47 protein-coding genes and 1 tRNA gene (2 of these 48 cut by a window edge) are annotated in these 57,671 nt (G+C 50.8%); 42 read left to right on the forward strand and 6 right to left on the reverse strand.

Features of this window, described 5'->3' with window-relative positions:
• Window positions 1–1,181, forward strand: partial view of a glycoside hydrolase family 140 protein gene (locus VMF88_09230; protein ID HTY11240.1) — the 3' portion only. The gene continues 277 nt to the left of window position 1, outside the view; only the last 1,181 of its 1,458 coding nucleotides appear in the window; its start codon lies off the left edge, out of view; the stop codon is at window positions 1,179–1,181.
• Window positions 1,182–1,235: 54 nt separating this feature from the next.
• On the opposite strand, the gene VMF88_09235 is transcribed toward VMF88_09230, so the two are convergent.
• The 4 genes from VMF88_09235 to VMF88_09250 all read right to left on the reverse strand — a co-directional run bounded on the left by VMF88_09235 (window position 1,236) and on the right by VMF88_09250 (window position 4,537).
• The gene (locus tag VMF88_09235; protein ID HTY11241.1) at window positions 1,236–1,634 is read right to left on the reverse strand and encodes a response regulator; all 399 of its coding nucleotides are present in this window, start codon (window positions 1,632–1,634) and stop codon (window positions 1,236–1,238) included.
• A gap of 273 nt (window positions 1,635–1,907) precedes the next feature.
• The gene (locus VMF88_09240) at window positions 1,908–3,488 is read right to left on the reverse strand and encodes a carboxylesterase family protein (GenBank protein HTY11242.1); all 1,581 of its coding nucleotides are present in this window, start codon (window positions 3,486–3,488) and stop codon (window positions 1,908–1,910) included.
• On the reverse strand, window positions 3,485–4,060 hold the full coding sequence (locus tag VMF88_09245; GenBank protein ID HTY11243.1) for a GNAT family N-acetyltransferase: 576 nt from the start codon (window positions 4,058–4,060) through the stop codon (window positions 3,485–3,487). Before VMF88_09245 ends, VMF88_09240 begins: the two co-directional genes overlap by 4 nt.
• The gene (locus VMF88_09250; GenBank protein ID HTY11244.1) at window positions 4,061–4,537 is read right to left on the reverse strand and encodes a GNAT family N-acetyltransferase; all 477 of its coding nucleotides are present in this window, start codon (window positions 4,535–4,537) and stop codon (window positions 4,061–4,063) included.
• A 519-nt stretch (window positions 4,538–5,056) separates the two neighbouring features.
• Here VMF88_09250 and VMF88_09255 point away from each other — a divergent pair.
• The gene (locus VMF88_09255; protein ID HTY11245.1) at window positions 5,057–6,187 is read left to right on the forward strand and encodes an ABC transporter permease; all 1,131 of its coding nucleotides are present in this window, start codon (window positions 5,057–5,059) and stop codon (window positions 6,185–6,187) included.
• A gap of 4 nt (window positions 6,188–6,191) precedes the next feature.
• Window positions 6,192–7,325, forward strand: coding sequence for an ABC transporter permease (locus VMF88_09260; protein HTY11246.1), 1,134 nt, complete (start codon window positions 6,192–6,194; stop codon window positions 7,323–7,325).
• Between the two features lie 37 nt (window positions 7,326–7,362).
• Here VMF88_09260 and VMF88_09265 read toward each other — a convergent pair whose 3' ends face one another.
• Window positions 7,363–7,884 (reverse strand): L,D-transpeptidase family protein, encoded by a 522-nt coding sequence (locus tag VMF88_09265; GenBank protein ID HTY11247.1) that lies wholly within the window; start codon window positions 7,882–7,884, stop codon window positions 7,363–7,365.
• A 250-nt stretch (window positions 7,885–8,134) separates the two neighbouring features.
• Between VMF88_09265 and VMF88_09270 the strand changes: the two genes are divergently transcribed.
• The 8 genes from VMF88_09270 (at window position 8,135) to VMF88_09305 (ending at window position 18,928) form a co-directional block, all read left to right on the forward strand.
• Window positions 8,135–8,323 (forward strand): hypothetical protein, encoded by a 189-nt coding sequence (locus VMF88_09270; protein HTY11248.1) that lies wholly within the window; start codon window positions 8,135–8,137, stop codon window positions 8,321–8,323.
• Window positions 8,324–9,067 carry a hypothetical protein gene (locus VMF88_09275; GenBank protein ID HTY11249.1) on the forward strand — a complete coding sequence of 248 codons (744 nt, stop codon included), beginning with the start codon at window positions 8,324–8,326 and terminating at the stop codon, window positions 9,065–9,067.
• 123 nt (window positions 9,068–9,190) lie between these two features.
• Window positions 9,191–9,733, forward strand: a complete 543-nt coding sequence (locus VMF88_09280) for a hypothetical protein (protein ID HTY11250.1) — start codon at window positions 9,191–9,193, stop codon at window positions 9,731–9,733.
• Between the two features lie 585 nt (window positions 9,734–10,318).
• The gene (locus tag VMF88_09285; protein HTY11251.1) at window positions 10,319–12,457 is read left to right on the forward strand and encodes a T9SS type A sorting domain-containing protein; all 2,139 of its coding nucleotides are present in this window, start codon (window positions 10,319–10,321) and stop codon (window positions 12,455–12,457) included.
• Between the two features lie 1,076 nt (window positions 12,458–13,533).
• Window positions 13,534–14,037, forward strand: coding sequence for a HEAT repeat domain-containing protein (locus tag VMF88_09290; protein HTY11252.1), 504 nt, complete (start codon window positions 13,534–13,536; stop codon window positions 14,035–14,037).
• 91 nt (window positions 14,038–14,128) lie between these two features.
• The gene (locus VMF88_09295; GenBank protein ID HTY11253.1) at window positions 14,129–16,594 is read left to right on the forward strand and encodes a plasma-membrane proton-efflux P-type ATPase; all 2,466 of its coding nucleotides are present in this window, start codon (window positions 14,129–14,131) and stop codon (window positions 16,592–16,594) included.
• Window positions 16,595–16,645: 51 nt separating this feature from the next.
• The gene (locus tag VMF88_09300) at window positions 16,646–18,490 is read left to right on the forward strand and encodes a chloride channel protein (GenBank protein HTY11254.1); all 1,845 of its coding nucleotides are present in this window, start codon (window positions 16,646–16,648) and stop codon (window positions 18,488–18,490) included.
• Between the two features lie 363 nt (window positions 18,491–18,853).
• A tRNA-Val gene (locus VMF88_09305) sits at window positions 18,854–18,928 on the forward strand.
• 29 nt (window positions 18,929–18,957) lie between these two features.
• Here the strand turns inward: VMF88_09305 and VMF88_09310 are convergent.
• A complete protein-coding gene (locus VMF88_09310) occupies window positions 18,958–20,721 on the reverse strand; it encodes an ABC transporter ATP-binding protein (GenBank protein HTY11255.1) in 1,764 nt (587 codons plus the stop codon).
• Between the two features lie 617 nt (window positions 20,722–21,338).
• Here VMF88_09310 and VMF88_09315 point away from each other — a divergent pair.
• The 31 genes from VMF88_09315 to VMF88_09465 all read left to right on the forward strand — a co-directional run.
• Window positions 21,339–22,064, forward strand: a complete 726-nt coding sequence (locus VMF88_09315; protein ID HTY11256.1) for a response regulator — start codon at window positions 21,339–21,341, stop codon at window positions 22,062–22,064.
• 121 nt (window positions 22,065–22,185) lie between these two features.
• Window positions 22,186–24,393, forward strand: coding sequence for a S9 family peptidase (locus tag VMF88_09320; GenBank protein HTY11257.1), 2,208 nt, complete (start codon window positions 22,186–22,188; stop codon window positions 24,391–24,393).
• Between the two features lie 208 nt (window positions 24,394–24,601).
• A complete protein-coding gene (gene thrS, locus VMF88_09325) occupies window positions 24,602–26,542 on the forward strand; it encodes a threonine--tRNA ligase (GenBank protein ID HTY11258.1) in 1,941 nt (646 codons plus the stop codon).
• Window positions 26,543–26,553: 11 nt separating this feature from the next.
• A complete protein-coding gene (infC, locus tag VMF88_09330) occupies window positions 26,554–27,114 on the forward strand; it encodes a translation initiation factor IF-3 (protein HTY11259.1) in 561 nt (186 codons plus the stop codon).
• A gap of 14 nt (window positions 27,115–27,128) precedes the next feature.
• The gene (rpmI, locus tag VMF88_09335; protein HTY11260.1) at window positions 27,129–27,323 is read left to right on the forward strand and encodes a 50S ribosomal protein L35; all 195 of its coding nucleotides are present in this window, start codon (window positions 27,129–27,131) and stop codon (window positions 27,321–27,323) included.
• Window positions 27,324–27,376: 53 nt separating this feature from the next.
• Window positions 27,377–27,724 carry a 50S ribosomal protein L20 gene (rplT, locus tag VMF88_09340; GenBank protein ID HTY11261.1) on the forward strand — a complete coding sequence of 116 codons (348 nt, stop codon included), beginning with the start codon at window positions 27,377–27,379 and terminating at the stop codon, window positions 27,722–27,724.
• A gap of 71 nt (window positions 27,725–27,795) precedes the next feature.
• Window positions 27,796–28,827: a phenylalanine--tRNA ligase subunit alpha gene (gene pheS / locus VMF88_09345; protein HTY11262.1), complete on the forward strand. Its 1,032-nt coding sequence runs from the start codon at window positions 27,796–27,798 to the stop codon at window positions 28,825–28,827.
• Between the two features lie 11 nt (window positions 28,828–28,838).
• The gene (pheT, locus tag VMF88_09350) at window positions 28,839–31,280 is read left to right on the forward strand and encodes a phenylalanine--tRNA ligase subunit beta (GenBank protein ID HTY11263.1); all 2,442 of its coding nucleotides are present in this window, start codon (window positions 28,839–28,841) and stop codon (window positions 31,278–31,280) included.
• 29 nt (window positions 31,281–31,309) lie between these two features.
• Window positions 31,310–31,648, forward strand: a complete 339-nt coding sequence (locus tag VMF88_09355; GenBank protein HTY11264.1) for a hypothetical protein — start codon at window positions 31,310–31,312, stop codon at window positions 31,646–31,648.
• A 77-nt stretch (window positions 31,649–31,725) separates the two neighbouring features.
• Window positions 31,726–32,016 (forward strand): cell division protein ZapA, encoded by a 291-nt coding sequence (locus VMF88_09360; GenBank protein ID HTY11265.1) that lies wholly within the window; start codon window positions 31,726–31,728, stop codon window positions 32,014–32,016.
• A gap of 366 nt (window positions 32,017–32,382) precedes the next feature.
• Complete coding sequence (gene rny, locus VMF88_09365; GenBank protein HTY11266.1) at window positions 32,383–33,945, forward strand: ribonuclease Y; 1,563 nt, start codon at window positions 32,383–32,385, stop codon at window positions 33,943–33,945.
• A gap of 18 nt (window positions 33,946–33,963) precedes the next feature.
• Window positions 33,964–34,605, forward strand: coding sequence for a dephospho-CoA kinase (coaE, locus tag VMF88_09370; protein HTY11267.1), 642 nt, complete (start codon window positions 33,964–33,966; stop codon window positions 34,603–34,605).
• A complete protein-coding gene (locus VMF88_09375; protein HTY11268.1) occupies window positions 34,589–35,767 on the forward strand; it encodes an acetylornithine/succinylornithine family transaminase in 1,179 nt (392 codons plus the stop codon). Before coaE ends, VMF88_09375 begins: the two co-directional genes overlap by 17 nt.
• Window positions 35,768–35,893: 126 nt before the next feature.
• The gene (locus VMF88_09380; GenBank protein HTY11269.1) at window positions 35,894–36,484 is read left to right on the forward strand and encodes an outer membrane beta-barrel protein; all 591 of its coding nucleotides are present in this window, start codon (window positions 35,894–35,896) and stop codon (window positions 36,482–36,484) included.
• Between the two features lie 212 nt (window positions 36,485–36,696).
• Window positions 36,697–37,386 (forward strand): outer membrane beta-barrel protein, encoded by a 690-nt coding sequence (locus VMF88_09385; protein ID HTY11270.1) that lies wholly within the window; start codon window positions 36,697–36,699, stop codon window positions 37,384–37,386.
• A gap of 79 nt (window positions 37,387–37,465) precedes the next feature.
• Complete coding sequence (gene nadB / locus VMF88_09390) at window positions 37,466–39,091, forward strand: L-aspartate oxidase (GenBank protein ID HTY11271.1); 1,626 nt, start codon at window positions 37,466–37,468, stop codon at window positions 39,089–39,091.
• Window positions 39,069–40,562, forward strand: coding sequence for an amidophosphoribosyltransferase (gene purF / locus VMF88_09395; protein ID HTY11272.1), 1,494 nt, complete (start codon window positions 39,069–39,071; stop codon window positions 40,560–40,562). The genes nadB and purF overlap by 23 nt, the downstream gene beginning before the upstream one ends.
• Before the next feature lie 107 nt (window positions 40,563–40,669).
• Complete coding sequence (locus tag VMF88_09400; GenBank protein HTY11273.1) at window positions 40,670–44,914, forward strand: S8 family serine peptidase; 4,245 nt, start codon at window positions 40,670–40,672, stop codon at window positions 44,912–44,914.
• Window positions 44,911–45,480: a CDP-alcohol phosphatidyltransferase family protein gene (locus tag VMF88_09405; protein ID HTY11274.1), complete on the forward strand. Its 570-nt coding sequence runs from the start codon at window positions 44,911–44,913 to the stop codon at window positions 45,478–45,480. Before VMF88_09400 ends, VMF88_09405 begins: the two co-directional genes overlap by 4 nt.
• Window positions 45,477–46,433: a signal recognition particle-docking protein FtsY gene (ftsY, locus tag VMF88_09410; GenBank protein ID HTY11275.1), complete on the forward strand. Its 957-nt coding sequence runs from the start codon at window positions 45,477–45,479 to the stop codon at window positions 46,431–46,433. Before VMF88_09405 ends, ftsY begins: the two co-directional genes overlap by 4 nt.
• 51 nt (window positions 46,434–46,484) lie before the next feature.
• Complete coding sequence (gene mutL, locus VMF88_09415; protein HTY11276.1) at window positions 46,485–48,287, forward strand: DNA mismatch repair endonuclease MutL; 1,803 nt, start codon at window positions 46,485–46,487, stop codon at window positions 48,285–48,287.
• A gap of 100 nt (window positions 48,288–48,387) precedes the next feature.
• Complete coding sequence (locus VMF88_09420; GenBank protein HTY11277.1) at window positions 48,388–50,058, forward strand: methylmalonyl-CoA mutase family protein; 1,671 nt, start codon at window positions 48,388–48,390, stop codon at window positions 50,056–50,058.
• 36 nt (window positions 50,059–50,094) lie between these two features.
• The gene (locus VMF88_09425) at window positions 50,095–50,964 is read left to right on the forward strand and encodes a decaprenyl-phosphate phosphoribosyltransferase (GenBank protein ID HTY11278.1); all 870 of its coding nucleotides are present in this window, start codon (window positions 50,095–50,097) and stop codon (window positions 50,962–50,964) included.
• 144 nt (window positions 50,965–51,108) lie between these two features.
• Window positions 51,109–52,212, forward strand: coding sequence for a DUF362 domain-containing protein (locus VMF88_09430; protein HTY11279.1), 1,104 nt, complete (start codon window positions 51,109–51,111; stop codon window positions 52,210–52,212).
• Entirely contained in the window at window positions 52,209–53,102 is an 894-nt protein-coding gene (locus VMF88_09435) for a DMT family transporter (protein ID HTY11280.1), read from the forward strand. The genes VMF88_09430 and VMF88_09435 overlap by 4 nt, the downstream gene beginning before the upstream one ends.
• A gap of 13 nt (window positions 53,103–53,115) precedes the next feature.
• Window positions 53,116–53,394 (forward strand): acylphosphatase, encoded by a 279-nt coding sequence (locus VMF88_09440; GenBank protein ID HTY11281.1) that lies wholly within the window; start codon window positions 53,116–53,118, stop codon window positions 53,392–53,394.
• A gap of 16 nt (window positions 53,395–53,410) precedes the next feature.
• Entirely contained in the window at window positions 53,411–53,890 is a 480-nt protein-coding gene (gene ispF, locus VMF88_09445) for a 2-C-methyl-D-erythritol 2,4-cyclodiphosphate synthase (GenBank protein HTY11282.1), read from the forward strand.
• 24 nt (window positions 53,891–53,914) lie between these two features.
• The gene (locus VMF88_09450; GenBank protein HTY11283.1) at window positions 53,915–54,493 is read left to right on the forward strand and encodes a phosphatase PAP2 family protein; all 579 of its coding nucleotides are present in this window, start codon (window positions 53,915–53,917) and stop codon (window positions 54,491–54,493) included.
• 66 nt (window positions 54,494–54,559) lie between these two features.
• On the forward strand, window positions 54,560–56,212 hold the full coding sequence (gene lnt / locus VMF88_09455; GenBank protein ID HTY11284.1) for an apolipoprotein N-acyltransferase: 1,653 nt from the start codon (window positions 54,560–54,562) through the stop codon (window positions 56,210–56,212).
• Window positions 56,213–56,219: 7 nt separating this feature from the next.
• Window positions 56,220–57,251 carry a GntG family PLP-dependent aldolase gene (locus tag VMF88_09460; protein HTY11285.1) on the forward strand — a complete coding sequence of 344 codons (1,032 nt, stop codon included), beginning with the start codon at window positions 56,220–56,222 and terminating at the stop codon, window positions 57,249–57,251.
• A 1-nt stretch (window position 57,252) separates the two neighbouring features.
• On the forward strand, window positions 57,253–57,671 hold the 5' portion of the coding sequence (locus VMF88_09465; GenBank protein HTY11286.1) for a thioesterase family protein. 43 nt of this gene lie beyond the right edge of the window; 419 of the gene's 462 nt are visible here — the first part of the coding sequence; its start codon is at window positions 57,253–57,255; the stop codon falls past the right edge of the window.

A 57,671-nucleotide genomic window follows, 5' to 3' on the forward strand; every position in this document is an offset into this window, starting at 1 on the left:
ACGCCTACGGAATGACGCCGCTCTTTAACAATGATCCCATGCGCCTGAATCTTGACACCACACGGCCGAATGGATATGGCTATTGGGACCACGTCGACTTCATTATCAACAAAGCCGCTGAACTCGGAATGTATATTGCTCTCCTTCCGTGTTGGGGAGAATACGTCATCCCTCGCGAAGGGCGAGCGATCATTAACACCGAAATTCAAGCCTACGCGTACGGCAACCTTGTCGGAAAGCGCTACAGTCGTCAGAAGAATATCATCTGGGTGCTCGGCGGAGATCGATTGCCGGACGAACGCGCCAACGGGATAGCGCTCGAACGGGCGTTGGCGAAGGGAATCGCGGATGGCGTGAACGGCGTCAATGACATCAACGGCACGACGGATTATTCCACGACGCTCATGACGTACCACTGTTTTGCTTCATCATCCATATGGTTTCAAAACGATCCATGGCTCGACATCAATATGTGGTCCTCTTTTCATTCCGACTACAGCATCACGCGTGCATTTGAACAATCGTACGCCGACTGGACGCTGCCCAACCCAAAACCGGAACTGAACGGGGAGCCTGCTTATGAGGAGCACCCTGTGAATTGGCTTGACCACAACGGTGAGTTCAACGCATACGATGTTCGTCAGATCGCGTACTGGTCCGTTTTTGCAGGCGCCTGCGGACACACCTATGGCTGCAATGCCGTATGGCAATTCTATGATTCGACGAGAGATCGGATAAATTTTGTACACACCCCATGGAGGCAGGCATTGAAGGATGAGGGGGCCTCGCAGCTAAAATTCTTAAAGGCCCTGATCGAATCGAGACCAATGCTCGAAAGAGTTCCCGACCAATCGCTCATTGTGAAAGGAGAAGGGGAGGGCTCCAACCATTGCGTCGGCACCAGAGGTCGCTCGTACTTCTTCGTGTATGTCCCGACCGGCTACACTCTAACGGTTCGTTTGGGAAGGATTTCGGGGGACTCAATTACGGCATGGTGGTTCAATCCAAGAAACGGTGAATCGACTGAAATCGGACAATACAAAAATTCCGGCGAAATTGAATTTACTCCGCCGGGCATCTCGAAAGAATTGCAATGGCTGAGAACCGGTCGGGGGTGCGATTGGATTTTAGTCGGGGACGATGTGAAGGCCGCCTTTGGAAAACCGGGGAATTTGCAGTAACAGTCTTGACAAACGCCTCGCGGCGCCGGTTCGCTTGACAGAATCGAAAATGAACTACGGAGTTGCCTTAAAGGGGGAGCCGAGGAATTTCTTGATGTGGCCGACGAACTCGCCGGCTCTTACAGGTTTCGTAAGGTATAGATCGGCTCCCGACGTTTTTGCTTCTTCTTTATCCGACTGACTCTGAAGGGCGCTCACCACGATGACCGGCGTTTTCTTCGTTCCTTCGTAACTCCTGATCTTTCGGCACATTTCGAACCCGTTCATGTCAGGCATAACGAGATCCACGACGATCAGGTCAGGGATTATCTCGCGGATTTTCTGCATTGCTTCCTGTCCGTTCGAAGCCGTCATCACGTCGTACCCCGCAAGGACAATGTCATGCTGCAAGACGGCTCTGGTCAGGCGCTCGTCATCCACGATCAGAATCTTCTTGCGTTGTTCTGTCTTCATCGAACGGTAAAAGAGGTTGTCGGTATTGCGCGAACATTGTGTTGCTGCACTTCAAAATGTATGGGGTTTCAATTGGAATGTCAACAGATTTAGCCTGGCAGCTGTTGTTACGATCTTAGATTCGAGCGATTGCCAAGGAGTTGATCGCTCCTCATCGGTGATTGAAGGCATCTATTTCTCGATGTCTTCACGCGAAAGACAAATGAGCGGCTCCGCCGCCCTGAGTGAGGGTGGGAGGGGGGATACAAATTCTAAGACAGTAATATTGCCCGTCTATTCCTTCCCGAATCCAACCTGATCTAAAAACAAATACCTTCCCCGATCGTAATCCGGAGTAACTTCGGGTTTCGGTTTAAGATGGATAATCCGGTAGTCGTCCTTTGTATACGCCGGCCACGTGGGCAGTCCCGGGCCGTTCGGGTCCCCGGATTTCGCAAAATTTGTCCAATAAGAAGACATGAGCTCGGAAACCTGATGGTCTTCGTCCCTCCACGTGAGATTCTTCGATGAAAGTACTCTGAAGACATATTCAATTTCCCATGCATGCGCTGCCCGGGGTTCGGATCCCGAAGCCGCACCGGCAGGAAGCGGCAGCGTTTGCTCGAACTTGTACCGGTACACCGGACTGCCGCCGGTGTTGAGGTGCGTTTCGATCCATTTCCAGGTAGAGTAACCAGTGGATTTATCCCCCATAAAATCCTGTGCCGCCCGCTTCGTTTGTGAATCCGTGACAGCCGGGTAAAGTTTGAGGAAAGTCTTCGCGTTTGTACCAAAGAGAGTGTCTGCATGCGCCGCATAATTCCCTACGGTCGGAGCGTCCTGCCCGAAATACGATCCATAGCTCCCTTCGTCCAGATTCCATCCGGCAAGGAGTGCAACATGGCTCTGACGTCCGGCTGCATAGATTGAAACGCAATCCTCCGGCAGGAAATAACCGTCAACGTCCGCCCTAAAGTTCTTTCTCGGGATTTTAAGAGCGGCGTCCAGTATCTGCTGTGCAGGGAGCGCCCGAAGTTGCGCAAGAGAGGATGTTCTGAATGCACCCTGCGTGAACGCCACTCCCGCTGTTTCAGCCTCTGCACGGGACCGCATCGGATTGAAGTGGTTGAAAAAAGCTCCGCTCTCCCCGATGGCGCGTTTGAAAAGCCCCTTTGCCAGGGGTGATGCGATCAAAGCGCAGACCGACGACGAGCCTGCAGACTCGCCGAAGATCGTTACATTGTCGGGATCGCCACCGAAGGCTGCAATATTTTTTCGAACCCATTGGAGAGCGGCCACCTGATCGAGCAATCCATAGTTGCCGGATGCATTATGCACCGATTCCTTTGCCAATTCCGGGAGTGCGAGGAATCCGAACACGCCAAGACGATAGTTGAAGCTGACCACCAATACACCTTTCTTGCACAGATTGCCTCCGTCCTGGCGCGGCTCGGAAGAAGAGCCTGCCGCAAATCCTCCCCCGTGAATCCATACCATCACTGGCAGTCTCTGGTGCGGATAATTTTCGGGGAGCCACAGATTCAGATAGAGACAGTCTTCGCTTGGCCCGTCATCGTGGAAGATCATATCATCCCAAATATGTCCTTGCATGGCCCGCTTCTGGTAGTTGACCGCTTTGAGCACCCCCTGCCAGGGTATCGGAGGCTGCGGTGGCTTCCACCGGAGCGAGTCGACCGGAGGGGCGGCATACGGAATACCTTTGAACGTACGGACCTTTCCGTCGGCACTGACGACTCCTTCGACAATGCCGTCGGAGATGCGCGTCTGCACGTGGCGCAATTCCTGGCTATATAAATAATTCACGGTAATTAGAATAAGAAGAACTAAATATTCCGTACGGCGAACGATCTTCATAAGTTTTCCTTTGATGCATTGTTCTGCACAGCGTTGTTAAAATCCCGTTGCGAAAGCTTATACAGAACATGACGTCTGAGCGGATGTCCAGGTTCAACATTCGGGTGGTCAAATTCACTGTCGAACGACATGCCGATCTTTTCCATAACGCGAATCGACCTTTTGTTGATCACGGAAGTAAAAGAAACAATTTCTTTTAAGTCGAGAACAGAGAAAGCATGTACGAGGCAGGCCTTTGCTCCTTCTGTGGCAAGACCCCGATTCCAATATCGTTGGTCCAATCGCCATCCGATTTCAACGCAAGGCGTAAAGTATGACGAAAACGACGGACGATTGAGACCGATGAATCCGATAAACTGGTTCGACATCTTTTCTACCGCCGCGTAAAGACCGAAGCCGTTCTGCGCAATGAACGTTGTTATCCTCTCATAAAGCTCCTCGGTCTCACGTTCGGCCAGCGTGTTGGGGAAGAACTCCATGACTTCAGGGCTGCTGTTCAATAATGAAAAGGGGAGAAGGTCCGATTCCAGCCATGTTCTAAGAATAAGGCGCTCTGTCTCGACAATGATCAATCAGACGTTCCCTGTAAAAGATGAGTGCGGCGGCGCGGGGTCCGGTTCGCGGGCATAGAGATATTGCATGCCCGGGGCATTGTGCGGCCTGGAAACAAATCCATGCTTTTCGTAAAAACCATGCTTGTCCGCAGCAGCGAACAGCTGAATGTCCCTGATCCTGTTCGATTTGCATTTTTCAGTCAGTCCATCCAGAATAAAGGATCCGATCCCCTTGTTTTGATATTGAGGGCGAACGATGATGTCGACAATGAGGGCATGATGAACACCGTCGGATATGATCCTGCCGAATCCGACGAGGGTTCCTGAATCGTAAATAGACAAACGATACCAGCTGTGAGCGATTGCAATGCCCAGGTCGGCTTTTGTAAAGCTATACTCGTCGTTCCAACCGGTTGTTTGAAATAGATCCCAGTAATCATCAATAAGAGGAAGCTCCTCGCTGGTTTTGAACGAAGCAGGCCGTTGATCCTTCATCGCATTCTCGCGGATTTGGCGTTTCGGAAAAGATGGACAGAGATGATTCAGTGGGCACGGCTGATCCACAATAACACCGTGACGAAGCTAAACTAAAATAAATCGGGGGAAAATGCAACCGATGCCGTCAACGGGTAGCGCTACAGTTTTCCTCATTCCTCATCTCCGATCGGGAACGGAGTAAATATTTCAGCCAAGGCCAAGATACCGACGCTGCTCCGAACTGAGTTTGGGAGCGAGTGGGGGAATGCTCATCCTGTATAACCACCCAGCAATCTATTCATTTGACATTCCGGCGAAATTGCTCCATATTTGCGTGGAAACTTTCCCGCGAATTGCTTCCTTTCGACGGTAAAGGTTCCGTTGCATTGACCCCGGTACAACGGGGACTCCTATGTGCAGGGAATTGTGACGCAAGAGAAATTAGAAGCCTCTGTTGGCAACGCCGGCAGAGGCTATTTTATTTTGAGCCTGTCATTCCGGCCGGGCACTCCACGGAAGCAATGCGATGGTTCACTTATGATCAACCGGGTTTTTGCTATAGTCAAAAAGGAATTAAGGCAGGTCGTTCGCGACAAACGAACTCTGGGCATTCTCGTGGTCGTTCCCGCCTTCATGATCGTCATGTTCGGCTATGCGCTGAATTTCGACGTCAAGCACACGACCCTCGCACTTTACGACGAGGAAAAGAGCTGTGAAAGCAGGGCGTTCACCGAAGAATTTCTTCATTCGGAATATTTCGATTTCAAGTACGTACTCAAGGACAAAAGTGAGATCGATGATCTGCTGGGGCGAGAACAATGCAGGATCGTCATCGTTATCCCGCGCGATTTTTCCCATCATTTGAAGGAAGGGGTTGAAGCGCCGGTTCAGTTCATCGCCGATGGGGCCAACTCGAATGCCGCCACCACCGCCATCGGATATGTCATGGCGATCACGCAGGAATACTCCACCAAGATCGTTCTGCAGTCCCTTCAACGAGAAGGAAGAACTGATATTTCCATGCCGATCGATTTTCGCCCCCGGGTGTGGTATAATCCTGAGCTTCGAAGCGCCAAATTCCTCGTTCCGGGCCTGATCGCGTTCATCCTGATGGTGACCGCAGTCGTCTCCACTTCGCTCTCCGTCGTGCGCGAAAAAGAGAGGAATACCATCGAACAAATTATCGTCTCGCAGACCCGTCCTGTCGATTTCATCCTTGGCAAGACCATCCCGTACATGATCCTTTCGTTCGCGGCATCGCTCATCATCCTTCTGGTGAGTTATCTCCTTTTTGACGTCGCAATAAAAGGGAACATAATTCTTCTTCTCGCTCTTACGCTTATCTTTCTGACCGGCTGTCTGGGGCTCGGGCTGCTTATTTCGACGCTCGCTGAAACTCAGCAGGTCGCGTTCATGCTGGCCGTGATGCTCACAATGCTCCCGACGTTTCTTCTTTCAGGATTCGTGTTCCCGATCAGAAACATGCCCGTCGTGATCCAGGCTATAACGTATCTGATCCCCGCACGATATTTCCTGGTCATTCTTAGAGGGATCATTCTCAAGGGAGTTGGATTGAGGGCGATATTCCCTGAGGTTATCATGTTGATCGTATTCGCCGCTATCGTTTTAACGGTCAGTGCTGCAAGGATGAAGAAGAGGAGCTGGTAGTCGCATGGAGACCATCCTGACCTTCATCCAAAAAGAGTTCCAGCAGCTCCGACGCGACCCGAAGATGATCGCGATCAATTTTTTTGCGCCGATTTTCCAATTGATCATCCTCGGGTACGCCGCAACGCTGGATGTGCGCGATATTCCGATGATCGTGTACGACATGGACGATTCTCCAACGAGCCGAGACTTCATCAGAAAATTCTCGGAGTCCGGCTACTTCTCGCTGGCCGGACAGGCCCTAACGTACGCCGACGTTGACCGGGCGATCGACAGCAGGGGGGCGTCCATTGCCGTCGTCATTCCCCTGAATTTCAGCAACGATCTCATTTCCGGCATTCCATCCCAGCTCCAAATTATAGCTGACGGCTCCGAAACGAACTCCGCGACGATTGGATTGAGCTATGCTTCGATGATCGTCCAGCAATATTCAGAGAACATTATCATCAAGAAATTTGAAGCGGTCAAAGGGAAAGGGGGAAGACCGGCGATGATCGATCCGCTGGTGCGTGTGTGGTATAACCCCGAACTGAAAAGCCGCAATTTCATGGTTCCGGGAGTGCTCGCGTTACTGCTCATGGTGTTGACCATGATTCTGACATCGCTCGCGATCGTAAAAGAAAATGAAGCAGGAACTATGGAACAACTGATCGTGACGCCGATAAAACCGTATCAACTCGTCATCGGAAAACTTGCGCCGTTTTTTCTGATCGGGATCGTCGATATTGTTTTCGTCCTTTTGGTCGCGACGTTGTGGTTCGGTGTACCGTTAAAAGGGAGCGCCGTGCTGATTTTCGTTTTATGCATGGTGTTTCAAATGACGACGCTGGGAGCAGGACTGTTCGTGTCCACGGTTTCGCGCACTCAACAGCAGGCAATGCTCACGTCGGTGTTTTTTGTGATCCTCCCCATGATGTTCCTTTCCGGTTTTGTCTTTCCCATCGAGAATATGCCCGCCGTCATCCGATGGTTCACTTACATTATTCCGTTGCGATATTTCTTCGTCATTATCCGAGGGGTATTTCTTAAAGGCGTCGGTCTCAGAGAATTGTGGGGCGAATCAGCTGCCCTCCTTGGATTCGGAATCATTGTTCTCACCGTGAGCATTTTGCGGTTTCAAAAAAGGATCACGAAGTAGTCTCTTCTGCACGAACCCGTTGGCGTCGCCACTGTTCTCATGGAAGAATGATGATTTTCGTCCCGTCGCGAACGCAACGCCAGATCTCTTCGATCTCAGGGTTCGTTACAGCGATACAGCCGTCAGTCCAATCGGGGAGAGGGCGTCCATCATTCGGTGCAACGAAACCGTTCGGCAATCCATGAATCATGATCATGCCTCCTGGCGATACATGGTTTTTTCGGGCTTTCGCTATATCGGCCGGATTTGGATAAGAGACATGCAGGGCAAGGTGGTACAGACTTTTGGACTTTCTCCAATCAATAAAATAACTTCCTTCCGGTGTACGGCCGTCTCCTTGTCGTTCCTTCGGGCCGAGAGGATCGCTGCCGAGGCAAATGCGGTACGTTTTTACAGTATCCCCCCCTTTCAGAAGCATCATTTTTCTGGCGCTTTTAAGGACGATGATCTCGTCAGCGCTAAATCCCTGTGGGAGAAACTTCTCGCCAACAATGGACGGAAGGTACAAAAAGAGAATCGCTGCAGAACAGAGTACGGCTAATAAGAAGCACTTTTTCATTCCAGGTTTGCGGGAGAGAATCGTTGGCAAATTGGGATATCAGCATGGGCACATTGGACGGCCCGCGGAATAAAATTCCTTCAGTCGATCAAACTTAGCGAATAGACTCCAAAGAAAAAAGTGCAAAACAGGCTGCCCCATGAATTCGTCGACGAGCTTATTATCTTGAGAAGTGAGTGATTGTTACGGGCAGGCCGACGAAGTTTCAGAATACTTTTTTACCCTTAGCGCCAGGAGGAGATTTGGGACGTTGCCAGCTAATGCTTTTATGGAAATTACCCCCGATGCGCGCTTGAAAGCTCGCCGCTTGCATTTTCATTCAATGCGTTATACCTTTGCAAATCGGCTTGTGCAGAGTTGGGGTCTTTGTATTGAAGTATTTAATCTGCCACTTGAACACAAAGACAACTCAGGTAATTTTCATTTACAAGGAGAGTAATTGCGCAGCGGAGTTGAACCGAGGCCGCTCGTTATAAGAGTCAATCCTATCAAAGAAGAAAGGTTGTTAATGAAGGTTTCACATTATTTGTCTCTCTCGTTTCTAATTCTGACATTCGCGTCGCAGACCTTCTCTCAAAGTGTTTATCTCGAAAAAGGTCAAAGCGGTATAGGAGTTTTAGGGGATTTCTCTTCCAATCAAAGTGCGTCAGCAACAGGAGGCTCCCTGGGATATTCTATAAATAGCATTCTCGACGTTGGACTTTCTATATCGAATATCTCACCTTTGCAAAAGTTGGACGGTCGGGAGTACTACGCTGCTGCTATCGCTTTGTCCATCACACTGACTGCCGTCAAACAAGACCCAACAAACGCTATCTCACTTGCGTTCAGCGCCGCGGACCTTAGTTACAAGTATACCTCTCCCGCATTAGACCAAAATAGCCCGACCACGGAGCCCACCGGATTTTCGATAGGAGCGTCGGTCTATCGGAATATCACAGTCTCTCCCGCAATAGAGCTCCAGCCTCAAATCGGAATTTCCTATGCAAGAGTGAACGCCGAAGTCAAAGACACTCATGGCAACCCTGTCATCCCAGGCTATAATTCGGCAGTCTTTGATGTTGGGCTTTCATTGCTGTTTCACACAGGACCAACAACTCTCATTGGCATTAGTCCATCGGTTGGGAAAGACAAGTACCATACTACGTTTGACCTGGCCGCTGGTTTTGTATTTATCCTTTAAGATCTTGCTTTTGTGGCTGATTAAGATGACTGGACCAGCCGTCGACGATTTTTCCGTAGGCGCCGGATCTGTCCGCGGACGATTTATTCCAGATTGTCGAATAAGTAATACTGGTTCACGCGTATGAACTTTGTTGAATCGATACCGTTCATCGTGGGATTCATTATGCGGGGGGAATCCGGACTATTGATGTGCCTGTTGTATTATGCCAATCAACCTGAATATTGGTTTTTGATTTGCGGGTTTGCTGTTATTGCATCGAACGTTTCTTTCCTATGCTATTATTCTCTCGGATTCTATGCGGACCGTTTTAATTCGCTTCATAAGTACGTCGAGATCTTAAAGAAACGGATACCCGCTCCGTCAATTCACGTTCCGACACCGCTCGTACTGCTCATTCTGAGGTTCTTGATCGGAGTCCGCAATCCCGCGGCCGTATTTATCGGCATAAAAAAATACTCAGTTGTACAATTTACGATATACAATTTTCTCGGCAGCATCATCTGGATACTGTCATGGTTTGGGGTCTTCTATATCCTCCGTGCTGGGACATACAATGCTCTTGTTCAATATGGAAATGTGATATACACGGCATATGGCGCATTATTGATTGTATGGATTGCCGGGTCATTCTTATTAAATGCCTTCAAAGAAAAACCATCATGATCGATTTCAGATATTCTCGCACTCTTGCGCTGCTCCCTTTCAACCCTTCACCATCTGAGGCTATTCGTTGACTTAATTCCGAAAAAGGGGTATCATTGCATAGTCAACTGCAACTGAACTCCCGGGGAGGACTATTGTGCGGTTGGACCGAGCATATCAAGAAACCTCTGGAATTCCGTACAGCGGAATGAAAGAGGTTTTATCGTTTATGGGAGGATGCAAAAAAACCACCTTAATTTAGATAGAAGTTTGATAGAAGCTATTTCAAAAATATGTCACTTCATCCTCCCAACGAGTTTGCGACCCGCAGGGTCTTTGACGGCGCGTCGTTTCATTCGCTTGCCCCCCGGAGGGGTCCTTTGGGGACAGGATGAACCCCCCATTTGTTCACCCTGAGCGAGTCCCTAAGGGGACGAGTCGAAGGGTCAATCTAATTTCATTCTTCAGATAGCTTCTATTCGAACTTGGTTATTTTTATCACCTACAAGCAGGAAATTACCCTGAGGCTAAGAAATTTTTGCCATAAAAATTGAACCAACTATGCGACTGCAATATCATGATGCAGTCGCACTGGAGGGGAATAATATGAAACGAATTTTTCAGCTTATTTTTTGGATGAGTGCTCTTTCAGCGCATCCGTTGCAGGCACAATGGGTTCAAACAATCGGGCCCTACGGCGGTAACATTTCTTGTTTTGCTGTAGATAGTACGTCGATATTTGCCGGTACTGCCAGCGGCGGGGTCTTTCTGTCGACGAATGATGGGCAGACTTGGGTTTCTGCGGAGTCCGGATTGATAAACACCAGTACTTGGGCGCTCGCTGCTGATGGTGTGAATCTTTTTGCTGGTACGAACGGGCCGTACGGAGGCGGGTTATTTGCATCGACCGACAACGGCGCGAACTGGACCGCCCTTGGTTTTGAACCCTACGGTGTGAGGCGCCTTGTCAAAAGTGGCTCGAATCTTTATGCAGCGGCTTTCGGCGGACTTTTTCTCTCCACCAACGGCGGCGCAAACTGGGATACGCTTTTAACAAAGAGCAACATTACTGCACTCGCTGTGAATAATTCGAATCTTTTTGTCGCCGCGGGCTATGATGGTGTTTATCGATCCACGAACAAAGGCCTCAGCTGGACTTTGTCCGATTCCGGACTGACAGATAATATTGTCAACACCCTTGTCATATCCGGCACGAACCTTTTTGTCGGAACAACTTTGCCAGTTCCAGTCCCGGTTGACCAGGCGCCACATCCTTACGGCGGTGTCTTTCTCTCGACGAACAACGGTGAAAACTGGATGGCAGTTGATTCGGGGTTGCAAAATACACCGGTTACCGTTCTTGCCGTGAAAGGTGCGGATGTCTTTGCGGGGACTTCCAGAGGTGTCTTTCTTTCGACAAACAACGGAACAACCTGGGCTCAAATGAATAATGGATTGACGGACACGAACATTAATGTCCTTGCTGTAAAAGGCACAAAGCTGTTCGCGGGCACCGGCACCGGCATTTTTCTCTCGACGAACAATGGCGCAAGCTGGACTGCGGCAAGCACGGGGATAACGGGTACTTCGATCTCCGCCCTTGGCGGGTTCGGTTCGAATATCTTTGCAGGTGAAAACGGCATTCAGCTGTCCACAGACAGCGGAAACAGCTGGTTGACGGCGGACTCAGGTATTGGACCGTATTCTTATGTTGATGCGTTAGCCCAATCCGGCACGGATCTCTTCGCTGGAATGAGATTTCAACACGGCATCCTTCGTTCAACGAACAACGGCACGAGCTGGAGTTTGCTGGATTCAGGATTGACAAACCTCTACATCACCTGTCTCACCGTGTCCGGTTCGAACCTCTTTGTCGGAGACGGGCAAAGCGGGAATGGTGTATTTCTTTCGACCAACAACGGAGCGAATTGGACAGCAGTCGACTCAGGACTGACAAACACCTCGGTCTATTCACTTGCAGTTATCCCCGGCGAGGCTGGCGCCGCCAACGTATTTGCGGGAACCCAAAACGGCGGTGTTTTTCTCTCAACGAATAACGGCAAGAGCTGGACTTTACCGGGCACGGGATTGTCTAACGAAATAGTCTTTGCCCTTGCCGGTGAAGGTACGAGACTCTTTGCTGCGACCGGGGAGGGCGTTTACCTTTCCACAGACAACGGCAAAAGCTGGGAAGCCGCCGGTTTAACAAACAATAATGTTTCATCCCTTATTGTTATCGGCGGGTATGTTTTTGCAGGGACAGTTTATACAGGCGTATCAAATGGGGGTATATTCCTTTCTGGCAATAACGGCGCAAATTGGAAAGCGGTCGATACAGGCATGACTAATACTAACATCAGCTCTCTTGCCGTGATAGGGTCAAATCTTTTTGCGGGGACGTATGGGGGCGGGGTTTGGAAGCGGTACTTGAATGAGATGATCCCTGATGATGCTGTAAAAGCGACCAAGAGTGGAATACCGACTATATTTACGCTCTCACAGAATTATCCAAACCCGTTTAACCCAACGACAACGATTTCATTTGCTCTTCCAACCCGGTCATACGTATCATTGAAAATTTTTGATGTGCTGGGAAGAGAAGTATCAACGATTGTTTCCGGCGTATTACCGGCTGGAAGTTATTCTCGGCAGTGGAATGCGGCAGACATGCCGAGCGGCGTTTATTTTTATCAGCTACGGGCCGGAACATTTAACGAGACGAAAAAGCTTTTGCTGGTAAAATAATACGGGTGATAAATAGGATTTTGACATTCACGATTCGATCGATAACTGTTTAGAGGCCCAAGCATTAACTCAAGACGAACGATTGGGATGCAACGATAGACGGAGGGGGGTGAGATTTCTAAATTATTTGTCCCGTAAGAATTCGTTGCCGCACAGGATGCATTTTTAAGAAGGTCGCCCGCAGGGATACGCCTCTGAGGAAAAACATGCCCATGAATTGGCTCAAGCGAGTGATGTCATTTGGTCGGACGGGTGACCATAATTTTTCACGGGAAGTTTTGGAATATTTTACGCAGCGGACCAAGACGTGGATAAAGCATATTCCCCAAGTCTTCACGCTAAAACAGCCCGGAAACGGGCATTTCGTAGTTTGCAATAATCCGGGGAATAGACTATGTTATTTCCTATGGGAAGGAAGTTGAGCTGATGAAACTATGAGACGCCCTATTCTGTTAATCAAGTTGTATATGAAATTTTCTCATTTCGCGTTATGAAAAGCTCCGGACTCGGCCGTATTATCATAGGGGTAGTTCTCGGAGCATATTTGGGAACTGGAATCCTTAGCCCAAGGGTTCCTCTTGTTCAAATGCTCCATGGTAAATTTGACAACTCTCTTTCGTTCCAGAATGAACGAAGTATTGACATTGATGAGAGTCCCTATTGGACGTCTCATAAACATCTAACAACGCCAGAATTATTCTCCAGCGACCACATCGTTTGCGCTGCCGAGCCATGGGTCAGCGTTATCACTCCTGAGCTGTCCTTTGAAATCCAATCCGCAATTCTTCCGATCCCTGCACCTTTCTCTCCGTCTAACGCTTTTCGTGCACCTCCTCGTTCGTAGCCTCAAATCCTAGTTCTGAATATCACCTTCAACCGACCTATGGAAGAAGCTATCCTTCGGCCGGAGTTTAAATTAAGCTAAGAAGCAGACTGCGAAATATTTCGCGATTCCTCCTTCTGGCGCCATCTGCGATTATTGATTTGGCTCGCAGCGGAATCATCGCTGAAGAAATGGGACAACGTGAATTCCGTAAGTCCAAAAGATGAAAATATAATTTTCAAGCAATGCTACCATGAAAACAAAGGAAAGTATCGAAGGACTCATTACACAATTATCCAATCGAAATGGGATGGAGCGGGAGCGCGCGAGAAGAGAATTGGTGAAGATCGGCAGACCCGCTATGCCTTACCTTATCAGCCTGCTCTCAAACCGCAAGCAACATCTGCGTTGGGAGGGATGCAAGGCAATTGGAAGCATCGCCGACCCGGTGGCATCAAGCGTTCTTGTGAATGTTTTGACCGATGATAATGAGGAAATCAGGTGGCTGGCCGCAGAAGGACTTATTGCGCTGAAACAACACGCATTCGTGCCTCTGCTGCGAGTCCTTCAGACGAAATTCGATTCCCCTTATGTTCGCTCGGGGGCTCATCACATTCTTGATGCGTTTGAGAAGCAGCATCTTCTCTCAAAGGAGATGAAAGAAGTACTTGATGCGCTCCGTTATCTGAGGCCTAAGATTTCAGTGGCCTTGGCAGCCAGCAGAGCGCTGCAGTCCAATAGCAGGTCGGGCAATTAGCTTTGCAGTCTGATTCTGCGGCCTCGAACTCGAACTACCGAACACACTGAAAATGCTCTTCGCCAATCCATGGAAGGAACCCCCCTTGAATATGAACGAGGTATCTCGAAACGATCAAACATCGTCATCGCCCGGACGTCCATCAGACTGGGCTGCCCTTCCTCTTTCGGAAGCCAAGATGGAGCTTGGTTTTTCCGCTGAGGGGCTTAGCGAAGCTGAGGTACAACGGCGCCTGACTCAGTACGGGTATAACGAGCTCGTTGAGAAGAGGGCCAATCCTTATCTCAAATTTCTCTCCTATTTCTGGGGTCCAATTCCCTGGATGATCGAATCGGCAGCTGTACTGTCGGCGGTCGTGCAACACTGGCCGGATTTCTTCATCATCCTCGTTTTGATGATTGCTAACGCGGGGGTTGGCTTCTGGGAGGAATATCAAGCCGGCAATGCAATAGCCGCTTTGAAGGCCAAGCTGGCCCTTAAGGCCCGCGTTCGTCGTGCGGGTAAGTGGAGGTCGATAGCAGCAAGGGAATTAGTGCCGGGAGACACGATCCGTGTGCGGCTTGGGGACATTGTTCCAGCGGACGCTTACGTATTGGAAGGCGAGTCCGTTGAAGTTGATCAATCCGCCTTGACAGGTGAATCTTTACCGGTCACGCGCGAGTCCGGTAGAACAATTTACTCCGGATCGATCATCCGCAGGGGGGAGAGCGAAGCAATGATCTACGCGACGGGATCAAAAACTTTTTTTGGTAAAACGGCACAACTAGTTCAGACGGCGCACACGGTCAGCCATTTTCAAAAAGCCGTGCTGAAAATAGGCAACTACCTTATTATCATGGCCATTGTCCTCGTCGCCTTGATCCTTATCGTGGCTATCGTCCGCGATGACAAATTGACGACGGCACTGCAGTTTGCCCTCGTGTTGACCGTAGCCGCTATTCCAGTCGCCATGCCTACTGTGTTATCGGTCACCATGTCTGTCGGAGCGCGGCTTCTTTCGCGGAAACAAGCTATTGTCAGCCGCTTGGCTGCCATTGAAGAGCTGGCTGGGATGGATATTTTGTGTTCAGATAAAACTGGTACACTGACGCAAAACAAACTGACCCTCGGTGATCCCTTCTGCATCTCCGGGATAGCTGTTTCGGATGTGATTCTAAGTGCTGCCCTTGCGTCGCGTGCCGAAAATGATGATACAATTGACCTGGCCATATTGAGCGGTTTGAAGGACAGTCAAGTGCTCAATAGCTACCGCGTGACTCACTTTCAACCCTTTGACCCCGTTCATAAGCGTACGGAGGCCGCAGTAACATCCCCTGATGGGAAGACGTTCAATGTCTCAAAGGGTGCGCCGCAGGTAATACTCGCGTTGGCATCGAATGCATCGTCGGTTGGTCCAGTAGTAGAGAAGGTAACAAATGAATTTGCTTCGAGAGGTTACCGCTCGCTTGCTGTAGCACGGACGGATGCAGAAGGTATGTGGCAGTTTCTCGGGATACTCCCGCTGTTAGACCCGCCGCGAGTAGATTCCAAAGAAACAATCGAAACAGCTCGAAGTATGGGAGTGAATGTCAAGATGGTGACCGGTGATCAGCGTTCCATCGCACAAGAAATCGCCACGCAGCTCGGGCTGGGGTCCAACATTCTGGACGCCAGCGGTTTCGTAGCTGACCAAAAATTAGAGACTGAGCAGTTTAGGGACATCATTGAAAAAGCAGACGGCTTTGCGCAGGTCTTCCCCGAGCACAAGTTCAGGATCGTCAGTGTGTTGCAGGAACGGAACCATATTGTCGGAATGACCGGCGACGGCGTCAATGACGCACCCGCGTTGAAGAAAGCCGACGCAGGGATTGCAGTCGCAGGCGCCACTGACGCTGCCCGTGCGGCTGCCTCAATCATACTCCTGTCGCCGGGGTTGTCAGTTATCATCGATGCGATCAAAGAGAGCCGCAAGATATTCCAACGAATGAACAGCTACGCCATCTATCGCATCGGAGAAACTGTCCGCGTGTTGTTATTCATGACCTTTTCGATTCTCATCTTTGACTTCTATCCGGTGACGGCGGTCATGATCGTTCTTCTCGCATTGCTAAATGACGGAGCTATCCTCTCGATCGCTTATGACGTGGCGCGGTACTCCAACGAACCAGAAGCGTGGAACATGCGCACGGTGCTGGGCATTGCGTCGATCCTGGGAGTGATGGGAGTTTTTGCATCCTTTGGACTTTTTTACCTCGGTGAACGCGTCTTTCATCTCAGCCGGGATTTTATCCAACCATTAATGTATCTAAAGCTATCAGTGGCGGGGCATTTGACTATTTTTCTATCACGGACTCGCGGCCCATTCTGGTCGACTCGCCCTGCTCGCGTCCTAATTTTTGCAGTACTCGGAACGCAGCTCATTGCTACGCTGATCGCCGTCTACGGAGTGTTGATGCCTCCGATAGGCTGGGGGTGGGCTGCCGCAATCTGGGCTTATGCCATCGCCTGGTTCTTGGTGAATGACCGAGTTAAGGTTGCGGCATATCGATTTATTGATCGTCCGAATTCTCGCCATTAACATGAGTCTTCAATCACGGTATTCATTCTAGAACCATTTTGAGAAGGGAAAATGAAAATCAAAGATCCAAATATTCCGGCTACTGCCAGCAAGTCAACTGAGAACTCCCGGATGCTTTTTATGTCGCTTTTAGCTTCCATTATCGGTATCGCTGCGGGCTTCACCGCATACGGGTTGTACACGCTCATTGCCATAGTAAGTAATCTTGTTTTCTTTCACCGTGTTTCAATTGAAATTCCAAAACTTCAGTCGCATATCCTGGGGTATTGGGTGGTGATCGTTCCCGTCTTAGGAGGCATTATTGTAGGATTGATGGCCAAATACGGTTCCTCAAAGATCAAGGGGCATGGAATTCCTGAGGCAATGGAAGCCGTTCTTACGAATCGTAGTCGAATAGATCCAAAAGTTGCGATTCTTAAGCCCTTATCGGCGGCCATCGCAATCGGCACCGGCGGCCCGTTCGGAGCTGAAGGCCCCATCATTCAGACCGGCGGCGCATTGGGATCTTTGGTGGGTCAATTTATTCACACTACAGCCGCTGAACGAAAGATTTTGCTTGCTTGCGGAGCCGCCGCAGGAATGGCAGCGACGTTTAGCACGCCTATTGCCGCCGTCATCCTCGCTATTGAACTGCTCGTGTTTGAATTCAAAGCGCGCTCGTTCATCCCGCTCGTGATCGCTACAACCACCGCTACGGCGGTACATTTCCAGTTCATGGGCCGTGGCCCGATGTTCAATATGGGCGAAGTGGATTTTGGAATTCCGAATTCTCTCCCGATGTTCATCGTCCTCGGTTTATTATGCGGCCTTGCCGCGGTTGTATTCACCAATGCGTTCTACTGGATTGAGGATCAGTTCGAGCGGCTGTCCAAATTGCGCATTCCGATCGACGAAATGTGGTGGCCTGCAATCGGCGGACTTGGCCTCGGTGTTATCGCACTCGCTCTGCCCCGAGTGCTCGGTGTTGGCTACGACACGATTTCCGATATTCTCAACGAACGGCTCACGCTGGTCGTGCTTCTTGCCATTGTATTGTTAAAAAGCCTGGCGTTAATTGTTTCGCTCGGTTCGGGTACATCGGGGGGGCTCCTCGCACCCATGTTCATGGTGGGAGCTGCCCTTGGAGGCTCTTTCGCGCTGATCATGAACTCGTTGTTTCCCGGCCTCCATCTATCGCTGTCGGCATTTGCGTTGGTGGGAATGGCAGCGATGTTCGGCGCCGCATCACGAGCGACGTTTACGTTCATTATTTTTGCATTTGAAATCGTGCGGGACTACAATGCCATCTTACCCCTGATGCTTGGCTGCGTCATTGCGGACGCTGTTGGATTACTGTTGATGAAGAATTCCATCATGACGGAAAAACTCGCGCGGCGCGGCCTGCGGGTGCACGGCGACTATGAGGCGGACATTCTTCAACAAACAACGGTGGTAAAAGTCATGGACAAGGAACCTCAAACAATACCCTCGTCACTGCCGGTCTCTGTGTTGGCAGATCGCATTGTGAGAGGGGATCCATCGGTAACAAAGCATAAAGCGGTCTTTATGCAAAATGAAAATGAAGAATTGGTCGGGATCATCACACAAGGGGATGTTCTTCGATCCGGCGAACTTCATTCCGAATACCCCGTAACCGTTTCCGAGGCGGGGAACACTATATTGATTTTGACATATCCAGACGAAACATTGCATGAAGCGTCAACGAAAATGCTGCAGAACAATATTGGCAGGCTTCCCGTCGTCGAGAGAAGTAATCCAACAAAACTTATCGGCTATCTTGGCAGGACTGAAGTGCTTGGGGCTCGGATGCACCGAATCAAGGAAGAAGAAGTATTGGAGCAGGGATGGATACGTCACGCAATACGATTGACAAAAATAGAAAGGGAAAAAAGCTAGAAGAACCTTTTGATCCTGGTAATAGGTTATTTATACCCAAATCATCAACTGCGTGCTGTCCAGCGACGGCCGGCACCACAGGAGTTTTGGAACAGAAACGCCAAAGAGGATCTGCGGAAACGGAAAGACCGTTTATGTTGTGACATCAATAATATTTCTGCATTGAAGAATTTTCTTATTGATTCAACCAGAATCGATTATTATATTAAATTCATAATCCGGTGCGACCGTTAAACGAGCCTTACGGATTTTCGTTTTTGCAGAAGCACTCGACGTTAAGAAACAGACAAAATACCCGGTTCCTCTCAGGCTCTTAGCTCAGTCCCAACGGGACTTCGCTTCAAGCCTGCGGATTGTAATATCGGGCTCTTAGCTCAGTTGGTTTAGAGCGCTACCTTGACACGGTAGAGGTCAGAGGTTCGAATCCTCTAGGGCCCACAGATCCTTCCCCCGACCGACAGCCCGATCTATTGCTGCAGCAGTTTGTATCTGTAAAATTCTCCCTTCGATTTCATCAGTTTTTTATGGCTCCCCGATTCTACGCACACTCCGTTCTTGAGCACTAGAATACGGTTGGCATTGCGAATGGTCGAGAGCCGATGCGCGACGATGAATGTCGTTCGCCCCCGAATAAGCCGTTGTATCGCTTCCTGAATTAGTGATTCCGAGACGACATCGAGCGAGGAGGTGGCCTCGTCAAGAATGATCACCCTCGGGTCCCGTATTAGCGCCCGCGCAATTGAAATCCGCTGCCGCTGTCCGCCGGAAAGCCGTGTCCCCAATTCGCCGAGTTTGGAGTCGAGCCCGTGCGGCATTTTCGAAACAAAGTCAACGGCATTGGCCATCTGCAAGGCCTCCCAAATGCGTCGATCATCGATCGACTGAAGTCCATAGACAATATTTTCGCGTACCGATCCGCTGAAAAGAAGGGGGGTCTGCGGCACCACCGCAAGAAACCGGCGGTACTGTCGCAGGTCCAATTCCTTCATGTCGACGCCGTCGAGCAAGATCCTCCCCGATGTCGGACGACGGAATCCGATGACGAGACTCATCAGCGTGGTCTTTCCTGATCCCGATTCGCCGACGCATGCTATCGATTCTCCGGCATGTATCCGGCAGGAGAAATTTTTGACGGCAGGAGACAGGCTCTTTTCATACGTAAAGCTGACGTCTTCAAAAGTGAAATTGCCTTTCACCGAATCAACGGGGCGTTTGCCTGCGTTCTGTTCTATATCGGGGGATTCGAGGACCTCGCTTATCGAGCGGATCGATTCAAATCCTCTGGCGAGCTCCGGGTACGAATTCAGGATCAGGTTTACTGCGCCGACGATCATCGCAAAGAAACTCTGGAACAAAACAACATCGCCGACGCTGATCGTCTTTCGATACGCGAGAAATGCGCTGAACATCAGGCAGACCAGCATCACCACCTGAAACGACGTCCACGAACTCGCTCCGAAGATCGCACCGACCATCTCAAGACGGATTCCTTTGTTTTTTACATTTTCCAGACGGGAATTCATTTTCGAGACTTCGACCTCTTCCACCCCATGTGCGCGCGTGATCGGGATCATCTGGATCATTTCAATGACGTTCGCCGAAAGCGATTCGATCTCATTCCGGTATTCCATATTCCTGGCTGTCATCCTTCTTGAGAACAAAAAAACAAGGCTCGAGGAGACGGGAACGGAAACCAAGTAGAACAGTGCGACGATCGGCTGTTTGAAGACGGTGAATGAGAAGGCGAAAACGATCGTGAGGATGGCCGGCAGAACGGAATTCATAAGGTTCCGGGAGAGGATCTCCAGCGTCTCGACGTCGCGGAGAATCTTGGTCTGAAGCTTGCCGGATTGATATTTATCGTGGAAGGAAATGGACAGCTCCTGAAGCCGCTTAACGATCGCTGACCTCAGGTTCAACTGCATTGTGTTGACCGCACCGCTGAATACCCGCACATAGAGCGTGTGCATCGGAATATTCTGAATAATGATGAGAAAGAAGACACCCCCGACAAGCCATAGATCACCGGAGGAATACTTGCTTGTATCGCTGATAATGTTGATGATCCTTGCAATGACGACCGGAAGAAACCAAACTGGAGAGTGCTTGATCGTGAAGAAAATGACCGCCACCGCGATCTTACGGTACTCTCCCCGGTAAATGTGAAGGAAATTCTTGAAAGGGTGATCGTGCGTAAACTCGTACTGCGACAAATCTCTCTCTGTTATCATACTCTCAGGTGATTGCATTGAGGCGCGGACGTGCATCTAAAAACGAAAACCTCCGTCATGGGGGAGCATCGGAGGCTTGCACCGGCTCGGAGACGCGCCGGTCTACGTTTACCGAATAAATGTAGCAGGAATCGGATGCAGAATCAAGCCAGACGAATGTATTTCCAGGCGGGGGAGTGTAGCGTCTTTTGGATGGCTGGACGGATTGAAGAAAATATACACGCTGCAGCCGTTCGACTCCGCCGCGACGGCTCATCCTTTTCCCAAAGGACCCCTCCGGGGAGCAAGCGCAGCTCGTCTGGTCAGGCCATTCCTTTGGGATAAAGAGGGCTTCGCGCCCCGCTCCTTTTCGCCGGGATCTGGGTGAACATTCCTCTCATATGTCATTCAAAAAAAACCGCTGCCCGGACGGGGAAGCGGTTGCTTTCCGAACTCTCCGGTGTTACATTGACCTGCAAAGATTTTGCATCGTTTGCCCCCCACGCCGACCGTATTGCGTTATGGCATTTATGTAAGCTGTCCCACGCCCCAACTCGGGTTGAGTTTTGAGTTTTTTTGCCTTACTTTATGTCTTGATTAGTCTGGCTTTTTTTTCGAACTAGGATTGAAAGATACTGATGACAGAGTCGCAATCGCTTCGCGTCCTTCTTGTTGATGATGAAGATTCATTCCGCCTCAGCATCGAAATGGGGCTGAAAATGACGAGTACCTTTGTCATTGAGTCGTGCGCGTCCGGCGAAGAAGCGGTTGATCTCTTAAAAAGAGAGACCTTCGACGTCATCCTTCTCGATAACCGGATGGGGGAGATGTCGGGAATGGATGTCCTCGAATGGATGCATAAGCAAAAGATTTCGACGCCGGTCATTCTTGTGACTGCCGCAGGTTCCGAGTCGACAGCGATTGAAGCCCTGCAACTGGGAGTCTACGATTACATCCGGAAGGATCATCTCGATATCGAGCGGCTCTCGCTCGCGATCAAGAGTGTATACGAACGGTATCAGTATCGGAAGCAAATTATCGAGAATGATGCGAAAGAACGCCTCCTCCTTGAAAAGCAGCACGAACTTGATTCGCTCAGGACATTCCATGATACGGTGAACTCCATCGGCCAGTTGGTGGAAAAAAGCCTTGGAGACCTTTCTTCTGCCCTGAAGCGGCATGAAAACGCGTTGCTGGCAACCGTGAAGGAAGGGAAGGAGCAGGAGAGTAAGGATATTTTCACGGAATTGAAGCAAGGGCTCGAAGTTATCGCCTCGGGAGTCAGTTCGATGCGCAGCCTTTCAACGATGGTGACAAAAAAATTGGATGAAATTCATATCGTCCCTCAGCATAACAAACACTGATGCCTCATCAGCCCGCGTGCCAACGTCGAATACCGGCTTGCCTTTTTTGCCCCTTACGCAACATGCCTTTCGAAATTTTCAATTTAACTTTCACGATTTGATCTATTCTATGGGACCCTCCATGCGCGCTCTATTTTCTCCGTATAAAACACTCTTTGTCATCGCTGTTGCTTGCGTTACTCTCTCTGCTCAGACCGATAAAAAGGGGCTGACCCTTGAGGATATTTTTAGCTCCGGCAAATATACAGGGAAAACGCTCAGCGGCATCCATTGGATGAAAGACGGGGCACACTTTTCGTACACCGAAAGAGATACGACCGCAAAGGCCACAAGCATCTATGCTTATGATGTCAAAAAGAAATCAAGCGCGTTGATCCTCAGCACGGTGTCATTAAAGCTGAATCAAAACGACCCGCCGTTTCGTTTTACGACGTACCAGTGGTCTCCGAACGAGAAACAAATTCTCTTCATCTCTGCGCCGCCGGAGAGGGAATATTTGTCGCGTCTAACGCCCGCAGGCAATGTCTTTTTATTCGACCTGCAGTCCAAATTATTCCGCCGTCTTACCAACGTCACTGAGCCTCAATACAATGTAAAATTCTCTCCGGATGGAAATTCTGTTGGTCTGGTCCGTCAAAATAATATCATCGTGATCGATATTGCATCCGGCACAGAGCATCAATTGACAAAGGACGGGGCAGAGCATGTCATCAACGGAAAGTTCGATTGGGTCTACGAAGAAGAATTTGAAATTTCGGACGGCTGGCAATGGTCTCCGGACAGCAAACACATTGCGTTTTGGCGGCTCGATGAAAATCGCGTCCCTGAATACACGATGACCGAATGGGATTCCCTGTACCCAACATTGATACCGATGCGTTATCCGAAAGCGGGTGAACCGAACTCCATCGTCAAAATCGGCGTTGTCGATGTCCAGACTGGTACAACGCAGTGGATGGACCTTGGCGCGAACGACGATATTTACGTTCCAAGAATGAATTGGACGAAAGATCCGTCGGTCCTTTCGATTCAGCGGCTGAATCGCGCGCAGAATACCATCGAGCTCCTGTATGCCACGATCGCCACCGGGGCGACCAAAGCCGTCGTAACGGAATCCGACGACAAATGGATCGACGTGACGAACGACCTTACGTTCTTAAAGGATGGGAAATTTATTTGGCCCTCCGAACGCGACGGCTATCGTCATCTCTACCTCTACAAAAACGATGGGACGCTTCTTAACCAAATTACAAAAGGGGAGTGGGAAGTGGAATCATTTTACGGCGTGGATGAAGAGAACGGCGAACTGTATTTTTCTTCCACGGAAGAGTCCCCACTTGAACGGCAGGTCTATAAGATCCGATTGAACGGGAAAGGTAAAACCCGGCTGACGGCAAAGGCCGGAACACATGCGGCAAATTTTTCCCCCTCCATGGAATATTTCCTCGACACGTACTCAAATATTTCGACCCCTCCGTCCGTAGCAATCCTCAGGAATGACGGAAGGCCGATCGCTACCGTCGTGGAAGGCGCTATTCCGGCCCTTAACGATCTTCAACTGGGGAAGACCTCATTCCTCTCGGTAACGACGTCCGATGGCGTCCGGCTCAACGCGGCGATTATGAAGCCGGCTGATTTCGATTCAACAAAAAAATACCCGGTTCTCGTTTATACATACGGCGGTCCCGGCTCTCAGGTCGTTGTCAACAGATGGGAACGGACGTCGGATGTTCTTTGGTACACCTATTTGACGCAGCACGGCTATTTGATCTTCATGATCGATAATCGTGGAACCGGTGCACGCGGAAAAGCCTTTAAGACGGCCGGATACAGAAATTTGGGGAAGTGGGAAGTGCATGACCAGGTGGAAGGAGCGAAGTATCTCGGCTCGCTCCCGTACGTTGACAGATCCAGGATCGGCATCTGGGGATGGAGTTACGGCGGTTATCTGACAAGCATGGTGATTCTCAACGGCGCTGATTACTTTAAGACTGCGATCGCCGTTGCCCCGGTCACCAGCTGGCGGTATTATGATAACATTTACACAGAACGCTATATGGGCACTCCTCAGAATAATCCGGAGGGATATGCGGAGAGCTCGCCGATCACCCACGCTGCAAAACTTAAAGGAAATTTCTTATTGATCCACGGAACGAGCGACGACAATGTTCATTTTCAGAACTCGGCGAACTTTGTTTCTGCGCTTGAAAAGGCCAACAAACAGTTCTCGGTCCGGTTTTACCCCGATAAAAATCATGGTATCTATGGAGGCGTGACCCGTCTTAATCTTTATACATTGATGACCAACTTCATTTTTGCAAATTTATAGGGGAAATACCTCCCCATCCTGCAAAAAGGACGGGAATGACGCCTTAAATGGCGATTGTTTGTTGCATGTTTCTTCGTTTTTAGCTAATTTATAGTTAAACAAGGGAGCATATACTGGAAGTGATTCATAGCGGAATTCAGCGAGAAAGAATCAGTTTGTGAATCGGAGATAGCTCTCTCCGATTTTTTATTTTTTAGGTTGTGATGTGATGAACACAGTGACGATAACTTTTCCGGACAACAGCAAAAAAGAATTCGAACGCGGGATAACCGGGGCTCAGATCGCAGAGGGGATCAGCCGCGGTTTGGCGAAGAACGCTCTTTCGGTAACTGTCAACGGCGAAGTATGGGATCTCAGCCGCCCGATCAACGGCGACGCTGCGGTCAAGATTAATACATGGGATTCTCCGGAAGGAAAATCGACGTACTGGCACAGCTCCGCCCACTTGATGGCCGAAGCGGTCGAAACACTGTTCCCCGGAACCAGGTTTGGCATCGGCCCGTCGATCGAAAACGGCTTCTACTATGATATCGATATGGGGGACCACTCCCTGACGAGCGAGGACCTTGCCGCGATCGAAGCAAAGATGAGGGAATTTGCTGAGCGGGACGAGAAGTTTCAGCGTGAAGAGGTCCCCTGGGAAAAAGCCGTCGATTATTTCACGAAGAAAGGGGATCAGTACAAACTGGAATTGCTGAATGAGTTCAAGGGGGAATCGATCAGCATGTATCATCAGGGAGATTTCACCGACCTGTGCTATGGTCCTCACATTCCCTCGACAGGAAAGATCAAGTTCATCAAACTGATGAACGTTGCGGGAGCCTATTGGCGCGGCAACGAGAAGAATAAAATGCTTCAGCGGATCTACGGTATCACCTTCCCGACGAAGCAAGAACTCGACGACTATCTTTTCAGGATCGAGGAGGCCAAGCGACGAGACCATCGCAAGATCGGCGCCGAGATGGAATTATTTCTTTTGACCCCGAAAGTGGGTGCCGGTCTGCCGCTCTGGATGCCGAAGGGAACGGTGATCCGCGAAACGCTGGAAAAATTCTTGCGCGAAGAACAGCGGAAACGAGGCTATCTTCCTGTTGTCACTCCTCATATCGCGAATTTAGAGCTCTACAAGACGTCGGGGCACTATCCGTATTACAAGGACTCTCAATTCGCGCCGATCACGATGGAGGATGGAGAACAGTTTTTGCTGAAGCCGATGAATTGTCCGCATCATCATCAGATCTATTCCGCGAAGCCCCGGTCGTACCGCGACCTGCCGATCCGCCTGGCGGAATTTGGCACTGTGTACCGATACGAACAATCCGGCGAGATGAGCGGACTGACGCGCGTTCGCGGCTTTACACAGGATGACGCCCACATTTATTGCTCGCATGATCAATTGAAACAGGAGATCGCACGAACGGTCGAGCTGACCCAATTTGTCTTCCGCACATTTGGCATGGAGGTCACCACGCGGCTTTCTTTCCGCGACGACAAGAACGTCGATAAATTCGGGGGCGATGCCGCGTTTTGGGAACAAGCGCAGCGGGAGATCAAAGAAGTTGCGGACGAGATGAAGCTGACCTATTTCGTCGGAATCGGCGAGGCTTCGTTCTATGGACCGAAGATCGACTTCATGGTGAAGGATGCCATCGGAAGAACCTGGCAGCTCGGCACAGTGCAGGTCGATTATGTGATGCCCGAACGATTTCAGTTGGAATTCACCGGGGCCGACGGTCAGAAGCACCGCCCCGTCATCATCCACCGCGCTCCGTTCGGGTCATTCGAGAGATTCATCGGCATTCTCATCGAACATTTTGCGGGGGATTTCCCGCTCTGGCTCGCTCCGGTGCAGGCGGTCGTTATTCCGATCACCGACGCACACGCAGAATATGCAACGTCCATTCTCGAAAGCCTGAAGAAGGCCGATATCAGGGCGGAATTTGACGATCGGAACGAGAAGGTCGGATACAAAATCCGCGACTGGGAGCTGAAAAAAGTTCCGTACATGGTTGTCGTCGGCGAGAAGGAGAAGGCGGCAGGGACGGCGTCCGTCCGCCAGCACAAAAAAGGCGATTTGGGCAGCGTCATTCCGGCAAGATTTATTGAACAGCTCCAGAACGAAATACAACAAAAATCTATCACGGCATAGGAGATACCCGCATTAAAAGTAAAGGCCCTCGCATCAACGACGAGATTCGGATCGCGCAGATCCGGGTCATCGACGACAACGGGCAGCAGCTCGGAGTCATGACGCCCCGCGAAGCGATCACCATCGCCCAGCAAAAAGGAAAAGATCTTATCGAAGTTGTGCCTAATGCCACGCCCCCGGTCTGCAAGATCATGGACTTCGGCAAATACAAGTACGAACTTCAGAAAAAAGAGAAAATTCAGAAGAAACATCAGCACGTTAGCCTGGTCAAGGAACTTCGTTTCCATCCGAACACCGACGTTCACGATTTCGAGTTCAAGGCCAAGCATGCGATGCAGTTTATTGCAGACGGGCACAAAGTAAAGGCGACGGTGATATTCAAAGGACGGGAAATTACGTATAAGGACCACGGCGAAAGCCTTTTGAACCGCCTCACCGAACGGTTGAGCGAGGTCGCAAAGATCGATCAACCCCTCCATATGGAAGGACGCAGCATGATCATCTTCTACGCCCCCGATAAGTCGGGCAAACTGAAGACGGAAAAAGTAGCCACAGAAAATAAACCAGCATAACACGAAGGAAAACCATGCCTAAAATGAAATCGCACCGGAGCGCCCGCAAGACCTTCAAGGTCACCGGGACCGGCAAGATCAAGCGCCACAAGATGAACCGCCGCCATATCCTGACGAGCAAATCGACGAAACGCAAACGGCATCTTCGCCGCCCCGGATTGATCTCCGGCGTCGATGAACAGAAGATCAAGCGCTTGTTGGTCGTCTGACGAAGTTTCTAATTCACATCTAATCACATTCACTAAAGGAGAAAAGAGCAACTATGCCACGTTCGCAGAACAAAGTTGCCTCCCATCGCCGTCGCAAGAGAATTTTGAAAGAAGCGAAAGGCTATTGGGGTGCGAGAAGCAAAGTCCTGACGGTAGCCAAGCACAGCGTCGACAAGGGCTATCAGTTCGCCTACAGGGATAGGAAAGCGAAAAAGAGAACATTCCGCCAACTGTGGATCGCCCGCATTAACGCCGCGGCCCGCCTGCACGGAATGACCTATTCAGCACTCATCGACGGCATGCATAAGAAACAGGTCGACATCAACCGCAAGGTTCTTGCTGAACTCGCCGCCGGAAATCCCGAAGCATTTGCAGAAATTGTAAAATTTGTAAAAGCCTGATCATTGCTTCCCGCCATACCATGTGTTCGGTATGGACGGGAAGTTTTGTTTTTATCCGGAACAACAGCATCATGACCGAATCTTCGACCACTCTTGAACAATCAATTCAGTCGGTACGCGCCGCTGCCCTGACGGCATCCGAAAAAATTACGTCATCGGATGAGCTGGAAAAATACAGGATCGAGTTCCTCGCAAGGAAAGGACGCGTCGGCAATCTTTTCGATGAGCTCAAGTCCGTTCCCCCCGAATCGAAGCCGGGCCTCGGCAAGCAATTGAACGAGCTTCGCACTTTCGCCGATTCGTTGTATCGATCGGCCAAAGAGAAGGTCGAGTCCGCGACCCCGACACGGCAGAGTTTTATCGACCTGACCCTTCCGGGGAGAAGACCTCACATCGGCAGCCTGCACCCGATAACCCAGACCCTCAGCGACATCACATCGATCTTTACCTCCATGGGATTCAGTATCGTCGATGGTCCCGAAATCGAGGATGACTACCACAATTTTGAGGCGCTGAATTTTCCCCCCGATCACCCTGCCCGCGATATGCAGGATACTTTTTTTATTGAGGATACTATTCTGCTCAGGACGCACACGTCGCCCGTCCAGATCCGAGTGATGAAGGAACGGCGCCCCCCCCTGCGCGTGATCATGCCGGGACGCGTCTACCGGAACGAGGCCATCAGCGCCAGAAGCTACTGCCTCTTTCACCAGGTTGAGGGGCTGTACGTCGACAGAAATGTGAGCTTCAGCGAGTTGAAGGGGACGCTCGTCGCCTTTGCCCGGGAATTCTATGGAAGCAGCCTGAAGTATAAATTCCGCCCCAGCTTCTTCCCGTTCACTGAGCCAAGCCTGGAAATGGACATCACATGCTTCCTGTGCTCCGGAAAGGGCTGCCGCGTATGCAAACATTCTGGCTGGCTTGAGATTCTTGGAGCCGGAATGGTACACCCGAACGTTCTCAGAAATGTCGGCTACGATCCTGAGGAGTTTACGGGGTTCGCATTTGGGATCGGCGTCGAACGGACAACGCTTCTGCGCCACAACATTTCCGACATCCGCCTCTTGTTTGAGAACGATATTAGATTTCTAAAGCAGTTTTAATCTGAGCACCTATGCGTATATCCCTCAATTGGTTACGCCGTTACATTGAATTTAAAATCAGCCCGGAAGATCTGGCGCAGAAACTCACTTCGGTAGGATTGGAAGTGGAAGGGATTGAACATCTCGGCCGGGTCTTTGACAATTTCGTCGTAGGCGAAGTGCTGTCGGTCAAGAAACATCCGAACGCAGACAGACTATCCCTTTGCGATGTACGAGTTGCAGAAAGGGATCATGAGTCTGCCGTGCTGCGGATCGTCTGCGGTGCTCCGAATGTTGCCGCAGGACAAAAGGTCGCGGTGGGGCTGGCTGGAGCGGTCGTCCCGAAAAATCAACACGACCCCGAAGGGAAACCGTTCACGCTTTCAAAGGTAAAAGTGCGGGGAGAAGAATCGAACGGTATGATCTGTTCGGAATACGAACTCGGACTCGGCAAGGATTCAAACGGGATTTTGGTCCTCGATGCGGCCGCGCATGCCGGCGAACCTCTTGCAAAATACCTGGGGCTCGACGACACGGCGTTCGAAATCGGCGTGACGCCCAACCGCCCCGATTGTTTGAGCCATTACGGCATTGCAAGAGAAGCGGCGCCGCTTCTCAATAAGAAGCTTGTTCTTCCTAAAACGATCATTCGGGAACAGAAAAAGAGTGACGCAAAGAAGGATATTGCGATCGAGATTAGAAATAATGAAGCTTGTCGCCGTTATTCTGCGCGGCTGGTAAAAAATGTCAAGGTCGCTCCTTCGCCGCTATGGCTTCAATCATTGCTCAAGACATGCAACATCAGACCCATCAATAATATTGTCGACGTTTCAAATTTCGTGATGCTTGAAACAGGCCAGCCGCTGCATGCGTTTGATTACGACAAACTCCGCGGAAAAAAAATTGTTGTCAAGAACGCCGCCGAAGGGGAAAAATTCACGACACTCGACGGTGTCGATCGCTCGCTTTCTTCATCCATGCTGATGATCTGCGACGGCGAACGAAACGTCGCGATCGCGGGCGTTATGGGGGGACTGAATTCAGAGATATCGGAAATGACAACGTCGATCCTGATCGAGAGCGCATATTTTCAGCCGTCGAGCATCCGTAAAACCGCGAAGCGCCTGGGCCTTTCTTCGGATGCGTCGTACAGGTTCGAGCGGGGGACCGATCCTAATGGAACCCTCTTCGCCGCCGACCGTGCCGCTTCGCTGCTTGAAGAGATCGCGGGGGGCATCGTCCAAAAAGGGGCCATCGATATCTATCCAAAAAAAATAAAGGAGCGGACGATCGGACTGCGGCTGGACCGTGCCAATAAGATATTGGGAACGACGATACGGGCGAACCGCATAAAGAAGATTCTGCTGCCGATCGGCATCAAGCTGCGCACAGCGTCTGGCGGTAAATTTGCATGTTCGGTGCCGACTTTCCGTCCCGACCTCGAACAGGAGATCGATATCGTTGAAGAGATCGCACGGCTGCATGGCTATACCAACATTCCGGACAGCATGGGATCGATGATCGATTTTTCGCAGCATAGAACGAACAATAACGCCGTCGATGATATCCGCAATTCCCTTGAAGGAATCGGTTTCCATGAAGTCGTAACAAACAGCCTTGTCGAAGAGAGTGTAGCAAAGATATTCTCGGAAGACATTGTCCGGATCAAGAATCCTATCAGTAAGGATCTTGCTGCGATGCGTCCGAGCATGGTCGGGAGTATGCTCCAGACAGTTTTTTATAATTCGAACTACGGGACCAGCGACATTAGGGTATTTGAAATTGGAAGGACCTATAAGAAGGTCGACAGGAGCTTTCCGAAAACCACGGTCCCCGGGTTCTTGGAGACAAAAACCCTCGCAATTTGTATGGCTGGAAGGAAAAATGAGGTCGGATGGTATTCCAGCGACGTCGCCGTCGATATTTATGACATCAAAGGGGTTGTCGAGGGGCTGCTGAACAAAATTCTACTTGACAAATTTCAATTTATTTACTATGATAGCCGTAGTCCTTTAACTGAAGAGACTATAGCCATTGAAAAAGATGGTACTTACATCGGCTCTCTCGGCAAGGTGAAAAAAGATTTACTTAAGAAATTTTCACTTGAAAGTGATGTTTATGTTGCCGAGCTAACCATTGAAAATTTGATACCGGAGGAAAAAAGCTTCAAAAATTATACGCCGTCATCGAAATTTCCTCCTGTGACGCGAGATTTAGCCTTCATTGTTGAAAAGAAAGTATTAGCGGAAGATGTTAACCGGCTTATTCGAACGAGCGGCGCGCCGTTGCTAAAATCGGTTACGCTGTTCGATGTGTTCGAGGGAGAGCCGTTGAAAGATGGAAAGAAAAGTTTCGCCTTCGCTCTCGAATTGAATTCTGTCGAAAAAACCCTGACGGAGGGCGAAGCCGACGCTGTGATCAAAAAAATTATCTCTGACGTTTGCGGTAAATTCGGTGCGGAGCTGCGAAGTTGAGATAACGTCCATAACATCACGGACCGTGTGTGCAAGAACAACTTGAGCAAGAAATAAGTAGTGTTGAAAATTCTCTCGAAGCTGCGCTGAAGCAGCTCTGGGAAAAAGCGTACGCAGCGTCGACCGCGATCAGCTCGCTTCGCGAAGAGAAGCATGCGATCCAGCTGAAAGCGAACGAGCTTGAAGCACGATTGCTGCAAACGCAGACCGAACTATCAGCGAAAGATGCTGAAATTGATGGGCTCCGGAAGGATGTGGTTGCGCTTCAATTGACCTCCGCCTCCAACGGAAGCCTGAGCAAAGAAGAGAGGACGCAACTCCAGGTGAAGGTGAAGGCAATTTTAGACAAGATCAATTCCCATCTATAAACTATACGAGGTAGTGTTATCGCTGACGTTTGCTGAATTTTCCCAACTTACAACCAGATAGCACATTGGATCTAACAATGGACAGGAAAAGCGTGCGGGTTAAAATATTCGGGTCGGAGTATCCGTTACGAGGTGAAAGCGAAGAGTTTACGAAGAAAGTGGCGGGGTACGTGGACACGATGATTAACTCAATTCATGACAAGATTCCTGAGCAGCCTCCGCTTACAATTTCTGTCTTGGCCGCACTCAACATTACCGAAGACTTGTTGAAGGAGAAAGACAAGAACCGGGAGATCATCAGTAATTTCGAAAATGAGATCGTCAAAATTTCGAATTACCTCGATACAAGTCTCCAGAGCAATGGATAGGTCATTGTGCAACTTTTTACAGGAGGTTTTTTCCAACTCTTTGGCGGGAAAATTTAATCCGCACCGTCAGCCGTAGTCAATTACATTAAAGAACCTGACAGTTGTACCAACAGGGAGTTTGACTCATAACCGTCATATTACAGGCCTCAGCCGGGCCGCCTCGCGCGGAACGGATCTGCGAAACGCCTTCGGGCTTCCTGCGTAAGCGGGATAGCAGACAGTGGAAGTAAGAAACGGTTAGGCAAACACCCACCGTGTGAAAGAACGAGGTTCTTTAAACACTTTTGCCTAGGGTAGCAGTGCGGATTTTTTTTTATTGATGCCTCGATCCGTTTCACCAATTGAACTTTACAAGGGATGTTGAATATGCAAGTCGTGATTATCATCCCCATGGTCGTTATTCTCTGCAGCCTCGCGGCGTATGCCGGCTGGTACCTTAACGCCCGTTCGGGACAAAATAAGATCATGGGGGCCGAAGAACGCGCAAAGAAGATCATTGCCGATTCCGAGCGGGAAGCGAATTCCGTCATGCGCGAGAAGCTTCTCGAGGTCAAGGACGAATGGTACAAGAAGAAACAGGAGTACGACAACGAGTCGAACCAGAAGCGGAGCAAACTTCAGGCGTATGAGAAACAGCTTGCCTCAAGGGAAGAAAACATCGACAGAAAAGTGGAGCTGCTGAACAAGAAAGAGAGAGAACTCCATCAAATTCAGCGCGAGAACGACGAAAAGTCAAAGACGCTCGAGACCCGGCAGGCGGAACTTGAAAAGATCATTGCCGAGGAAATTGTGCGCCTGGAACGGTCTTCGGGCTTGTCGCGAGATGAGGCCAAGAAGATCCTGATCGAAACAATGACCAACGCCGCCAAAACCGAGGCCGCACAGACATTGAAAGACCTGCGCGATAAGGTCCGGGAGACGGCGAAACAGGACGCGCAGAAGATCATCGTGCAAGCCATCCAGCGTTCTGCCGCGGACCATGCAGTCGAGACGACAGTCAGCGTGCTGAACATCCAGAGCGACGAAATGAAGGGAAGGATCATCGGACGGGAAGGGAGAAACATCCGGGCGTTTGAAGCCGCGACTGGCGTAGATGTTATTGTAGATGATACGCCAGAAGCCGTTATATTATCAGGGTTTGACGCCTTTCGCCGAGAAGTCGCTAGAATATCTCTAGAACGCCTCATTGCCGACGGAAGGATCCATCCTGCTAGGATAGAAGAGGTCGTAGAAAAAGTGAAGGGGGAATTGGAAGAGGAAATTATTCGCGCGGGGGAGAATGCCCTGCTCGAAGTCGGATTGCCCGGAGCCCACCAGGAGGTAGTGAAACATATCGGTCGAATGAAATACCGTTCGAGCTACGGACAGAATCTTTTACAGCACAGCATTGAAGTGGCTTATCTCTGTGGAATCATCGCTTCGGAGCTTGGGATCGATCCGCTCCTCGCAAAACGGTCGGGGCTCATGCACGATATCGGCAAGACGGTTGACCGGAGCGTTGAGGGGCCGCACGCGCTTCTCGGTTATGAATTGGCAAAGAAGTACAACGAACATCCGATCGTCGTGAACGCGATTGGCTCGCACCATGAAGACATTCCGATGGAGCATCCGATCGCAGCGATCGTTCAGGCAGCCGACGCGATCAGCGGCGCGCGCCCGGGAGCACGCCGGGAATCGGTGGAAGGATACGTCAAGCGGCTTGAGAAGCTCGAGTCGATGGCGCAGTCGTTTCAGGGAGTCGCGAAGACGTACGCGATCCAGGCCGGGCGCGAGATCAGGGTTATCGTCGAACATGACAGAGTTGACGATGCGATGGCCGATCAATTAGCTCACGACATCGCTCAGAAGATCCAGCAGGAGATGGAATATCCGGGGCAAGTGAAAGTCATCGTCATTCGTGAAGTTCGTTCCATCGCATTCGCAAAATAGCCCAGGGTTTGCGTTCCGATGCTCACACGAATTGGCGTAACGGGGGGAATTGGAAGCGGGAAATCCGAAGTCTGCAGCATCCTCTCATCGTTGGGCGTAACGGTGCTTTCCGCCGATCTCATCGCCCGCCAGCTCTCCGACTCAGACCCAGACATTAGAAAAAAGATCATTTCCGCGTTCGGCGATCGATCGTACGATGCGAACACGGGAATTCTTCGCCGGGAGTACATCGCGTCGATCGTCTTTGACAATGCCGGGAAGCTTCGGCTCCTGAATTCAATCGTCCATCCGCCGGTGCTGGACGCGGTCGACAGAGAGATCCGGCAACTTGAGAAAAACGGGCTGACAGGATATATTGTCGTAGAAGCGCCGCTGATGTTTGAATCCAGATTGAACAAGCGCCTCGACTATGTTTTGACAGTTGCGGCAGACGAGCCGCATCGGATCGAACGGGTCCGTTTGCGGTCACACCTGACCGAAGCTCAGATCCGTTCGCGGATGGAAAGTCAAATTCCGCCGGATGAGGCGGCAGCGGCCTCGGATTTTATCGTCCACAATGATGCATCGCTCGACGAGCTGCGCAAGAAAGTTGTTTTCTTCCACACAATTTTTTCGGCACTGAAACCACAAACCGCGAAGAACCATGAACATACTCGATAGCGAAGCAAAACTTTTTTTCAAGACATACAAACGGCTCCCGCTCGTCGTCGACAGGGGGGAAGGTTGCTACCTCTACACGACGGACGGGAAGAAATACCTGGATATGTTCTCAGGGCTTGCCGTCAATGCGTTAGGATACGGACACCCCGGCGTGATCGCGGCCATCGAAAAGCAATCGAAGCGGTTCAATCACCTCTCGAATTATTTTGTTCAAGAGCCGCAGGTCGAGCTTGCCGAGCGCCTTCTTCAGCATTCAAAATTTCAGAAGATCTTCTTCACAAATTCCGGCACGGAAGCGACAGAAGGGGCGATCAAGCTGGCGCGCAAATGGGGAACCGCCCATAATAAATTTAGGATCTTCGGAATGACGAACGGTTTCAGCGGCAGGTCCATGGGAGCCCTTTCGCTGATGGACAAGGATAAATACCGGGAAGGCTATGGCCCGTTCCTCGAGAATTGCGGCCACATTGTCTTCAACGATGTCAGGGATTTGCGGTCAAAAATTGATGATTCGACAGCCGCGGTGTTTTTGGAATTCATCCAGGGGGAGGGGGGAGTTGTTCCGGTCACAAAAGAATTCATTGACGGTTTGGAAGGACTCCGGAAGAAGCACGGCTTCCTCATCGTCGCGGATGAAATTCAATCCGGCATCATGAGGACAGGAAAGTTCTTTGCCTTTGAACATTTCGATTTCCATCCGGACATTGTGACGATCGCAAAACCGATCGGCGGCGGACTTCCGCTCGGGGCGATCTTAGGGAACGATGCGGTCGCCTGCGTCTGGTCGTACGGCGTACACGGCACCACGTTCGGCGGGAACCCCGTCGCCTGCGCTGCAGGAAAGGTCGTGATCGACACGGTGACAACGGAAGCCATGAAAAGGCAGATACAGGAATCGTCCGGCTATTTGTTCAGCCGGCTTCTGTCGCTCAAAAAGAAATTCGAGACCATCAAAGAAGTCCGAGGAGCGGGGTTCATGCTCGGTGTCGACCTGACCCGGGACAGCACGCCGATCGTCGACCAAATGCTCTCGCGCGGGGTGCTTGTCAATTCCACCGCTCAAACGGTTGTTCGAATCCTTCCGCCGCTTATTGCGCAGAAAAATGAGATCGATATCCTGCTGCAGGTTTTTGAGGAAGCGCTCGCTTCGTTGACAACGTGATCTCGTGTGTACCGAATGTTAAGTATTTGTTAACAAATCCCTTGACATTTTAAAGACTCCGCTATATATTTGCACAGCAATAAATTGCCACGCTTCACTAACCAATAACTATTTTCGAGGTCCGCCATGAAGAAATTCTTAGCGCTTGCTGCAGCAACACTCCTGTTTACTTCGCTGAGCTTTGGTCAACTTGGATTGCATGATATAGGTGGAGGAGTCGGCTACGTATCGGTTTCATTCACGAACGCAGGCTCGTCATCCCAGTCTCTTGGCGGATTTCTGATCGCGGCTCATGCAAATCTTGGGGATCTTGCAAAAGATCTCAACTTGGTTCCTGATATCCAGTACTTCTCAACCTCGACAACAGTTAATGGAGGGACATGGAAAGTGGGCGACTTTGCCATTAATGCGAATGTTCATTACAATTTTGAGATGGAAGGAATGATCAAACCATACGTCGGCGCTGGTCTTGGACTTGACTTCTTCAGCACGACAGCCAGTGTGACCATTCCCGGTTACAGCACGGGCTTCTTCACGGTTCCTTCCCAAACGTATAGCGCGACAGGATCGGCTACCCGTCTTGGTATCAACCTTCTTGTTGGAGCGAACTATAAGCTGAATGATAAAATGTCTCTGTTGCTTGAACCGCGGTACGTCATTGCAAGCGATTTGGACAATTTCCAGATCAAAGCCGGCGTAACCTGGGCTTTGAATTAACCCCTGAAAATAAGCTGTCAAAAAGGCCTTTCCCAAAACGAAAGGCCTTTTTATTTTACAGAACTGCTTCTGGTGCCTGGACGTTACGGCAATATTAAATAATTTGTTGCTTCTTCAGTTCTCCCTCCCTACATTTGCCCGATTGCTCCACGTATCGTTGGCGGCATTCATCAATCAAACAACATTTCCATAAACTCACCTGGAGGGATGTCATGAAAAAAGTTCTTATGCTCTTCTTGGCACTCGCGATGCTTTTCAGCTTTGCTGCTGCTCAAGATGTTACGCCAGGAGTGAAAGCGGGGTCAAAATCTCTCAACTTTACTTTCGGAGGCTTGGGCGCGTTCGGCCTTAACGCCACAGGTCCTAATGCACCGACCGCTGGAATTGGCGGTTCATACTTCCTTAACAGCGACGCTGCGATCCGAGTCGGCCTTCAAGTGGTCTCCACAAGCAGGAGCATTCCTGCAAATGCTCCTACGGGCCTCAGCGGAACGGATGGAACCGGTTCCTCCTTCGGTTTGGGGATCGGCGCTGATTACCTGATGTACATGACCGCCGGCCGCGTTCGGCCGTACTGGGGGGCCGGACTTCAGTTCATTACGATGTCCAACGACTATAAGCCCCCAGTGGTCGGCAACGCCTCCCAGGGGGAGGATAAAGACGATCCTGCCAACGGCCCCACCGGTGTTACATTCCAGGTCGCCGGATTTCTCGGCGCGGAATTTTTTATCTACTCCGAACTGAGCGTCTCAGCGGAATATCAGCTCAACATTGTCAGCCTTAATTCGCAGTCCGACAATGTCCAGAGCAACGGAAATACTTCCGTGACAACCAAAGAACCGAGCACGACAACAATTCTCGGATTCGGTTCTGCGGGGGCAACACTGCACATTTATTTTTAGTTGTACCGGTCACAGACGTGACAAAGGCGTTCTGCGGAACGCCTTTTTTATTTTAAAAGAATTTCGTACCTTATGACATATGGAAATAAAGACGGATTTTCTTGTTCTCGGAAGCGGCATTGCCGGATTGTTCTACGCGTTGAAAGTGGCCGAGCTCGGGTCTGTAGCCATCGTTACGAAAAAACAGAAAGCGGAATCGAACACGAATTACGCCCAAGGCGGGATCGCTTCGGTTCTCTCGTCGACCGACTCGTTTGAATCGCATATTGCCGACACCATGAACGCAGGGGCCCACTTGTGCCATCGCGATGCGGTGGAAGTGCTGGTGAAAGAAGGCCCTGACCGCGTGAAGGAATTGATCACGATCGGCGTGGAGTTCACCCGAAGAGGAGGCCAGCTCGATCTCGGCAAGGAAGGGGGGCATTCCCAGCACCGTATCGCTCATGCAGCAGACCTTACGGGGAAGGAAGTGGAACGGGCTCTTCTCGCAAAAGTATCCGACCATCCGAACATCAAGGTCTACGAAAATCATATTTCGATAGACCTCATCACCGAACATCATCTTTTCGAACACGCCAAGAAACAGCATTCCGAGACCCATTGCTGGGGGGCCTACGTCCTCGACGTCGACAATAACGTTGTGAAGACCTTCCTGGCCCCTGTGACGATGCTGTCGACCGGCGGAGCGGGACACGTGTATCTCCACACCACGAACCCGTCGATCGCGACCGGAGACGGCATTGCGATGGCATACCGCGCCGGGGCCCCCATCGGCAACTTGGAGTTCATTCAGTTTCATCCCACGGCGCTCTACAACTCGGGCTCGCCGGAATTCCTGATCACAGAAGCGGTCCGGGGATTCGGCGGCATATTACGAACGACGTCGGGCGAGGACTTCATGCTTCGGTATGACAAGAGGGGCTCGCTGGCAACAAGAGACATCGTGGCGCGCGCTATCGACTCCGAACTTAAAAAAAGCGGGGCAGAACATGTGTACCTTGACGTTACCCACTTAAACCCTGAAGAAGTCAAGAATCACTTCCCGAATGTCTACCGGCGATGCCTCGAGTACAAGATCGACATCACAAAAGAATTGCTCCCTGTTGTCCCTGCCGCGCATTATATCTGCGGCGGCGTCGTGACAGACCTCAACGGGCGGACTTCGATCTCGGGGTTGTATGCGTGCGGTGAAGTGAGCATGACGGGGGTGCACGGGGCCAATCGCCTCGCAAGCAACTCTTTGCTCGAAGCGATTGTTTATTCCCACAGAGCGGCAGAGGACATCAAGCTGCGCCAATTGCCTAAAGAAGCGATCTCCGGCATTCCGCCATGGGACGACTCCGGCACCATCAACAGCGAAGAATGGGTGCTCATTGCTCACGACCGGCGGGATATTCAGCAATTGATGTGGGATTACGTCGGCATTGTCCGGTCGACACCGAGGCTGGAGCGTGCCCACCGGCGGATTCAGCTCATTCTGAAAGAGGTGACCGACTTTTACAGGCGCACCAAGGTCACCGAGGCCCTTATTGAGTTGAGAAATTTGGCGTGCGTTGCCGACATTATTATTCGTTCGGCGTTGATGAGGCACGAGAGCCGCGGCCTGCACTTTACAACGGATTACCCGAAGCTAGACGACCAACATTGCTTGCATGATACTATCATCACATCGGATTTGGTGAATGAAAAAATCGCGACTCGATAACGACAAACCCCGCTGCGCCTGCGGGATCTTCGGGATTTTCGACCATCCCCAGGCATCGTTGCTCACCTATTATGGACTTCATGCGCTTCAGCATCGGGGACAGGAAGCCAGCGGCATCGTGACGAACGAGTACGACCCGAAGAAACAACGGCATCACTTTAACGCAGTGAAAGGAATGGGGCTTGTTACCGACGTTTTCAAAGATTACAGAGTTGTTCAGGACCAACTGAAGGGAACCTCCGCTATCGGGCACAACCGTTATTCGACCGCGGGGTCGGCGAATAACCGGTCCAACATCCAGCCGTTTACGGTGAACTACCGGAACGGCAATCTGGCATTGGCCCACAACGGCAACCTGACAAACTTCCGGACCCTCCGGCAGGAGTTGCAGGATGAGGGGACGATCTTTCAGACGACATCCGACAGCGAGATCGTTCTCCACCTGATTGCGCGGAGCAAGCAGAAGCAGCAGATTGACCAAATACAGGAAGCGCTGGAGAAAATTGAAGGGGCGTTTTCGCTTCTGATCCTCACCGACACATCGCTTGTCGCCACGCGGGACGTCTACGGAATCCGCCCGCTCGCGTTGGGCATAAAGGACGACCGGTTTGTTGTCGCCTCGGAATCCTGTGCATTCGATATGATCGATGCGACATATGTCCGCGATATTGCACCGGGAGAGATTCTCGTCATTGACGACAACGGAACCAAAGCAAAGAAACTTCATTCTCGCCGGCTGTCGAAGAAGAACGAAAAACCGCACCACTGCATTTTTGAGTATATCTACTTTTCGCGGCCGGACAGCCAGATCTTCGGCGAAAGCGTCGATAAAGTTCGCCGGAAACTTGGAAAAGCCCTTGCGCAAGAGGCTCCGATCGCTCCCGACAGCGACGAGAAGACGATCGTTATCAGTGTCCCCGATTCAAGCAATACCGCCACGCTCGGCTTCGTCTCCGAGAGCAACAAACAGGGAATACCGACGAAGCTTGAGATCGGCTTGATCCGAAACCACTATGTCGGCAGGACGTTCATCCAGCCCGAACAGGGAGACCGGGAGATGAAAGTCCGGACAAAATACAGCACGGTGAAAGGCGTCCTAAAAGGGAAGAAGGTTGTTCTCGTCGATGACTCGATTGTACGCGGAACAACTTCAAAGCAGCTCGTTAAGTTATTGAAAGAAGCCGGCCCGAAGGAGATTCATTTTAGAATAACTTCGCCCCCGATCATCAGTCCATGTCACTGGGGAATGGACTTCCCGCGCAAAGAGGAATTGATCGCTGTGCGCTGCAACGCAAATGTCGAAACAATCCGCAAGGAACTGGACGTGGACAGCATCCACTATTTATCCCTTCAGAAAATGCTCGACGTTGTTCCTCAAACCGGCGGTAAGAGCTACTGCACTGCCTGCTTCGGCGGAAAATTCCCCACCGGCGTTGAGACGACAACGGACAAAAATGGTCTCGAATCGTAGGAATGGATGAATCCTCCCTAAAAGGTTATCGTTTCGTTCTTGCCATAATCATAGGTACAATTTTTCTTCGCTCCCCTGCCTTTTCGCAAAAGTACGTCCCCAACGAGTTGATCGTTAAATTCAGCTCCAATGCTCCCGATTCGGTCCTCAATCAAGTTTTCCTTAACAGAGATTTTTCGGCTGTCGCATCGCAGACCTATTCGCAGTCGGTACGAAAAGTCTCATCGATCGGTGCGGCGAAGAGAAGCTCTCCTCAAAAAGTCGGAGTCCGGTCACCAAGTTCGTTGAGCCAAGCGCACCTTGCCCGGGTCATGTTCTCTGATGCCGCATCCACTGATAAAGCTTTGTCAGAATTTCAACAAAGTCCATTTATCGATTATGCACAAAGGAATTACATCTATAAGATCGACCAGTTTCCCAACGACTCAGCTTTCTCCGGCCAATGGGACCTGGACCAAATAGGAATATTTGAACTCTGGGCGAGCGGCTTTTTTGATCAGCCGCTTCCTCAAGTGATCGTAGGCGTCCTCGATACGGGTGTGGATTACCTTCACCCGGACCTTGCATCGAGGATCTACACTAATCCCGGGGAGACAGGTCTCGACGAGTTTGGCCGCGATAAGAGGACCAATGGGGTGGACGATGACGGCAATGGCTATATCGACGATTGGCGCGGATACGATTTTGTCGACCAGCCGATTCCCGATATCGGAGATTGGTCCACGCGCGACAATGATCCCATGGATGAAAATGGCCACGGAACTGCCGTTGCAGGAATCATCGGAGCACAAGTGAATAACAAGCTCGGGATCGCCGGCATCTCTCCGATCGCGCAAATTATCCCGCTCCGTGCATTCAATGCCGATGGAGATGGGACAGACGCAGACATTGCCGCGGCAATAATATATGCAGCCGACAACGGCGTACAGGTCCTCAATATGAGCTTCGGGGATGTCATTTTGTCTCCCCTGATGAGGGATGTCATTCACTATGCACACGAGAAAAACGTTGTGCTCATAGCGTCAAGCGGCAATGATGGAACAAGTTATCCTCACTATCCTTCAGATTTTAGTGAGGTAATTTCGGTCGGGTCGACATCTCAATCTGAAGAACGATCGTTCTTTTCTTCATACGGACCATCGCTTGCGTTAATGGCGCCGGGCGAATCTATCCCCACACTAGGCCTCGGCGGGGGATACCAATCGGCGTTCACAGGCACATCCGCAGCTGCTCCTCACGTTTCGGCGATCGCATCGCTTCTGATCAGTTTGGCTGAATTAAAGTCCGGCGGAGCAAGCGGTCCACCGCTGACCAACGATGAAGTTCGCGCGAATCTTTTGGCAGGTTGCATCGATCTCGGAGACAAAGGCTGGGACAATTATTATGGCGCTGGTCTTGTGAATGCTAGAGTTTTACTCTCACAGCCTCAAAGAAACGTCGTACAAATCACATCTCCTTCAGCTGATGCGCAGCTCAATAATTCTGTTGTCCCGGTCATCGGGACGGCAACGACAGACCAATTGGACTCGGTTAACGTGTTTTATGGAATCGGCGACTCACCGGCATCGTGGATTCGACTCGCCTCGTATGATCATCGAAATTTTATCAACGATACCCTTGCTCTGTGGAATATAACTTCTTTATTAGATGGAATTTATACTCTTCGATTGCAAGTGACAAATATCCAGGGTGGAGATGTTGAAAACAGAGAGCGCGTATTGATCACAAGGTCGGCTCCGAATGTTTTGAGCTTTATTTTCCAGGATTCCATAGTTGTTCAAGAACAGGAGGGGGCTCTTGCGGTCTTAAAGGTCGACAAGCCATGTTCCGCTAGACTCTGGTTTCGGGAGCATTCCCCCCTCGGACAGTTCAAAGAGATTGCCTCAGCGGGAATTCAGCTTGACCATTCGTTTCTTTTGACGCAAAAGGATTTCCAACCCGGCGTGTCTTACGATTTTTACGTCCAGGCCGCCGATCAGGCTGGAAGAACCGTCACGTATCCCGCCGCCGCATTGACCAGCAACAATTACGTCACATTTGATTTTCCAGGTCTTAATATTTCCACGACCGGTTTTACGGAGCTGCCATGGACCTTGCCGGAAGGATATTTGTTGAACAAGACCGGAATGATCTCGGGAAAGCCCGTAGTGATCCTGAATCAATATGATGCAGCGGGAAGTTTCGGCAAACTGATGGCGTTTCAGTATGTAAATGGCGCATTCATTCCGATCGATTCTACTCCGCGCCAATGGGTTCCTCATGATCTGAAAGATGCTTTTGGCGACGGAAGGCTTTCTACCCTGGTCCAGGACGAAGGATACACTGAACTGTTAACGTCTGATGCAGGTGGAAGCTCCTTTTTCTCAAACAGAACTTTTGTCGATTCGATCGACGTATGGGGAAGCCAGCTTTACGATTTCGACGGCGACGGCAAACTTGACCTCATCGCCCGATCGAGCACGCAATACCTTATCTTTAAGAATATGGGGGAGAATAAATTTCAGCTGATGGCACAATTGAGCGATCCGACTCCTCCCTTGCCTGGCGATGCCGCAAATCAATTCGGCCCTCCGCGGACGTTGGTAGGGGATTTTTCTGGGACCGGGAATACAGAAATATTATTTGCCGACTACGACGGCGATATGGTGATGTACAGCCAGGTGAACAAGCAGGCTGCCCCCTTTCAGTTTCAACTTGTATGGACCGATACCACAAGCCTGCTCGAAACGAGCGATTACCTCACTGCCGGTGATTTTAACGGTGACGGCCATCTCGATTTTGCGGTCGCCGGACATTCAAATCTTGATTTGAACGCCGAGCGGGAGTACGACCCGCCGGCGTGGACCGTCCGCATTTTCACTCACCGGCCGGGCGATTCGGCCTACGTATTCACAAAGATCTGGGATCAGACCTTTTACGGCGTCAAAGCCGGGCTTCAGTACAACAATGGAGTGGCGGCGGGAAAAATATCTGGCTCAACGAATGACCAATTATTTCTGAGCCTTAATCCGTACCTCTACGTGATCGACTATGATCCTTCGAGCCAGTCCTTTGCCCCGGCCTGGGTTCATTTGTCCGCATCGAACTCGGTCCTCGTTTCGGATTTCAACGGCAACGGGATTCCGGAGTTTAGTTTCAACGCGGGAGGGATGATTCACTTTTTCGAAAAGACGTCAACTTCATCGAAGCCGCAGACGCCGTGGGGGATTGCGGCGACACCGCTTTCGGCTCGTGCGGTCGAAATACAGTGGAGCTCTGCTGCCCCTTCATCGCCCCACCGAGTGTACAGGGATTCTGTCTCTCCGCCGCAAACCTTGCTGACAACAGTAAACGGAACGGCCTTCATCGATACTACTGTGGTAGGCGGAAAAACGTATTGGTATGCCGTGTCGTTGTTGAACCCGGTTGAGAGCGATCATTCGTCGCCCGTGTCCACCATGCCTCACAACCCAGCCCGGATCGACTCTGTTCTGGAGCAATCGTTGACGCAAATCGCTGTTTGGATGTCGATTCCCTTCGATCAAACCCGGCTGACTTCCGCTGAAATCTTTCTCGATGACACTCTGAAGCCGGTCTCGCTGGGTGTTCACAATCCCTCTGAATTATTACTGACCTTCGCTCAGCCTCTTGTAACGGGTGCGCACTTTGTCCGCGCAAGGAGCTTATTTGACGTATACGGAATGGCTGCCGACAGCGCTCAGAAAAAATCGTTCGTTAGTTCGCTCCAACCCGTTCACACATTTTACCTTGAAAAAGCATCGATCATTTCACAAACAGAATTATTGCTTGAGTTTAACGATACGCTTTCGGCCGCTGCTTTGGATATCGCCAATTATCATTTCTCAAACGCCGTTAGAACCTTCGCCTTAAAAGAAGCGCAGCTCGATACGCTATCACGGTCAAAAGTGTTTCTTTTTCTTCAGGACAATGAACATCTCACGCCGCTCGGCTTCAGAATGGATTTGACGGCAAGTGAGAATATCGTAGACAATGACGGGAATGCTCTTAACGACGGCAAAGGACAAACTCTGTCACTTGTCATCGATGTTGAGAACCTTGATCATGTCATGGTCTTTCCGAATCCTCTGCGGTATTCGAACGGCGATGCAGCCCGCAACCATATTACATTCGCGAATCTCCCGCAATATTGCCGCGTGGACATTTTCGAACCGAACGGAATAAAAGTGGCCAGCGTCGAAGGCGATACCAGGGCTGCCGGACTCGATTGGAATCTGACCGATCAGCACGGGAGGCTTGTCGGATCGGGAGTCTATGTCTTCATGGCAACACAGCTTGATGCCAACAACAACCAAATCCGCACAAAACTCGGAAAATTTGCGATCATTAAATGACGACGAAAGAAAATCCCTGGACGATCTCCAACGTTCTGAGCCTCAGCCGCATTGTATTGATGGGGCCGGTCGTGTACTTCTTTCTCTCTTCAATGCCGCATCACCGCGAATATGCCGTGCTGTTCCTCCTTATTGCCGTAACGACCGACGCCCTCGACGGATATTTTGCGCGGCTCCTGCATCAGGAGTCAGAACTGGGAAAGGTGATTGACCCCTTGGCCGATAAGATCGGCGTCGGCATTGTTGTTGTTTTACTTCTGTTTTTTGGCGATATTCCTTTTTGGTTTGCACTCCTCATTGTAGCGAGAGACTTTCTCATTTTTTTAGGCGGGCTGTATATCCGAAAGCGAACCGGACTCATTCTTCCCTCGAATATGCCCGGGAAGCTGGCGGTCTCTTTTGTCGCGTTAACATTGACTCTCTCGATCGTACACTATCGCATTTTTTCGGCGTTAGAGACGATTTCATTTTGGATAAGCGTTACATTGCTCGTGTATTCGTTCGTCGTTTATACAAGACGATTTATTGCTGTGCTGGCTGCTGATAAAAATAAACCGCGCCTATGAGTTTCTTCGACTCGATAAAATTGTCCCGCCTCAAAGACGGCCTTGCGAAAACGCGGGAGGCCTTTGTTTCGAAGATCGGCAGGCTTGTCCTCTCTAAAGGAACGATCGATACCGACTTCATTCATCAACTGGACGAAATCCTGATCGGCGCAGATATCGGCGTCGAAACCGCACAGCTCATTCTTTCGGCGGTCAGACAGGAGGCGAAAGATCAGCGCTATGAAAGTCCCGAGGAGCTAAACGCCATTATTCGGTCTGCCATCTCGGCAATGTTCCAAAACGGCGGCCAAAAACAGAGTATCGGCCCGATGGAGCCGTTGGCCAGTTCCAGACCATACGTGATAATGGTCGTTGGCGTGAACGGCGTCGGAAAAACCACGACCATCGGCAAACTTGCATTCAACTATAAGAATGCAGGAAAGAACGTGCTCATAGGCGCCGCAGACACTTTTCGTGCAGCGGCAAACGAGCAGCTGGAGATTTGGGCCAAACGCGCCGGCGTAACGATCATTCAGCAAGTGCACGGTTCAGACCCTGCAGCGGTCGCTTTCGACACGGTGAAAGCCGCTCAAGCCCGCAATGCCGACGTCGTTATTATCGACACCGCCGGACGCCTTCACACGAAAGTGAATTTGATGGAAGAACTGAAAAAAATAAAGCGCGTGATGAAGAAATGCCTGGCCGATGCGCCGCACGAGGTGCTGCTCGTCCTTGATGCCTCGACTGGCCAAAATGCCATCCAGCAGGCGAAACAATTCGATGATGCTGTCGGCCTTACCGGATTGGTGGTGACCAAACTTGACGGGACCGCAAAGGGAGGGATCATCATCGCAATCACTCGGGCGTTGAAAATCCCTGTGCGCTTCATCGGCGTTGGCGAGGGAATCGAAGATCTGCAGCCGTTCGATGCATCAGCGTTCGTTGACGCCCTCTTCGAAAAAGCGGCTGTGTGAGCAGTTTCTCATCACCGTTGCAAAGGATTTGACCTGGCAGCAACCATCAACATATTACCCGACCAGCTCGCGAACAAGATCGCCGCCGGCGAAGTTGTCCAGCGGCCTGAATCGGTGGTAAAAGAACTCGTCGAAAATTCGATCGACGCAGGGGCGACCTCCATTTCGATCGTTATAAAAGAGGGGGGAAAAAGTTTCATTCAGATCTCCGATAATGGATCGGGGATGAGTGATGAGGATGCCGTCCTCTCATTCGGCCGTCATGCGACGAGCAAGATACGGTCATACGAAGACCTCGAGAGTATTCGAACGCTTGGCTTTCGGGGGGAAGCGCTTGCATCGATTGCCGCGGTCGCCCACGTAGACCTGAAGACCCGGCGCCGGGATGAGGAGGTGGGTGCATTGGTGCGAATGGAAGGGGGGACTCTGAAAGAACACTCGAAAACAAGCGCGCAGCCGGGGACAATGATCACCGTGCGCAACCTCTTCTATAACACGCCTGCCCGGCGCAATTTCTTGAAATCAAATAATACCGAATTCAAGCATATTTATGATGTCGTGCAACGGGTCGCGCTTTCCCGTCCGGATATTGCCATTCAATTCATAAGCGACGAGGAGAATCTGCTCGACCTGAAAGGGGGGGGCATTCAGGAACGGTTGAAGAATTTATACGGCGAACGGCACTTCGAAACTCTCATTCCGATTGGAGAGGAGACCGATCTTCTCTCTATCTCGGGCTTCATCGGCAAACCCGATTTTGCGCGAAAATCGAAAGTCGACCAATACCTTTTTCTCAACAAGCGGCCGATCTTCAGCCGGGCGATCAATCATGCGATCTTTTCCGGCTACGAGCATTTGATGGACAAAGGGAATTTTCCCTTCTACCTCGTTTTTCTCGACATTGACCCTCACAAAGTCGACGTGAATGTCCATCCTTCCAAGATGGAAGTGAAGTTTGCCGATGAGCAGAGCATTTACCGCTTCGTCATTTCGGTTGTCCGAAAAGCTCTCGGCGCAAACGATCTCGTCCCCTCGCTCGAAGTGAACTCCTCCAAAAATTTTGACCAGTCATTTGCCTCCCTGCGGCATGCTGCGCTCCCTCACCACTTTTCCGCCGGCTTCAACAATGTTCCATCCGGCCCCTTCCTGGCCTCGACGGAGGGTCCGGCGGGCCACCCTCTGAACCTTGATAAACTTTTTTCCGATATTCCGACAGTGCCCCTTCCGGAGAACGGCAAACCGCAGCAGTTTGCCCATGGCACCAGGGAAAACGAGGCTCAGGAAGGAAAAGCGATCTGGCAGCTTCATAATAAATACATTCTTTCGCAGATCAGAACAGGGCTGATGATCGTCGATCAGCATGTAGCTCACGAGCGGGTTTTGTATGAACGGGCCTTGGCGAGTTTCAAGAATGCCGTCCCGGTCTCCCAGCAGCTGCTTTTTCCTCACACCGCGCAACTCTCCTCGGGCGATTTCGCCCTTGCAAAAGAGTTGATTCCTCATCTGCAAGCGATCGGTTTTGAGTTAAAACTCTTCGGAAAAAACACTATTGTCCTTGAGGGTGTGCCGACGGACGTCAAGGCAGGGAGCGAAGGGAGCATCCTCCAGGATATATTGGATGAATTCAAGAACAATCAGCATCGGGTGAAGCTTGATGCCCGCGACAATGTGGCAAAATCCTTTTCCTGCAAGGCGGCCATTAAGGCCGGCGACAAGCTTACGGAAGTGGAGATGCGAGTATTAATCGACCAGCTTTTCGCGACATCGATGCCGTACGTGTGCCCTCATGGACGCCCTGTCGTAGTCAAAATTTCACTCGGCGAGTTGGACAGAAGGTTCATGCGGACATCTTGAAATCGATTCCATGAAATAGGTTAATACATTAAATTGTATTTAATTACCTTGTTATTAAGAAACATCAATCTATCTTGATTTCTTCTGGAGGATAGTGAACATGGCTGGGATTGAGGGCTTGGATGCCGTTAAGAAGGCGAAAGCGGTTTGGAATGAACATGCGTCAAGGGCGGGAAAGCGGCAAAATATAAAGTTCACTACCGTGAGCGGCGAACCGATTGAAACGCTTTACACCCCCGACGATATACAACATATCAACTATCTTTCCGATATAGGCTTCCCCGGCGAATTCCCGTACACGCGGGGTGTTCATCACAATATGTACCGCGGCAAGTTATGGACCATGCGCCAATTTGCCGGATTCGGGACGCCCGAGGACACGAACGGAAGGTTCAAGTACCTTCTCGAACATGGCCAAACGGGCTTATCAACGGCGTTCGATTTGCCGACACTGATGGGGAGGGATGCGGATGACCCGCTCTCGGAAGGCGAGGTCGGCATTTGCGGTGTGTCAATAAGCTCCCTTGCGGATATGGAGATCCTGTTCAAAGGAATTCCGCTGGACAAGGTTTCCACGTCTATGACCATCAATGCTCCCGCAGCAATGATGCTCGCTTTCTACATCGCGGTCGGGGAAAAACAGGGAGTCGCCTCCAAATCGTTGCGGGGGACGATCCAAGCCGACATCCTCAAAGAATATATCGCCCAGAAGGAATGGATCTATCCGCCGTCGCCTTCAATGCGGCTCATTACGGACATGTTCACTTATTGCGCAAAAGAACTTCCTCAGTTTAATCCTATCTCTATTAGCGGCTATCACATAAGGGAAGCCGGTTCAACTGCGGTCCAGGAACTCGGGTTCACTCTCGCCGATGGCTTTGCGTACGTTGAAGCCGGGATGGCGGCAGGGTTGGATATCGACGAGTTCGCACCGCGCCTCTCTTTTTTCTTCAACTCCCATCTCGATTTTTTTGAGGAGATCGCAAAGTTCAGAGCAGCGCGCCGGATCTGGTCAAAGCGGATGCGGTATAAGTACGGCGCAAAAAATCCAAAGTCATGGATGCTCCGGTTTCACACCCAGACAGCCGGCTGCTCTCTCACCGCTCAACAGCCAGAGAACAATATTATCCGGACGGCCCTCGAAGCGCTTGCGGGCGTTTTGGGTGGAACGCAGTCGCTCCACACCAATTCGATGGACGAAACGCTCGCTCTTCCTTCCGACAAAGCCGTAAAAATAGCCCTTAGAACGCAGCAGATTATAGCACACGAAATCGGCGTCGTGAACACGATCGACCCCCTTGCCGGAAGCTATTTTGTGGAGTCGCTGACAACGCAGATGGAAGAAGAGGCAGAACAGTATTTCGAAAAGATCGATATGCTGGGAGGAGTGATTCCTGCGATAGAAGAAGGGTTCTTTCAACGGGAGATTGCCGAAGCTGCGTATCGTTATCAGAGCGACGTGGATAAAAAAGAGAAGATTATCGTCGGTGTTAATGAGTATATTGAGGAGGAAGAGCAGTTGGAAATCCCTATTCTTTACATTACCCCGGAAGTGGAAGCCAAGCAAAGAAAACGACTTGCTGAATTACGGCATGAAAGAAATTCAGCAAATGTCGAAGGAGCTCTGGGCGAACTACAGCGGGGCGCTGCAGATGGATCGAATCTTATGCCGCTGCTCTTGAAGGCGACGAGAGCGTACGTGACGCTCGGTGAAATGTGCAACGCACTTGCCGAACATTTCGGAGTCTATGAGGAGCCTGCTGTCTTTTAGTATTGGAATCCCATACACTAACGACAGACATTGAAAATGAGACAATATTTCCGCCTTCTGCGTCCGTCTCAATGGATCAAGAACACTTTCGTTTTTGCCCCGCTCGTCTTTTCAAAGCATCTCTTCGATTCCCAGTTATTTGGCGTTGCGCTGAAAGGGTTTATCTCCTTCAGCCTCATCTCCAGCGTTGTTTACATTGTGAATGATATCCTTGACAGGGAAGCTGACGCCGCCCATCCGGTCAAGAAGAACCGGCCGATCGCATCCGGGAAGGTCTCAACCCTGGCAGCCCTCGCGATGGGCGCAATTCTGGTCCTCGCCGCTTCCCCCTTGGCTCTTTCGCTCCCCGTCGGCTTTCAGCTTGTCCTGCTGTCATACCTCGTGTTACAGATCCTGTATTCGGTCGGACTGAAGAAAATCGTTATCCTCGATGTGTTCATCATCGCTTCCGGATTCATGCTCCGCGTTCTTGGCGGCGCTGAAGTTATCAATGTCATGATTTCCCACTGGATCATTCTTTGCACAATGTTTCTGTCGCTCTTTTTGGCTCTGGCCAAAAGACGGGGGGAGATCATGTTATTCCAGCAGCACGAGGGGGCATCCGGACGAACAGTGCTTCAGCACTATGACGTGAACTTTCTCGACAGCGCCATGGTGGTCACTTCATCCGGAATGGCGATTTCCTATGCCTTATATACAGTGGCGGAACGGACCGTGAACGCCTTTGGGTCGGACAATCTGATCTTCACCACCATCTTTGTTCTTTTTGGAATTTTCCGCTATCTCTTTCTCGTGATGAGAATGAACATGGGGGAAAATTCGGTCGCGATCATTCTAAAGGACAGGCCGATGTTTATCAATCTTTGTTTATGGTTCCTTTCTTGCGTCGCCATTATTTACCACTGATGCTTTTCATAACTTCCGAACCTTGTTTTCTTATTCTTTTTCAGATAGGCCCCGATCAAGATATATCTTCCCGGCATAGTAGCCGATATTCTTAAAATGTTTTATATTGCGGAGAAATTGTCTGTTTTACTTTAGGTTCAAACCATGACTCGTTCGCGCGTCGCCGTCATCAAGACCAATCCTGCTACAGTCATTTCGGACTATGAGAAACTCCTGAAGCTTGCGGGAGCGGAACAGGCCCTTTCAAAGTCGTCCCCGACGATCCTAAAAGATAACATCAGCTGGCATTTCCCTTACCTGAGCGCGAATACAACTCCGTGGCAGCTCGAAGGAACGGTCAAAGCCCTTAAGACATGCGGGTATTCTGATTTGGTTTCGGTACATAACAACACCGTCGTTACCGATCCCTACCGCGGAGAGAAGCTGAACAAGCTCAGCCCGATCTACGAAAAATACGGGATCGAAGAGCGGTATAATTTCAATCCTAATGAAATACAATGGATCAATTATGCGCCGAAGGCGCGGATGCGCGCCTTGAACAGAATTTATCCGCATGGCATCCGCATTCCTGAATATTTTCTCGGAAAGAACATCGTCCATCTCCCGACGGTAAAGACCCATATTTATACGACGACAACGGGCGCGATGAAGAATGCGTTCGGCGGACTGCTGAACACTCGACGTCATTACACGCATACCTGGATTCACGAAACCCTCGTCGATCTTCTCGCCATCCAGAAGGAAATTCATTCCGGGCTTTTCGCGGTGATGGACGGGACGATCTGCGGCAACGGTCCCGGGCCGCGGACGATGATCCCGGTGGAAAAGGACTATATTATAGCAAGCGCCGACCAGGTTGCGATCGATGCCGTAGCGGCAAAGATGATGGGGTTCGACCCGTTGAGCATCAAATATCTCCGCCTGGCGCATGAGGATAAACTCGGCTGTGCGGACCCGCGAGACATCGAAATCGTCGGGGAAGACATCTCCAGCGTTAATTTTGGCTTCACCGTCGGCGATAATCTCGCCAGCATGGCCGGCGATTTCTTCTGGTTCGGACCGCTCAAATCGTTCCAAAAACTCTTCTTTCATACGCCGCTCGTGTACGGATTCGTTTTCGGGTCGTACTTTTACCACGACTATCTCTGGTGGCCGCTCAAAGGGAAGAGCATGATGCGAAAGGTCCGCACGCAGTCGAAATGGGCTAAGTTCTTCGATGAATACGGCGGGGAAGACCTCTCGAAATGACCCCCCGGAAAAAAGCTGAGCTCGCACTCCTTGGGACAACGTTCATCTGGGGAGGGACGTTCGTGATTATGAAGCTGGGCTTCGCCGATGTGTCCCCCTTTCTCTTCGTCGCGATCCGGTTTACCCTCGGCTCGATGATCTTTGCCGCATTTTTCCCCTCAAGGTTGCGGTCAATACGCCGATCGACGCTGCGAAGGGGGATTGTCCTGAGCATTCTCCTGGGCGTGGGCCTTGTGCTTCAGACGTATGGACTTCAGATCACGACGGCGTCGAAGTCGGCCTTTATTACCGGCATGATGGTCGTTTTCACACCAATGGCGCAGATGCTCATAGAACGCCGTGTTCCAAAGCTCGGAAATATCGTGGGGGTCGTTATCGTCAGCGGTGGATTGTATTTTCTCACTTCGCCGAGCGGGTCCGGGTTCAACCTCGGCGACCTGTTAACGCTGATCGGCGCGTTCTTATTCGGATTCTATATCGTCTACCTCGATATCTTTTCGAAGGAAGAAGAACTTCTTCCGCTAGCATTTCTTCAGATCGCGATCACGGCGGTTCTTGGATGGATGCTCGTCCCCTTCGAGGTGCCGCAACTTCATTTGACCTGGAATCTAGCGCGGCTGCTTTTCTACACCGCATTTCTTTCTACCGTCGTAACGACATACGTTCAGACCCGGTTCCAAAAGGACACGACCCCAACCCGCGCCGGGATCTTATTTACGTTGGAGCCGGTCATCTCTGCGGTGTTAGCCTACTTTATTTTAGGCGAAATTTTGGGTATGTTGGGAGTGTTTGGCGCGCTGCTGATCGTCGTTGGAATTCTTGTTTCGGAATTATCCGATAATTTCATCAAAAGATTTCACTGGAAATTCCCGTTGCCGGAAGAAGAATGATGGGTCGCCTCCCGTGAACAAGGACATTCACGCATCGATTACCGTCGTCGGACTTGTGCAAGGAGTTGGATACCGCTGGTTCGTCAACCGGCATTCTGTTGCACTCGGATTGAAGGGCTACGTGAAAAATAATTACGACGACACGGTCACAGTAGAAGTGGAAGGAGACCGTTCGCTCATCGAAGAGCTCATTACGCATCTGAAAATTGGCCCCCGTTCTGCTCAGGTGAAGGATGTCCGGGTTGAATGGAGCGCGCCCAACAATCTTTTTCTTGGATTCTCAATCAAGTAGGGGAAGGCCGGAAGCAATGAACAGAATAGGGTTCGGATACGATGTACACAAGCTAATCCCCGGAAGAAAATTGATTCTCGGGGGCGAAGATATTCCTTCGGAAAAGGGGTTGCTGGGGCATTCCGACGCCGACATTTTGCTCCACGCAATTGCCGATGCCCTGCTTGGGGCGGCTTCCCTTGGGGATATCGGCAAGCATTTCCCCGATTCGGACCAACAGTTCAAAGGCATTTCGAGCCTCGTCCTGCTCGAACGCGTGGCAAAACTGATCTCCGATCATCATTATGAAATTATCAATGTTGATACGACCGTTGTCTTGCAGCGTCCGAAGATTGCGCCGTACGTCGACCAAATGAAAAGCAATATAGCCGCTGCTCTTCATCTTGATGCATCCAAAATTTCCATAAAAGCGACGACGAATGAAGGCTTAGGGTTCATCGGCGCTGGAGAAGGGGCCGTTGCGTACGCCGTCGCCCTGATCAATTCCGTTTCATAAAACCCCTGTCATTCCGCAGCGTCCATGGCCGATTTCCTTTACTCGATTGATACCGCCGTATTTTTTTTCATCAATCGAACCATCAGCAATCCTGTCCTGGACTGGCTGATGCCCTTCCTGACCGACCTTAATAAACAGAAAGCAACGATCGTCATCGTTGGCGTACTCTGGCTTTGGTTGATGATCCGCGGAGGGAAGACGGGACGGACGGCCGGCATCCTCCTTGTGGCATCCATCATCGTCAGCGACCAATTCAGCAGCACGGTCTTGAAACATCTCTTCACAAGGATCCGCCCGTGCCACGCGCTGCAAGGTGTCCGCCTCCTGGTTGACTGCGGGAGCGGATATTCTTTTCCCTCCTCGCATGCGGTCAACAATTTTGCCGGAGCCACGATCCTGTCGCATTATTACCGCAGGTACGCCTGGGGTTGGTTTTCTCTCGCATCTCTCGTGGCTCTGTCCAGACCGTATATCGGCGTCCATTACCCGTCGGACATCGCCGGAGGAGCGCTCATCGGATGGGCGTGCGCTGTCTGCCTGATCACAGGGTGGGATTATATCGAAAGGAAAATTATCCGCAGGGATCCAGCATCGCCGGCCTAAAGTCAATTTGCAAAATTCGATTCTTCTTTCTACATTATTTCAGTCATTCTTCGATCCAATTTCTTCGTGGACAATTTCACCGAAACGAACAATGCGACACGAACCAATATCGTCCTTGCCATTTCGACAGGCATTCTTTTCGGGTGTTCGTTCCCACCAATCCCCCTGGGGCCGCTGGCGTGCATCGCGCTGGTGCCGCTGCTTCTTTTAACCGAGCGGCTCCGTTCTCATCGCAGTCGATTCCTCTACTCGTACCTGACTTTCTTCGTCGCATCCTGCATTGCGCTCTATTGGGTAGGAGGATTTACTCATGCGAAGGATCCGTTTTTGATGCTGGCCGGAGGATTGCTGCTGCTGTGGGAGCCCCTTTTTTTCAGCGTCATCGTTCTTTCATATCTTGTCGTGCGCAGAAGCTTTGGGTTGAACGCCGGCCTTGTCGCGCTGCCGTTCATCTGGATTTCGTTCGAATGGCTGTACGCCCTCGGTGAATTCGCGTTCCCCTGGCTGACCCTTGGCAACACCCAAACGTACCAGCTCGCAAAGATTCAATTTGCAGAACTCACCGGCGTTTATGGCATTTCGTTCTGGCTTGTCATCCTGAACGTCCTTTTCTTCTTCCTTCTGACCGGCGCCATGAGGAAGAAGGAAGAACTATCCCTGAAAACAAACCTCGCGGTGACGGGGGCAATTGCGGTCGTCTATCTGCTCCCCAATTTTTACAGCATGACGATCGATGAAAATAGATTCTCGTCATCCGGGCTGCCGCCGCTGACAGTCGGAATTGTTCAGCCCAACGTCGACCCGTGGGCAAAATGGGACGATTCTAAAACGATTGCCGGCAGAGAGCAACAGATCGGTGAATTTTTAAGGATGACCGGCGAACAAAAAAAGGCCGGTGTTCAAATGTCGGTATGGCCGGAAACGGCAATTTTGTTCGACCTTCCCGCGATGACCGGAGAGCGGGAAAAAGTGAGGCACGTTCTTGATTCGCTCGATATTTCTTTGACAAGCGGATACATCGGGTACAAGTATTATGAGAATGGCATTGCTCCGGCAGCGAGCAGCGTTATCCGGGGCACGCACATCCATTATGATTCCTATAATTCCATTCTCTATTTCGAGCCAAAATACGACCGGATCCAATCGTACGAAAAGATGCGTCTCGTCCCGTTCGCCGAACGGATCCCGTATGCCGGATCGATCTCTTTTCTCATCGAACCGCTGCGCTGGGGAGTCGGCATCAGCAATTGGGGAATTGGAAGAGACAGTACAGTGTTTGATGATTCAGTTCGCCATGCGAAGTTTCTGGCAATGGTCTGTTATGAGTCTATCTTCCCGGAGTTTGTCAGCGCCTTTGTAAAAAAAGGGGCCCAGTTTTTGGTGTTCATCACCAACGACAGCTGGTGGGGGAATACATCCGGCGCGCGGCAGCATTGCCAGTATGCGGTGCTGAGGGCCGTCGAAAACAGGAGGTGGGTCGTCCGGTGCGCCAACGGCGGGATATCTTGCTTTATCGATCCGCTTGGCAGATTGTATCAGGCAACCCAAATGTACACAAGGGCGTCGATTACAGGATCGATAATTCCAAGGTCAGAATTGACGTTTTACGCAAAACACGGCGATTGGCTTCCCCGGATCGCCGGCATCGTTTCGGGACTTTTTATCGCGGGGAGTGTAATTCAATTTATTTTCTTCCGGCCCAAAAAAACACTGATCTGAAAACACAATGAACTACATTGATCTTCGGAGCGACACAGTAACGAAGCCCTCCGCGGCAATGCGGCAGGCGATGGCGAACGCGGAGGTCGGCGACGATGTGTTCGGCGAAGACCCGACCGTCGTTCAATTGCAGGAAAAAGTTGCAGCCCTTCTCGGGAAAGAGAAAGCGCTCTACGTGCCGAGCGGCGTCATGAGCAACCAGCTCGCGATCAAAGCGCAAACAGAACCGGGCGACGAAATCATTTGCGAGCAGGATGCGCACATCTTCAACTACGAGACGGCGGCCCCATCGTTGATTTCTTCGGTGCAGGTTAAGACAATTCCGGGAACAAAGGGCGTCATATGCGCGGGACAGCTTGAGTCGGCGATACGTCCGAAAGTCTACTACATGCCCCGTTCGAGAATGGTATGTCTCGAGAACACGCACAACCGTGCTGGCGGAACAATCTATCCGATCGATGAGATAGAGCGCATATCGTCCTTTGCCCGCTCGCATGAGATGCTGATGCACTTGGACGGCGCGCGGCTTTGGAACGCGTGGGTTGCCACCGGCATTCACCCGAGAGAATATGCGAAGCACTTTGATTCCGTTTCGGTCTGTTTTTCCAAAGGACTCGGCGCGCCGATCGGCTCGGCAGTCGCCGCGTCCGCCGCGACCATCGAACGCGTTCATAAGTGGCGAAAAGTCTTCGGCGGAGGAATGCGTCAGGCAGGCATCATCGCCGCGGGAGCGGTATATGCTCTCGACCATAACGTTGAACGTCTAAAAGAAGATCACGAGAAAGCAAAATTCCTGGCCGAGAAGATCTCATCGATCCCAAAGCTCTCGCTCGACTTGGACGCCGTGCAGACCAACATCATCATTGTCAACACCGAAGGAACCGGGAAAAAACCGGATGAAATTATTGCGCTGTTGAAAACGCAGGGACTTTTGGTGACCCTCGGTTCCTACAACAGCATCCGCGCAGTGATGCATCTGGACGTCTCGATGGACCAAGTAAAGCAGGCCGGTGATATTCTTCTCTCTACACTGAAATAGCATGGACAAGAAACTCTTTCGCCACCGGACAACCGTCCGGGTGAGAAATTATGAGATCGACTGGCAGGGAATCGTTCATAATGCGGTCTATCTTCATTACTTCGAGGTCGGAAGGATCGAGTACCTGAACACCATCGGCGCGAAAGTGGACATCAACACCATTAACAATCAATCCAAAGTAGTTCTCGCCCGCAACGAGATCGATTACCGTGTTGCGGCACGATACGGCGACACGCTCAACGTCTATTCCCGAATCTCGTCCATCAAGAATACCAGCTTTATTTTTGAAGGATTGCTGGAGCGGGAATCCGACGGCACAACGATCGCCGAAAATGTCGCTGTCCATGTTTGGCTCAACGATAAAACGAACCGCCCGATGCCGGTTCCCGACGACTTCCGAAAACTGGCCCAGAAGTACGA

This window comes from Bacteroidota bacterium (genome assembly GCA_035506275.1).
GTDB lineage: Bacteria > Bacteroidota > Ignavibacteria > UBA10030 > UBA8401 > JAGVPT01.

Excerpts from the sequence above, each read along its gene's own strand:
- VMF88_09235 (HTY11241.1), bottom strand. The coding sequence starts at position 1,634 with ATGAAGACAGAACAACGCAAGAAGATTCTGATCGTGGATGACGAGCGC.
- VMF88_09240 (HTY11242.1), bottom strand. The coding sequence starts at position 3,488 with ATGAAGATCGTTCGCCGTACGGAATATTTAGTTCTTCTTATTCTAATT.
- VMF88_09250 (HTY11244.1), bottom strand. The coding sequence starts at position 4,537 with ATGAAGGATCAACGGCCTGCTTCGTTCAAAACCAGCGAGGAGCTTCCT.
- VMF88_09255 (HTY11245.1), top strand. The coding sequence starts at position 5,057 with ATGATCAACCGGGTTTTTGCTATAGTCAAAAAGGAATTAAGGCAGGTC.
- VMF88_09260 (HTY11246.1), top strand. The coding sequence starts at position 6,192 with ATGGAGACCATCCTGACCTTCATCCAAAAAGAGTTCCAGCAGCTCCGA.
- VMF88_09265 (HTY11247.1), bottom strand. The coding sequence starts at position 7,884 with ATGAAAAAGTGCTTCTTATTAGCCGTACTCTGTTCTGCAGCGATTCTC.
- VMF88_09280 (HTY11250.1), top strand. The coding sequence starts at position 9,191 with ATGAACTTTGTTGAATCGATACCGTTCATCGTGGGATTCATTATGCGG.
- VMF88_09285 (HTY11251.1), top strand. The coding sequence starts at position 10,319 with ATGAAACGAATTTTTCAGCTTATTTTTTGGATGAGTGCTCTTTCAGCG.
- VMF88_09290 (HTY11252.1), top strand. The coding sequence starts at position 13,534 with ATGAAAACAAAGGAAAGTATCGAAGGACTCATTACACAATTATCCAAT.
- VMF88_09295 (HTY11253.1), top strand. The coding sequence starts at position 14,129 with ATGAACGAGGTATCTCGAAACGATCAAACATCGTCATCGCCCGGACGT.
- VMF88_09300 (HTY11254.1), top strand. The coding sequence starts at position 16,646 with ATGAAAATCAAAGATCCAAATATTCCGGCTACTGCCAGCAAGTCAACT.
- VMF88_09310 (HTY11255.1), bottom strand. The coding sequence starts at position 20,721 with ATGATAACAGAGAGAGATTTGTCGCAGTACGAGTTTACGCACGATCAC.
- VMF88_09315 (HTY11256.1), top strand. The coding sequence starts at position 21,339 with ATGACAGAGTCGCAATCGCTTCGCGTCCTTCTTGTTGATGATGAAGAT.
- VMF88_09320 (HTY11257.1), top strand. The coding sequence starts at position 22,186 with ATGCGCGCTCTATTTTCTCCGTATAAAACACTCTTTGTCATCGCTGTT.
- thrS (HTY11258.1), top strand. The coding sequence starts at position 24,602 with ATGAACACAGTGACGATAACTTTTCCGGACAACAGCAAAAAAGAATTC.
- rpmI (HTY11260.1), top strand. The coding sequence starts at position 27,129 with ATGCCTAAAATGAAATCGCACCGGAGCGCCCGCAAGACCTTCAAGGTC.
- rplT (HTY11261.1), top strand. The coding sequence starts at position 27,377 with ATGCCACGTTCGCAGAACAAAGTTGCCTCCCATCGCCGTCGCAAGAGA.
- pheS (HTY11262.1), top strand. The coding sequence starts at position 27,796 with ATGACCGAATCTTCGACCACTCTTGAACAATCAATTCAGTCGGTACGC.
- pheT (HTY11263.1), top strand. The coding sequence starts at position 28,839 with ATGCGTATATCCCTCAATTGGTTACGCCGTTACATTGAATTTAAAATC.
- VMF88_09360 (HTY11265.1), top strand. The coding sequence starts at position 31,726 with ATGGACAGGAAAAGCGTGCGGGTTAAAATATTCGGGTCGGAGTATCCG.
- rny (HTY11266.1), top strand. The coding sequence starts at position 32,383 with ATGCAAGTCGTGATTATCATCCCCATGGTCGTTATTCTCTGCAGCCTC.
- coaE (HTY11267.1), top strand. The coding sequence starts at position 33,964 with ATGCTCACACGAATTGGCGTAACGGGGGGAATTGGAAGCGGGAAATCC.
- VMF88_09375 (HTY11268.1), top strand. The coding sequence starts at position 34,589 with ATGAACATACTCGATAGCGAAGCAAAACTTTTTTTCAAGACATACAAA.
- VMF88_09380 (HTY11269.1), top strand. The coding sequence starts at position 35,894 with ATGAAGAAATTCTTAGCGCTTGCTGCAGCAACACTCCTGTTTACTTCG.
- VMF88_09385 (HTY11270.1), top strand. The coding sequence starts at position 36,697 with ATGAAAAAAGTTCTTATGCTCTTCTTGGCACTCGCGATGCTTTTCAGC.
- nadB (HTY11271.1), top strand. The coding sequence starts at position 37,466 with ATGGAAATAAAGACGGATTTTCTTGTTCTCGGAAGCGGCATTGCCGGA.
- purF (HTY11272.1), top strand. The coding sequence starts at position 39,069 with ATGAAAAAATCGCGACTCGATAACGACAAACCCCGCTGCGCCTGCGGG.
- VMF88_09405 (HTY11274.1), top strand. The coding sequence starts at position 44,911 with ATGACGACGAAAGAAAATCCCTGGACGATCTCCAACGTTCTGAGCCTC.
- ftsY (HTY11275.1), top strand. The coding sequence starts at position 45,477 with ATGAGTTTCTTCGACTCGATAAAATTGTCCCGCCTCAAAGACGGCCTT.
- VMF88_09420 (HTY11277.1), top strand. The coding sequence starts at position 48,388 with ATGGCTGGGATTGAGGGCTTGGATGCCGTTAAGAAGGCGAAAGCGGTT.
- VMF88_09425 (HTY11278.1), top strand. The coding sequence starts at position 50,095 with ATGAGACAATATTTCCGCCTTCTGCGTCCGTCTCAATGGATCAAGAAC.
- VMF88_09430 (HTY11279.1), top strand. The coding sequence starts at position 51,109 with ATGACTCGTTCGCGCGTCGCCGTCATCAAGACCAATCCTGCTACAGTC.
- VMF88_09435 (HTY11280.1), top strand. The coding sequence starts at position 52,209 with ATGACCCCCCGGAAAAAAGCTGAGCTCGCACTCCTTGGGACAACGTTC.
- ispF (HTY11282.1), top strand. The coding sequence starts at position 53,411 with ATGAACAGAATAGGGTTCGGATACGATGTACACAAGCTAATCCCCGGA.
- VMF88_09450 (HTY11283.1), top strand. The coding sequence starts at position 53,915 with ATGGCCGATTTCCTTTACTCGATTGATACCGCCGTATTTTTTTTCATC.
- VMF88_09460 (HTY11285.1), top strand. The coding sequence starts at position 56,220 with ATGAACTACATTGATCTTCGGAGCGACACAGTAACGAAGCCCTCCGCG.